General features: G+C 40.0%; 46 protein-coding genes and 2 pseudogenes (1 of these 48 running past the window's edge). 28 read left to right on the top strand and 20 right to left on the bottom strand.

Translation table 11 applies throughout. The features are described 5' to 3' along the window. Window positions 1–75, top strand: the 3' end of a protein-coding gene (gene truC, locus ACOB82_RS15270; RefSeq protein WP_448213845.1) for a tRNA pseudouridine(65) synthase TruC. The gene continues 708 nt to the left of window position 1, outside the view; the window shows 75 of its 783 coding nt (coding positions 709–783); the start codon falls outside the window, past its left edge; the stop codon is at window positions 73–75. A 79-nt stretch (window positions 76–154) separates the two neighbouring features. Here the strand turns inward: truC and ACOB82_RS15265 are convergent, their stop codons facing one another. The 4 genes from ACOB82_RS15265 to map form a co-directional block, all read right to left on the bottom strand. Continuing rightward, complete coding sequence (locus ACOB82_RS15265) at window positions 155–502, bottom strand: hypothetical protein (protein ID WP_448213844.1); 348 nt, start codon at window positions 500–502, stop codon at window positions 155–157. A gap of 259 nt (window positions 503–761) precedes the next feature. Beyond that, window positions 762–1,592: a 2,3,4,5-tetrahydropyridine-2,6-dicarboxylate N-succinyltransferase gene (dapD, locus tag ACOB82_RS15260; protein WP_448213843.1), complete on the bottom strand. Its 831-nt coding sequence runs from the start codon at window positions 1,590–1,592 to the stop codon at window positions 762–764. A 19-nt stretch (window positions 1,593–1,611) separates the two neighbouring features. After that, window positions 1,612–4,239, bottom strand: coding sequence for a [protein-PII] uridylyltransferase (gene glnD, locus ACOB82_RS15255; protein WP_448213842.1), 2,628 nt, complete (start codon window positions 4,237–4,239; stop codon window positions 1,612–1,614). Between the two features lie 75 nt (window positions 4,240–4,314). Next, window positions 4,315–5,103 (bottom strand): type I methionyl aminopeptidase, encoded by a 789-nt coding sequence (map, locus tag ACOB82_RS15250; protein WP_448213841.1) that lies wholly within the window; start codon window positions 5,101–5,103, stop codon window positions 4,315–4,317. A gap of 153 nt (window positions 5,104–5,256) precedes the next feature. Here map and ACOB82_RS15245 point away from each other — a divergent pair, with 153 nt between their 5' ends. Continuing rightward, window positions 5,257–6,306, top strand: coding sequence for a GGDEF domain-containing protein (locus ACOB82_RS15245; protein ID WP_448213840.1), 1,050 nt, complete (start codon window positions 5,257–5,259; stop codon window positions 6,304–6,306). 72 nt (window positions 6,307–6,378) lie between these two features. Here the strand turns inward: ACOB82_RS15245 and ACOB82_RS15240 are convergent, their stop codons facing one another. Then, the gene (locus ACOB82_RS15240; RefSeq protein WP_448213839.1) at window positions 6,379–6,981 is read right to left on the bottom strand and encodes a DsbA family protein; all 603 of its coding nucleotides are present in this window, start codon (window positions 6,979–6,981) and stop codon (window positions 6,379–6,381) included. A 328-nt stretch (window positions 6,982–7,309) separates the two neighbouring features. Between ACOB82_RS15240 and rpsB the strand changes: the two genes are divergently transcribed. The 6 genes from rpsB (at window position 7,310) to ACOB82_RS15210 (ending at window position 12,141) form a co-directional block, all read left to right on the top strand. Then, window positions 7,310–8,038 carry a 30S ribosomal protein S2 gene (gene rpsB, locus ACOB82_RS15235; protein ID WP_448213838.1) on the top strand — a complete coding sequence of 243 codons (729 nt, stop codon included), beginning with the start codon at window positions 7,310–7,312 and terminating at the stop codon, window positions 8,036–8,038. A gap of 93 nt (window positions 8,039–8,131) precedes the next feature. Continuing rightward, complete coding sequence (tsf, locus tag ACOB82_RS15230; RefSeq protein ID WP_448213837.1) at window positions 8,132–8,971, top strand: translation elongation factor Ts; 840 nt, start codon at window positions 8,132–8,134, stop codon at window positions 8,969–8,971. A 384-nt stretch (window positions 8,972–9,355) separates the two neighbouring features. Continuing rightward, a complete protein-coding gene (locus ACOB82_RS15225; protein WP_448213836.1) occupies window positions 9,356–9,916 on the top strand; it encodes an FAD-binding oxidoreductase in 561 nt (186 codons plus the stop codon). A 161-nt stretch (window positions 9,917–10,077) separates the two neighbouring features. Continuing rightward, window positions 10,078–10,701, top strand: coding sequence for an FAD-linked oxidase C-terminal domain-containing protein (locus ACOB82_RS15220; protein WP_448213835.1), 624 nt, complete (start codon window positions 10,078–10,080; stop codon window positions 10,699–10,701). Window positions 10,702–10,958: 257 nt separating this feature from the next. Beyond that, window positions 10,959–11,510, top strand: coding sequence for a hypothetical protein (locus ACOB82_RS15215; RefSeq protein WP_448213834.1), 552 nt, complete (start codon window positions 10,959–10,961; stop codon window positions 11,508–11,510). A 91-nt stretch (window positions 11,511–11,601) separates the two neighbouring features. Then, entirely contained in the window at window positions 11,602–12,141 is a 540-nt protein-coding gene (locus ACOB82_RS15210; protein ID WP_448213833.1) for an isochorismatase family protein, read from the top strand. A 141-nt stretch (window positions 12,142–12,282) separates the two neighbouring features. Here ACOB82_RS15210 and ACOB82_RS15205 read toward each other — a convergent pair whose 3' ends face one another. Beyond that, on the bottom strand, window positions 12,283–13,692 hold the full coding sequence (locus ACOB82_RS15205; protein ID WP_448213832.1) for a serine hydrolase domain-containing protein: 1,410 nt from the start codon (window positions 13,690–13,692) through the stop codon (window positions 12,283–12,285). 272 nt (window positions 13,693–13,964) lie between these two features. Here ACOB82_RS15205 and ACOB82_RS15200 point away from each other — a divergent pair, with 272 nt between their 5' ends. Together ACOB82_RS15200 and ACOB82_RS15195 are read left to right on the top strand one after the other, a co-directional pair. Next, the gene (locus tag ACOB82_RS15200) at window positions 13,965–15,020 is read left to right on the top strand and encodes a peptidase M42 (protein WP_448213831.1); all 1,056 of its coding nucleotides are present in this window, start codon (window positions 13,965–13,967) and stop codon (window positions 15,018–15,020) included. A gap of 291 nt (window positions 15,021–15,311) precedes the next feature. Continuing rightward, window positions 15,312–15,761: a hypothetical protein gene (locus ACOB82_RS15195; RefSeq protein WP_448213830.1), complete on the top strand. Its 450-nt coding sequence runs from the start codon at window positions 15,312–15,314 to the stop codon at window positions 15,759–15,761. A gap of 90 nt (window positions 15,762–15,851) precedes the next feature. Here ACOB82_RS15195 and ACOB82_RS15190 read toward each other — a convergent pair whose 3' ends face one another. Further along, window positions 15,852–16,346: a helix-turn-helix transcriptional regulator gene (locus tag ACOB82_RS15190; RefSeq protein WP_448213829.1), complete on the bottom strand. Its 495-nt coding sequence runs from the start codon at window positions 16,344–16,346 to the stop codon at window positions 15,852–15,854. Between the two features lie 246 nt (window positions 16,347–16,592). Here ACOB82_RS15190 and ACOB82_RS15185 point away from each other — a divergent pair, with 246 nt between their 5' ends. Genes ACOB82_RS15185 through ACOB82_RS15170 form a run of 4 tightly spaced genes read left to right on the top strand, consistent with a single transcriptional unit; the run spans window position 16,593 to window position 21,837 of the window. Further along, on the top strand, window positions 16,593–17,711 hold the full coding sequence (locus ACOB82_RS15185) for a hypothetical protein (protein ID WP_448213828.1): 1,119 nt from the start codon (window positions 16,593–16,595) through the stop codon (window positions 17,709–17,711). Between the two features lies 1 nt (window position 17,712). Continuing rightward, window positions 17,713–20,781, top strand: a complete 3,069-nt coding sequence (locus ACOB82_RS15180) for an efflux RND transporter permease subunit (RefSeq protein ID WP_448213827.1) — start codon at window positions 17,713–17,715, stop codon at window positions 20,779–20,781. After that, the gene (locus ACOB82_RS15175) at window positions 20,774–21,079 is read left to right on the top strand and encodes a DUF3240 family protein (RefSeq protein ID WP_448213826.1); all 306 of its coding nucleotides are present in this window, start codon (window positions 20,774–20,776) and stop codon (window positions 21,077–21,079) included. Before ACOB82_RS15180 ends, ACOB82_RS15175 begins: the two co-directional genes overlap by 8 nt. A 35-nt stretch (window positions 21,080–21,114) precedes the next feature. Then, on the top strand, window positions 21,115–21,837 hold the full coding sequence (locus ACOB82_RS15170) for a cytochrome b/b6 domain-containing protein (protein WP_448213825.1): 723 nt from the start codon (window positions 21,115–21,117) through the stop codon (window positions 21,835–21,837). 127 nt (window positions 21,838–21,964) lie between these two features. Here ACOB82_RS15170 and ACOB82_RS15165 read toward each other — a convergent pair whose 3' ends face one another. Both ACOB82_RS15165 and ACOB82_RS15160 read right to left on the bottom strand, forming a co-directional pair. Continuing rightward, on the bottom strand, window positions 21,965–22,669 hold the full coding sequence (locus ACOB82_RS15165) for a TVP38/TMEM64 family protein (RefSeq protein WP_448213824.1): 705 nt from the start codon (window positions 22,667–22,669) through the stop codon (window positions 21,965–21,967). Next, window positions 22,662–23,387 carry a glycosyltransferase family 2 protein gene (locus tag ACOB82_RS15160; protein WP_448213823.1) on the bottom strand — a complete coding sequence of 242 codons (726 nt, stop codon included), beginning with the start codon at window positions 23,385–23,387 and terminating at the stop codon, window positions 22,662–22,664. Before ACOB82_RS15160 ends, ACOB82_RS15165 begins: the two co-directional genes overlap by 8 nt. A 251-nt stretch (window positions 23,388–23,638) precedes the next feature. Here ACOB82_RS15160 and rsgA point away from each other — a divergent pair, with 251 nt between their 5' ends. Both rsgA and ACOB82_RS15150 read left to right on the top strand, forming a co-directional pair. Then, window positions 23,639–24,703: a ribosome small subunit-dependent GTPase A gene (gene rsgA, locus ACOB82_RS15155; RefSeq protein ID WP_448213822.1), complete on the top strand. Its 1,065-nt coding sequence runs from the start codon at window positions 23,639–23,641 to the stop codon at window positions 24,701–24,703. A gap of 191 nt (window positions 24,704–24,894) precedes the next feature. Beyond that, complete coding sequence (locus ACOB82_RS15150) at window positions 24,895–25,125, top strand: DUF2798 domain-containing protein (protein ID WP_448213821.1); 231 nt, start codon at window positions 24,895–24,897, stop codon at window positions 25,123–25,125. A gap of 2 nt (window positions 25,126–25,127) precedes the next feature. Here ACOB82_RS15150 and ACOB82_RS15145 read toward each other — a convergent pair whose 3' ends face one another. Further along, window positions 25,128–25,412, bottom strand: coding sequence for a hypothetical protein (locus ACOB82_RS15145; protein ID WP_448213820.1), 285 nt, complete (start codon window positions 25,410–25,412; stop codon window positions 25,128–25,130). A 170-nt stretch (window positions 25,413–25,582) separates the two neighbouring features. Between ACOB82_RS15145 and ACOB82_RS15140 the strand changes: the two genes are divergently transcribed. Further along, window positions 25,583–27,256, top strand: coding sequence for an LTA synthase family protein (locus ACOB82_RS15140; protein ID WP_448213819.1), 1,674 nt, complete (start codon window positions 25,583–25,585; stop codon window positions 27,254–27,256). A gap of 33 nt (window positions 27,257–27,289) precedes the next feature. Here the strand turns inward: ACOB82_RS15140 and ACOB82_RS15135 are convergent, their stop codons facing one another. The 6 genes and pseudogenes from ACOB82_RS15135 to katG all read right to left on the bottom strand — a co-directional run bounded on the left by ACOB82_RS15135 (window position 27,290) and on the right by katG (window position 34,787). Continuing rightward, complete coding sequence (locus ACOB82_RS15135; RefSeq protein ID WP_448213818.1) at window positions 27,290–27,718, bottom strand: hypothetical protein; 429 nt, start codon at window positions 27,716–27,718, stop codon at window positions 27,290–27,292. 36 nt (window positions 27,719–27,754) lie between these two features. After that, window positions 27,755–27,919: pseudogene (locus ACOB82_RS15130) on the bottom strand (alpha-amylase family glycosyl hydrolase); the annotation flags it as partial. A gap of 15 nt (window positions 27,920–27,934) precedes the next feature. Then, on the bottom strand, window positions 27,935–29,164 hold the full coding sequence (locus ACOB82_RS15125) for an alpha-amylase family glycosyl hydrolase (RefSeq protein ID WP_448213817.1): 1,230 nt from the start codon (window positions 29,162–29,164) through the stop codon (window positions 27,935–27,937). A gap of 451 nt (window positions 29,165–29,615) precedes the next feature. Beyond that, window positions 29,616–30,179 (bottom strand): alkyl hydroperoxide reductase subunit C, encoded by a 564-nt coding sequence (gene ahpC / locus ACOB82_RS15120; RefSeq protein ID WP_448213816.1) that lies wholly within the window; start codon window positions 30,177–30,179, stop codon window positions 29,616–29,618. A gap of 384 nt (window positions 30,180–30,563) precedes the next feature. Next, window positions 30,564–31,766, bottom strand: coding sequence for an amidohydrolase family protein (locus tag ACOB82_RS15115; RefSeq protein ID WP_448213815.1), 1,203 nt, complete (start codon window positions 31,764–31,766; stop codon window positions 30,564–30,566). 795 nt (window positions 31,767–32,561) lie between these two features. Next, entirely contained in the window at window positions 32,562–34,787 is a 2,226-nt protein-coding gene (katG, locus tag ACOB82_RS15110; protein ID WP_448213814.1) for a catalase/peroxidase HPI, read from the bottom strand. A gap of 281 nt (window positions 34,788–35,068) precedes the next feature. Between katG and ACOB82_RS15105 the strand changes: the two genes are divergently transcribed. Next, on the top strand, window positions 35,069–35,974 hold the full coding sequence (locus ACOB82_RS15105) for a LysR substrate-binding domain-containing protein (RefSeq protein ID WP_448213813.1): 906 nt from the start codon (window positions 35,069–35,071) through the stop codon (window positions 35,972–35,974). Between the two features lie 170 nt (window positions 35,975–36,144). Here the strand turns inward: ACOB82_RS15105 and ACOB82_RS15100 are convergent, their stop codons facing one another. Then, the gene (locus tag ACOB82_RS15100) at window positions 36,145–37,671 is read right to left on the bottom strand and encodes a M20 family peptidase (RefSeq protein ID WP_448213812.1); all 1,527 of its coding nucleotides are present in this window, start codon (window positions 37,669–37,671) and stop codon (window positions 36,145–36,147) included. A 398-nt stretch (window positions 37,672–38,069) separates the two neighbouring features. Here ACOB82_RS15100 and ilvD point away from each other — a divergent pair, with 398 nt between their 5' ends. The 8 genes from ilvD to ACOB82_RS15060 all read left to right on the top strand — a co-directional run bounded on the left by ilvD (window position 38,070) and on the right by ACOB82_RS15060 (window position 53,494). Then, window positions 38,070–39,665 (top strand): dihydroxy-acid dehydratase, encoded by a 1,596-nt coding sequence (ilvD, locus tag ACOB82_RS15095; RefSeq protein WP_448213811.1) that lies wholly within the window; start codon window positions 38,070–38,072, stop codon window positions 39,663–39,665. 37 nt (window positions 39,666–39,702) lie between these two features. Further along, complete coding sequence (locus ACOB82_RS15090; RefSeq protein WP_448213861.1) at window positions 39,703–43,191, top strand: indolepyruvate ferredoxin oxidoreductase family protein; 3,489 nt, start codon at window positions 39,703–39,705, stop codon at window positions 43,189–43,191. Between the two features lie 323 nt (window positions 43,192–43,514). Beyond that, window positions 43,515–44,240 (top strand): Crp/Fnr family transcriptional regulator, encoded by a 726-nt coding sequence (locus ACOB82_RS15085; protein WP_448213810.1) that lies wholly within the window; start codon window positions 43,515–43,517, stop codon window positions 44,238–44,240. Window positions 44,241–44,729: 489 nt separating this feature from the next. Continuing rightward, entirely contained in the window at window positions 44,730–46,085 is a 1,356-nt protein-coding gene (locus tag ACOB82_RS15080; protein ID WP_448213809.1) for a GntP family permease, read from the top strand. Window positions 46,086–46,226: 141 nt separating this feature from the next. Next, the gene (locus ACOB82_RS15075; protein ID WP_448213808.1) at window positions 46,227–48,485 is read left to right on the top strand and encodes a TonB-dependent receptor; all 2,259 of its coding nucleotides are present in this window, start codon (window positions 46,227–46,229) and stop codon (window positions 48,483–48,485) included. 339 nt (window positions 48,486–48,824) lie between these two features. After that, window positions 48,825–50,186, top strand: a complete 1,362-nt coding sequence (locus tag ACOB82_RS15070) for a leucyl aminopeptidase family protein (RefSeq protein ID WP_448213807.1) — start codon at window positions 48,825–48,827, stop codon at window positions 50,184–50,186. 242 nt (window positions 50,187–50,428) lie between these two features. Continuing rightward, window positions 50,429–52,558, top strand: coding sequence for a hypothetical protein (locus tag ACOB82_RS15065; RefSeq protein WP_448213806.1), 2,130 nt, complete (start codon window positions 50,429–50,431; stop codon window positions 52,556–52,558). 108 nt (window positions 52,559–52,666) lie between these two features. Continuing rightward, window positions 52,667–53,494: an SDR family oxidoreductase gene (locus tag ACOB82_RS15060; RefSeq protein ID WP_448213805.1), complete on the top strand. Its 828-nt coding sequence runs from the start codon at window positions 52,667–52,669 to the stop codon at window positions 53,492–53,494. Between the two features lie 60 nt (window positions 53,495–53,554). On the opposite strand, the gene ACOB82_RS15055 is transcribed toward ACOB82_RS15060, so the two are convergent. Next, complete coding sequence (locus ACOB82_RS15055; RefSeq protein ID WP_448213804.1) at window positions 53,555–54,775, bottom strand: serine hydrolase domain-containing protein; 1,221 nt, start codon at window positions 54,773–54,775, stop codon at window positions 53,555–53,557. A 197-nt stretch (window positions 54,776–54,972) separates the two neighbouring features. On the opposite strand from ACOB82_RS15055, the gene ACOB82_RS15050 reads away from it, so the two are divergent. Then, window positions 54,973–55,509: an SRPBCC family protein gene (locus ACOB82_RS15050; RefSeq protein WP_448213803.1), complete on the top strand. Its 537-nt coding sequence runs from the start codon at window positions 54,973–54,975 to the stop codon at window positions 55,507–55,509. Window positions 55,510–55,586: 77 nt separating this feature from the next. Here ACOB82_RS15050 and ACOB82_RS15045 read toward each other — a convergent pair whose 3' ends face one another. Beyond that, the gene (locus ACOB82_RS15045; RefSeq protein ID WP_448213802.1) at window positions 55,587–56,657 is read right to left on the bottom strand and encodes an amidohydrolase family protein; all 1,071 of its coding nucleotides are present in this window, start codon (window positions 56,655–56,657) and stop codon (window positions 55,587–55,589) included. A gap of 309 nt (window positions 56,658–56,966) precedes the next feature. On the opposite strand from ACOB82_RS15045, the gene efpL reads away from it, so the two are divergent. After that, window positions 56,967–57,539 carry an elongation factor P-like protein EfpL gene (efpL, locus tag ACOB82_RS15040; protein WP_448213801.1) on the top strand — a complete coding sequence of 191 codons (573 nt, stop codon included), beginning with the start codon at window positions 56,967–56,969 and terminating at the stop codon, window positions 57,537–57,539. 10 nt (window positions 57,540–57,549) lie between these two features. On the opposite strand, the pseudogene ACOB82_RS15035 reads toward efpL, so the two are convergent. After that, window positions 57,550–57,671, bottom strand: a pseudogene (locus ACOB82_RS15035) (IS1595 family transposase); the annotation flags it as partial.

Raw genomic sequence — 57,671 nt, 5'->3', positions numbered from 1 at the left:
ATCGCGCCATTTGATCAGCAATGGCAGCAGGTGTTTGCAGCCATGAGTTGGCCTATAGCTTCGATTGAGCCGTGAATAGATAACTCATTAGATATCTCAGTAGATCATTAAAAAAGAGCCCAATAGAAAACTCAATTTAACACTCGTATTAGTGCTAATTTGGGCCAGATAAGGTAACAAAGTTTGAGTTGTACGCTTGATACAACACATCTAAATGATGAGGTTGTTGGAAGCTTGAATCAGTATCGCTATTGGCGACGCTATCGCCACCAATTTGTACATAGCTAACTTGAGGTAAATCAAAATAAGCTGCTCGGGTTTGAGCAAATTGAGCCATCATAATTTGATCGGCAGTGGTTGGACGTTTTAACAGGCTGATCAGTAATTCAGTATCATTGGTTAGCGGACGCTTTTCACTAGTATAAGTGTTGTCCGAAGTACTGCTACACGCACTTAAGGTGATAACAAAAATTACTGCTGTGATAGATTTAAATAACGTCATGATTATTGCCTGATTACTGCACTTAACTACTCTTAACTTCTACTAGAGCAAGCGTTGTACCAAAGATTTTTTGACGTTATTTAGAAGCGAAATTTATTTCGCTAAGTGGTTAAAATTTAGATAAATAATTAGGCTAAAAATTTTTACTCACTTGCACTTTTTAAAGAAAAAGCACATAAAAAAACGCTGATTTTTATCACCTAAAATAGGGTGTCAAAAAATCAGCGTTTTATAAATTTTTGCGTATTATCGCTAACGATTATTCGTCAGACACTGAGCGAAGTAGGGCATTGATACCCACTTTGGCACGTGTTTTAGCGTCTACTTTTTTCACGATAATCGCGGCATATAAACTATAAGTGCCACACTTAGATGGCAAGTTACCTGGCACAACTACAGAGCCTGCTGGCACACGACCATAGTGAACTTCACCAGTTTCACGATCAAAAATACGCGTGCTTTGACCGATATAAACGCCCATTGAAATTACCGCACCTTCTTCAACAACAACACCTTCAACAATTTCAGAACGTGCGCCGATAAAGCAGTTATCTTCAATAATGGTAGGGCCAGCTTGTAATGGCTCTAAAACACCACCAATACCAACGCCGCCAGATAGGTGAACGTTTTTACCAATTTGTGCACATGAACCAACGGTTGCCCATGTATCTATCATACAGCCTTCGTCAACATAAGCGCCGATATTAATGTAACTTGGCATAACTACAACGTTTTTACCGACAAAACTACCCGTTCTTACGGTTGCTGGTGGCACCACGCGAACGCCGTCAGCTTCAAACATTTCTTGGCTGTAGTTGCTGTACTTTAATGGAACTTTGTCGAAAAATTTGCTTTCAGCGCCGTCAATAATTTCGTTGTCCCAAATGCGGAAGCTTAATAACACGGCTTTTTTCAGCCACTGGTGAACGACCCATTCACCTGCAACTTTTTCAGCGACACGAGCTGTACCGTTATTTAGGGCAGCAAGGGCGGCAAGCACGGCTTCTTTAACTTCGCTAGAAACCGTTGTTGGGGTGATTGACATTCTGTCTTCGAATGCCTGTTCAATAATACTTTGTAATTGGTTCATAATAATTCCTAATTTCTTGCTACGCGATATCGTCACATAAACGTTCGCTCAGCGACGCTTGTTCTTGCTCGGTTAATGGCAAGCCTTGGGCGTTGCTTATGGTAAATACATCTTCTACGCGCTCACCGAAGGTAGTAATTTTGGCGGTATGAATATTTAACTTCAAGTCTTGGAAAACTTGAGCAAATGTCGCCAAAAGTAGCGGTCTGTCGGTGGCAATAATTTCGATCATCGTGGCATGTTTATCGTCGGTTTCGATAAAGCTGACCTGTGTTTTAATATTAAAGCTTTGTAAGCGTTTCGATACTGGCTGTACTTCAATATTGTCTGACTTGCTCTGGCAAAGTCGTTCGGTCAGGGTTATGCGAATATCTTCCATACGCTCTTGATCAACAATGGGTTTAGAGCGCTGATCTAATACAACAAAGGTGTTAACCGTATAACCTGTTTTACTGGTAATAATTTTAGCATCATGGATCGACAGGCGCTTTTTACCTAAAAACGACACGATATTAGCAAAAACATTCTCTCTTTCTTTAGTAAAGACAAAGACCTCAGTACCACCACGATAAGGTTTCGGACTAATCAGTACCAAAGGTTGGTTGCGATCATGATTAACAATAAATTCAGTATGCCAAGAAATCTGCTCTGGTGAATAGCGCAGGAAGTAATCAGCCTTGTATTCATGCCATAACTCGTCAATAGCACTTTGCTCGACACCTTTTGCTTCGAGTAATTCAAGCGCTTGATCTTGGTTTTCACGAATTTTAGCGCGTAAATCTACTGGTTTTTCAAGACCGCGTCTAAATGCACGTTTAGTGGCATCGTACAACTCTTGCAGTAGGTTAGCTTTCCAGCTGTTCCATAAACTTTCGTTGGTGGCGCGCATATCAGCTACGGTTAAACAGTAAAGGTAATCAAGGTGTGCTTCATCACGAACAATTTCACCAAAGGCTTTGATCACTTCCGGATCGGATATATCTTTACGCTGGGCGGTAACTGACATTAATAAATGATGCTGTACTAGCCAGGCAATCATCCGACCGTCGTGATCGTTGATTTTATGCATTTTGGCAAATTCTAGCGCATCTTCGGCGCCAAGTTCGGCATGATCGCCACCTCGACCTTTGGCTATATCATGGAAAATACCGGCAAAATATAGCACTTCAGGTTTACGAATGCGCTGAACAATTTTACTACACAGCGGAAACTCATGGTTATGCTCAGGCTGGCTAAAACGATAAAGGTTTTTGATCAGGCGATAACTGTGCTCATCAACGGTGTAGGCATGGAATAAGTCAAACTGCATTTGGCCAACAATATTGCGCCATTCTGGTAAGTATGCGCCTAAAATACTGTGGTGATGCATTAATGAAAACGATAAACCAAGCCCGCGAGGGTGTTTAATGATTTCGACAAAAGTTTTACGGTTGGCTTCATAATCATTTAGTCGCGAAACAATACGACGACGTACGTTTCTAAGTAAACGTAGCGTTTCAGAATGTAACCCTTTAATTTCTTCGTGTTGTGCGATAATTAAAAACATTTCCATGATCTTAACTGGTCGCATAAACAGGCGATTATTAGTCACTTTAATTAGGCCGTTTTCAACGTAAAAGTCTTTATTGATTTCAATAACGGTTTTAGGCTGAGCGTCATCTGCTAAGATTTCTTCTTCAAAATGCTGCAATAGCATTTTATTAAGCTCGGCAACGCGGCCAATAATGCGGAAGAACCGCTTCATCATACGTTCAACAGCGGCTTTTCCTGCATCACCAAAGCCCATCATTTTGGCAACATCGGCTTGATAATCGAACAATAAACGGTTTTCACTTCGGCCAGCAACATGGTGTAGGGCAAAACGCATACGCCATAAATAATCCTGGCATTCAACCAGCTCGGTATACTCATTTGCCGTAAGGTATTTATGTTGTACTAACTCTTCTAAAGAGTTAGCCATAAAATGGCGCTTGGCTACCCAAGCAATAGTTTGAATATCACGCAAGCCACCTGGGTTGGCTTTTAAGTTGGGTTCAAGTGTGTATGAAGCACCATGATATTGTTGGTGGCGGTGGTCTTGTTCATCACGTTTAGCGATAAAGAATTTTTGTGACGTCCAGAACACATCTTCTTGTAGCAGCGGTTGCAGCTGGCTAGCTAACAGCGGGTTACCACAAACTAAGCGCATTTCCATCAAATTAGTGGCAATGGTGACATCGTTTACTGCCTGCTTGATACATTCCTGAATGTCTCGAACACTATGGCCAATATCTAATTTTACATCCCAAAGCTGGGTGATAAATGCACCAATTTTTTCTTCTAAGTCTTTTTCAATATGGTTAGTGGTTAATAATAAAATATCGACATCAGAGTGCGGATGCAGCTCACCACGGCCATAGCCACCGACGGCGATTAAACTGAGCTGATATTCATCAAGCTGGTGTTGTACCCAAAGTTTGGTTAATACCAGATCGACAAAGCTAGCACGTGCTTGTACTAGCTTTTCCATATCTTCTTCAATAAAAACAGATACTAACCAAGTGTTGAATGCTTGGCTTAGTGCGCATATATCAGCACTTGAAACCACAGGTGCGCTTACGCATAGTGGATCTTGAAATTGACTTGGAATAAAGGTATTTGTTTGCAATGTTGGTTACTGCGCTATGTAAGTTACTATAAAAGTAAGTTGCTATAAAAATTAATGGCTTAATTAATCGATAAACTAATTGGCCAAATGGCGTGGAATAGTATCATCACTGCGTAGTGTCAGGATTTCACAACCTGTTTTAGTCACTAAAATAGTGTGCTCCCATTGCGCCGATTTTTTACCGTCAACAGTGTAAACTGTCCAGTTATCTTCTTTATCTAAAATCGTGCCTGATTTACCCATATTGATCATAGGCTCTACGGTAAAACACATGCCTTCGACCATCTTGGTATTGTCACTATTTTTGTAGTGAACAATTTGTGGTTCTTCGTGAAATTCTTTACCAATTCCGTGACCACAGTATTCCTTGACTATGCCAAAACGGCCTGACTTTTTAATAAATTTATTAATGGCAGTACCAATTTCACCAAACTTAACACCCGGCTTAATTTTTTTAAGTCCCGTGTAAAGTGCTTCTTGAGTAATACGGCATAAGCGTCTGTCTTCAGCAGAAACATCACCAATTAAAAACATTTTACTGGTGTCACCGTGATAGCCATCTTTGATCACGGTAATATCGATGTTAATAATGTCGCCATCTTTTAATGGTGTGTTATCTGGAATACCGTGACATACAACGTGGTTAACTGAAGTACAAATAGACTTTGGAAAACCGTGGTAGTTTAGCGGTGCTGAAATGGCATTTTGTACTTTTTCGGTATATTCAGCACAAATAGTATTCAGCTCGTCGGTGGTGACTCCAGCTTTAACATGCGGTTCGATCATTTCTAATACGTCTGCAGCTAATTTGCCGGCAATGCGCATTTTTTCAATTTCGTCCTGAGTTTTAATAGGGATCGTCATTGGTTTCTCAATTACTCTTTACAATATGATGATTATTCTACATGTTTTTTGGGATATTCCCAATTGAACAGGAGAGGTTAACTAGCGAAAAAGTTATCTTGTTCCATAATAACTTTATGACTTATAAAATTGAATGAAATTTAGGTTGTAAGTTTGTCTAACAAAATTCTTGATTCAATTGTTGAGATAACCAATCAAAGAGACTCTCACGCTATGGGAGTCAGTGTTCTTGTCACTTTAGCTGAACTATTACCTGAGTGCTCGGCGGTGCTTTATAAAGGTGAACTAAGTTCAAACCAACCATTTTCCGTTGTTAGAACATTAACCGTTCAACGAGCGGCAAACAATGACAAAGAATATATTTGGGACTTACCGCCGCAGGCATCAGATATTCAATATATTTCCCAGCATTATGCCAAATTAACCAAACCTTCTATTTATCAGCTTGCTGACAATCGACATCATATTTTTATTCCTATGATGCAAGATGATAAAGTGTTATATGCTATTGATGTGTCATCTGAGCATGATATCGAACACGCACTAGAGATGATTATTACCGTTGGAAAAGTGTGTGAAAATTTTTATGCGGTGCTGTCAGCCAGTGAACGAGACACATTAACTGGCTTGTTAAATCGCCGTACTTATGAAAGTAAACTAGCGAGTTTATTGACGACACAATATCAAAAACAATTAGCTAATCAAAAGACTGAACAAAGTTCGATAGCCAATATCAGGCAAATAACCAATGAAGCATACACTTGGTTGGCGGTGCTAGATATTGATCATTTTAAGCAAGTAAATGATAACTTTGGTCATATTATTGGTGATGAGGTGTTATTAACTTTGTCGCAGTTATTGGAAAAAGAATTTCGGGCAAATGATTTGTTATTCCGCTTTGGTGGCGAAGAGTTTGTTATTATTTTTGAGCCCATTAGTTTTACTCAGGCTGAGCAAGCATTAGCCAAATTTATGAAAGCAGTAAGACAGTATTCATTTCCTTTGGTTGGCAAATTAACGGTGAGTATTGGTTATGCTCGTATTACTATGTCTGATCATCCCAAAAATATATTAGATAACGCAGATAAAGCGCTTTATTACGCCAAAGAGCATGGGCGAGATTGTGTGTTTAATTACGAGCAATTAGTTGAGCAAGGGAAAATAGATTTGCAGCAGCATGAAGGAGATATTGAGCTGTTCTAGCGGTTAATTGAAAACTCATAGAGCAGCTCATTGGTCTATTATTCTATAGACTACTTATTACTTATATATAGACTATTTAGTTTCTTGTTTTATCGCTTCAACAATCGCTTGTGGCTCAAGCAAATATAAGTTGTGGTTAAGTAATACTAAATCATCATTATGGGCTAATAATAATGCAGGAATAGCATTGGTGCCGATAATATCTTGAATTTCTTCAATATCAGCCATGATAAATTCAGCATCTTTGGTCAGTTTGTCACTGCGTAAACATTTTTGTGGAATCGTCAGCTTGAGTTTTTCTTCAATATTTTCCATGTCAATGGCATCAAGTAACGGGTTACCTTGTTGAAAATGAGCGTCTTGCATAGCAGTTAAAATTGCTAATGACTTTTCTGGGCATTTTGCTTGAGACCAAGCCATAACATTGGCGGCTAGCGTACTATCTTTCGTTTGCTGTAACGTATCTAAATAGTCGTTAGCAAAGGTGACTTTACTCATATCTTTAACCGTGTTCACGGTTTTGCGTGTCACTTTATTGTCACCATCGTAAAGGCCGCTATGTAAAAAGTGAACTTGTACCTGCGGTAATTGTTGATTGATCTCTTTAACTAACTCGGTAGCCGCATAGCTCCATGGGCAGTGAGAATCATATATAAAGTAGATTTGCGTCGACATAAAGCAATGTTCCCTAATAGGCTGTTGATGAAAAAGCCTGTGTTTAATTTGCTGGTTATTTTACCGATTAATCATGGAGAAACCCAGACAAATATCTGGTTATTTATTCCGCTATGTGGTATAAAGTGCGCCGCTAAAACTTGGTGGTGATTTTAATTACCACCAACTAGCGAAAAAACATTAGTCGCGTAATTAAAAAGTTTGATTACGTATTTTATAAATTCACATACATCTTGCGAAGATATACCGGGGTGCTCCAAGCACGAATTGTGCTGCTATGAGTCGCGTATATTGGATGTATGGACGCTTAACCCCAAGAGGAAAAATTATGCCAAACGTTTCTATGCGCGATATGCTTAAAGCGGGTGTTCACTTCGGTCACAAAACTCGTTACTGGAACCCAAAAATGAAGCCATTCATCTTTGGTGCTCGTGATAAAGTTCATATCATCAACTTAGAAAAAACTGTTCCAATGTTCAACGAATCTTTAGCTTTCTTATCTGGCGTTTCTGCTAAGAAAGGTAAAATCTTATTCGTTGGTACAAAGCGTGCTGCTAGCGAAGCAGTTCGTGAAGCTGCGATCAAATGTGATCAATTCTACGTAGACCACCGCTGGTTAGGTGGTATGTTGACTAACTGGAAAACAGTACGTCAATCTATCAAGCGTTTAAAAGATTTAGAAGCTCAAAGCACTGACGGTACATTCGACGCTTTAACTAAAAAAGAAGCGTTAATGCGTACTCGTGAATTAGAAAAGCTTGAGAAAAGCTTAGGTGGTATCAAGAACATGGGTGGTTTACCTGATGCAATCTTTATCATCGATGCTGATCACGAACACATTGCTATTAAAGAAGCTAACAACCTTGGTATTCCAGTAGTAGCTGTAGTTGATACAAACTCAAACCCAGATGGTGTTGATTACATCGTTCCTGGTAACGACGATGCTATTCGTGCGGTAACTTTATACTTAGATTCAGCTGCTAACGCTGTAATCGAAGGCCGTGAGAAAAACATCGCTGTTGCAGCTGAAAAAGACGGTTTCGTTGAAGCTGAATAATAGCTGAAACATACAACCTTTAATCTATCTAAAATGCGAAGGCATACTTCGCATTTTAGTCTTTAAAAAATCTTTTATTTGAGGAATTAACTCATGGCAATTACTGCTGCAATGGTTAAAGAATTACGTGAGCGTACTGGCGCTGGTATGATGGATTGTAAAAAAGCTTTACAAGAAGTTGACGGCGACATGGAGCTTGCGATTGAAAATATGCGTAAGTCTGGCCAAGCAAAAGCTGCTAAAAAAGCAGGTAACATCGCTGCTGAAGGTCAAATCATCATCAAAGATGGCGCTTTAGTTGAAGTTAACTGTCAAACTGACTTCGTTGCTAAAGACGACAACTTCTTAGCATTCGCTAACAAAGTAGCTGACGCAGCTGCTGCTGAAAAACTTTCTATCGAAGACTTACAAGCTAAGTTCGAAGAAGAGCGTGTTGCTTTAGTTGCTAAAATTGGTGAAAACATCAACGTACGTCGTGTAGCTTACGTTGAAGGTGCGCAATTAGCTTCTTACAAGCACGGTGCAAAAATTGGTGTTGTAGTAGCCGGTGAAGGTGATGCTGAAACATTAAAGCACATCGCAATGCACGTTGCTGCTTCTAAGCCAGAATACGTAAATCCTGAAGATGTTCCAGCTGACGTAGTTGAGAAAGAAAAAGCGATCCAAATCGAAATCACGATGAACGAAGGCAAGCCTGCTGAAATCGCTGAGAAAATCGTTACTGGTCGTATGAACAAATTTACTGGTGAAATTTCTTTAACTGGTCAAGCGTTCATCATGGAACCAAAGAGCACAGTTGGTCAAGTGCTTAAAGAAAAAGGTGTTTCAATTTCTACTTTCGTTCGCCTAGAAGTAGGTGAAGGTATCGAGAAGAAAGAAGAAGACTTTGCTGCTGAAGTAGAAGCGCAAATCGCAGCTGCTAAAGGCGCTTAATTTTATTCGTTATAGTTGAGCTTTAAACTGCGTTGCTTTTGTTTTTTCTTTTGTCACATACTTATGTATGCTCCGGCGCAATTAACAAAACAAGCCTTGATTAAACGCCAACTGTTTAACGTAATCCAAGCATTTAAAACCGCTCATTTTTGAGCGGTTTTTTTATATTTGTAAACTTATTTAATCTTTCCCTACCTTCTGTTTAATCGACTATATAAATTCTTTATATTCCTTGTTAACTCTAATGTGGTTCAATTGTTACTTGGGTTGCATCGCCATGTTTAATGATAAATTATGATGATATAAAAATACGTTAGATGTTTACCCAAGCTTTTATAATCCAGCTCAGGAATTACCGCTAGTTGACAAATTTAGGAGTGTTTAATGGATATTCTACAGCGCTTAACAGAGGTTGTTGGTGACAAAGGCATTATTGTTAATCAAGAAGATTTAATGCGCCCTAGTTTTTCACAGGGCAAAGGCCAAAGTTTACCGAAAGCGATTGTTCGACCAGCATCAACTGAGGAGTTGTCTAAGGTGATGTCATGTTGTCATCAACATGAGCAAACGGTAATTCCTTGGGGCGGGCTAACTGGCTTAGTCAATGGTGCTCATGCTACGCTAAACGATATAGCCATCTCGTTAGAGCGCATGAATAAAATAGAATACCTTGATACGCAAGCAGGTACCATGACGGTTCAGGCTGGCGTGCCAATGCAGGTTGCTCAAGAGTATGCAGCGGAACATGAATGGCTATTTGCGCTAGACCTTGGCGCACGTGGTTGGGCAACCATAGGTGGTAATATTGCTACCAATGCTGGCGGCAATAGCGTATTGCGATATGGCATGATGCGTGAGCAAGTATTAGGTTTAGAAGCGGTGTTGGCTGATGGTACCGTTATTTCATCGCTAAATAGCATGCTTAAAAAACAATGCTGGGTATGATCTTAAACAATTGTTTATTGGCTCGGAAGGCACACTTGGTATTGTTACGAAAGCGGTGTTAAGACTGCACACTATGCCAACAAGCAAAAATACCGCATTGGTTGCAACCAATAGCTTTTCGCAAGTGGTTGCTTTACTTAAACATTTACGTAGTGGATTAAATGGGCAGTTATCAGCTTATTGTTGCAGGTTCAGCTAAACATCAGCCAGTGCTTGCCACCGACTATCCGTTTTATGCCTTGGTCGAAGCGACCGGCAATCATAATGAACATGATGCTAAACAATTTGAACAGGCATTAACCACGGCATTGGAAAACGAAATCATTGTTGATGCAGCAATGGCTAATTCAGAAAGCCAATGTGACAGTATGTGGGCGATTCGTGATGATATTGAAACGTTAATTAAAAAATTAAGCCCGCTTATTGCGTTTGATATCAGCTTACCGATTAAGCATATGGAAGCCTACTTGATGGAAGTTGAATCACGACTAAATACAAAATTTCCCTTATCATCGCATGTTATTTTTGGTCATTTAGGGGATAGTAATTTGCATTTGGTGGTGTCGTTAACCGAGCCAAATGAAGCAATAAAGCATCAGGTGCAAACCATTGTTTATGAACAACTACACCCTATCGGCGGTTCAGTGTCGGCAGAGCATGGTATTGGTTTAGACAAACTGCCTTATATTGGTTTTAGTAAATCGCCAGAAGAACTGGCATTGATGAAAGTGTTAAAGCAGGCACTAGATCCAAAAAACCTACTAAATCCAGGGAAAGTGCTTTAGTCACCTTATAATTTGTTTGTTCTAAGTTATTTGTTTCAAGTTATCGGAATTAGCACATTAATTAGCTTCCTGCCATTTTTACTCTTTATCTTAAGAGTGGCCTCTACCATTTTCACTAGAAACTTGTAGAATCTAGCTACTTAGTTTCTAGTGATATCTATTGTTAATTGTCTAGTTATTAGAGCGTGTAGATCTTTACGGTATGATTCTGCTGCATGTTCTAAAGCTTTGGAAGTTTCTAAATTAAAAGGGATTTTATGTTCACCAAGTATATCAAGCCAGTTTTAGTGTTTAATCGTTCACAACATAAAGCGCCAAATTTTCTCTTGGTCTATTGTCTAATTTGGTTGCTATGGCATAGCCAGTTTTTAGTGACACTTATTACCACTAGTGGTGGTATTAGTGCAAAATATTCGGCAGCACTTAATGGCACTGAACACCAATATCTTGTCGTATTTTTCCTTACCTGCGCGTTTTTTATTGCACGTTTAACCTGGCTGTATTTTTCAGATAAAGCGGACAAAATTATTGAACAGGATGAACCGATTGAACAAAAGATCGGTAGCGATCAAATTTTTACTGAAAATAAAGATGTGGTGCGCTTGCTAGATTTATTAGAACAAACCAAAGCAAGTTTGGCTAAGGTTAAAGAAAGCGAAGCCCAAGCAAAACTAGAAAAGAATGAAGCATTGGCACGCGTGCGTTCACTCGAAGCAGAGCTAGAAGAAGTTAGTGCAGATTTGGCGATATTGACCGAAGCTCATCAAGCATTAACGGCCAAGGTTACACAGACAGGGGCGACTGCCTAAATGCGTAAGTCGAGCTTGTAAATACTAGTATGTATGTAGTATTTAACTGATCATTTAATCAACTACAGTACTGGCACATGAGGACTGGCACATGCTAACCATAGACAACACTGGCGTTATTGTGGTTGATATTCAGGGAAAGCTAGCGCGGCTGGTTAATGAAAGTGAAGCGCTTATTGCTAACTGCACCACCTTAATTAAAGGCGCACAAGTACTAGACCTGCCTATCATTGTTGTTGAGCAAAATCCTGAGAAGCTAGGAGCAACGGTTAGTGAACTTGTTTCGTTATTAAAAGCGTCTCAAACCGTCACCAAGTTTACTTTTAATGCCTGTGATGAACGCAAATTTATAGATGCGATAAAAAGCTTTCCACAACAGCATTGGCTAGTATGTGGAATTGAAGCGCATATTTGCCTGTATCAAACCGCTAAAGGCTTAGCAGGGATGGGTCACCATGTTGAAGTGGTTAGTGATTGTATTGCCTCGCGAACTGCTGAAAATAAACAACTAGCCATTAGGCGATTAGCTCAACATGGCATTGAAATTACCAGTGTTGAGATGTGCTTGTATGAGTTAGTAAAAGACTGCCGTCATCCAGCATTTAAACAAATACTATCGCTGGTACGATAAGCAGTCTTTTACTCAGTCCTTTTATTCAGTCATTGGCTATCACTCTCACTGTCGCCAGCGCCGCCAAACTTCCTTGTTCGCAAATTGTCTTGAATTAGTCTTGATATTAAATTGTCTTGTTATTAGAGCACTCAATCGCCACTATTTATTGGCTAATGCCATAAGAACATCGCGGGTAAAGTCATGTTCGCTAAAACCTTTTACGCCCGCTAAGTCGTAACCGCGACGAACAATGATTAATTGCTTACTTGGGATAATAACCAAGTATTGCCCACGATTACCGCGCGCGGCAATGGTATCGTTAGGTAGCTCAGGAAAACGTTCATTGTAAAGCCACCACTGGGCACCATAGCCTGGCGAGCGAAGTGGCGGCTGTGCCGGTGCTGGTGTGCTAATGTAAGTTAACCAATTTTCCGGCAGTATTTGTTCGCCATGCCAACGACCATTGTTTAAGTGTAATAAGCCAAGGCGTGCTAAATCACGTGAGGTCGTCCACACTTGCGACGATAAAATAAAGTCACTTTGCCAGTCAGTTTCCAAAAACGTGTGCTGCATGCCGATTTTATCTAACAGCTGGGTATACGGAAATTTCAGGTAATCGCTTTCATTACTAAAGGTTTCACGTAAGGTGCGCAGTGCCAACATGGTATCATTATTGGCGTATTTCCAACGGCTACCAGGTGTCACTTCCAATGCGGTTTGTGTTGCAGTATCAGAAACCAGCCCACCGCCCATATACACGCGATCAGTGCGATTTCCTGCAACATTACTATCAAGGCCTGAGGCCATATGTAGTAGGTTTTCAAGGGTGATTTTTCCACGAGGATCTAATGGATGAGACCAATTTTCAAGGCCTGCAGCTTGGGTCGGTACTAATCGTTTTTGCTGCACGGCAACACCAATAATACTGGCACCAATACTTTTAGCGACTGACCAAGTGCGTTGCGCGGTTTCTGGTGTAAAGCCTTGCTTATAATGCTCGGCAATTATGGCATCAGGTGTTGCTATTAATATCGCTGAAGTTCTAGAGCCCTCACCATAATGTCGGGTAAACGCTTGAGCAATTACACTGTCCAGTTCTTTGTTTCCAGTACTTTGGTTAATGCCGTTGAGTCTTTGCCAAGGAGCGCCGTTATCGGTTTTATCTACAGTTAATGCTTTAGTCTGTTTGGCAAATGGCGATAATACTAATTGAGCTTGCTCAACTGTTGCGCCTACTGGCAAATCGACGCAACCAAGGCGAGGACGCCAAACTGAAATACGTTGGCGCTCACCATTATCGTAACTGACCACCACACGTTTATGGGTGCGATCAATATCGGCGGGCAATGCTGCGACTTTGTCGGCGATTACTGAATAAATACCTGTTAGTTCATCTTCTTTAATTTGTGCCAGTGTTTTTTTACCGTTAAATGTGGCACTGCAAGTGAAGTTAGCGACATAACCAGCAGCATAGGCATTAGTAGTGGTTTCTGTTTCTTGGGCATGAATGGAGGTTGCACTCGTTGTGATTGCGCCAAATAACAGGGTCAGGAACATTGTTTTTTTCATTATAACTCCGACTAGTATTAATTCTCTTTAGCATACCCAAATCAATTATTTAGTACCATTCACTGAACTTGGCGAACCTTCGTTTTATCGCTTTTTTCATCACGCTATTTGTTTTGTTATAACACTTGTTAAGCAGAATAAAATTTTAATGAATATTACTTGGCATTTCGCCCGATGTAGCTTAATTTTAGCGAACTATTCTTTATCGTTAACTATTGGTCACCATTGGCTTATTTCTTTAGGCATCAAGTGACGCAGGCTTGGACTTTATCATGCTAAACCAAGATTTTATTGATCTGTTAAAAACCCTCATTCGCCAACCTAGTGTTGTTGGCGCAGAGCATTCATTTTTTAGGGTGTTGCAACGTGAATTGGAAGAGCGGGGCGCCAATGTTACTTGGTACGAAGGCTTATTAGTCGCGCAAGGTGCTAAACCGTTTAGTGCGATGTTTTCAGCGCATATTGATCGCCATGGCCTTATTTGCACAGGCCCTAATGAATTTCAATATGCCGCGTTTATTTCGGCTAATCGCACCGATTTGCTCAATAACTCGGTTTCAGAAGAGTTGATGACCAAAATTACTGAACGTTTTCAGGCAGAACCTGTATTTGCTTATGAACCTTGGTCAGGTGCTTATCGCGGTAGTGGCACTATCAAAAATACTTATATTTGTGAAAATCGAAATAACTTAATATTTGAGCTGAATGGCTTAGAAAGTGTGGTGGCTGGTACTCCCGTCGCTTTTAAAGACAAGTTAAAAATAGCCGATGGCCGATTATACGGACAATTAGATAATGTCTTGTCGGCTGCAGTATTAGTGCATTTATTTAGCTTAGGTTTTGAAGGCACGGCATTTTTTACTGCCCAAGAAGAGGCCGGCAAAAGCTGGCGTTATCTGTTGGAATGGTTTCGCCGATTTGGCGGCTCAACTAATCGATTATTTGTGGTTGATACCAGCCCATTTCCTGATGTTAAAACGGCCAGTAAACAGCAATTAGTATTGCGCACCCGTGATGCAAACGCGGCGTTTAATCGTGAAACCACGCGATTAGTAGAAGATATTTGCCGCCAACAAAATATCAGTTATTTATATAAAGATAAGTACATGGATGAAGTAAACCAACAACTGGAAAGTCAGGGGGAATCGCCTAGGTCGATTGGTAGTACTGAATTAGGCCGCATTATCGCGAGTTCAAATGGCTTGGTGGACGGAACCACTATTCAGGTACCCACCACCGGTTATCACACCATGGAAGAGTGTGCGTCAAAGCAATCGGTAGCGGCATTTATTCAATTGCTAAATGTGCTTGCCACATCAGAAGTGTAAATTGCGTACTGGCTAATAATTGAATAAATGGCGTGTAAGCAGCAATGTAATTGCACACATTACTATTTAACAAAACTCAATAAAAATAGTTAACAACAAGCCGACCATCCAATTTAGTGCTGCTTGCAGCCGCTGTCGGCTTGGTTCATGCTATTTTCCACCTGTTTTTACTTACATAAATTGACGCATAAACTAGAAAACGCGATTTATATTCATTCTCAACTATACTTAACCAGCTTGGTTAGACGTAACACCAAAGCGAATTTAATCTAATGTACAGGAGTACAGAAAATGAAGAATGGGATAGTAGCATTTTTATGCTTGTTATTGAGTTATTCAGTAGTAGCTAAAGAACGTCTAGAAGTATATGAAGATTACGATATCGGTAAAGATATAATCGCCATGACCACAGTCAAAGTGGATCCTAATATGGAAGATGTCTATTTAGCCGGTTTAAGCCAAAGTTGGGTACAAGCTGTAAAAATACAAAAAGAGCTTGGTTATATTAAAGATTGGAAAATTTACGGCAGTGAATTACCCGTCAGTGGTGAGTTTAATATGGTGTTAATGGTGATGTTCGATAATGCCTCTGATCTTGAACCCAACAAGAAAAAGTACGCTAATTTTATGAAAAAATGGGGTGAAGAAAATCAGAAAAAATCGAATCAAATTTCGGCAAAATACCCAGAAGTTAGAACGTTAACCGGCGAATATCGATTACGTGAAATTATTATGAAATAAGCACAGAGAGTAAACATGATAAAGGGGCAATTAGCCCCTTTTTTTGATTCAATTGGTTTGGTTAAACTATTACCTTGTAATTGTGGCGAGTTACGGCGTTAAAAAATCTTCTAAGAACCACGCAGAAAATTCATGGCGGCCTTCAATATTGGCTTTTTCATAGATTTTAGAGGCTTGCTGACGAACGGTTTTTTCTTTGGTATCTCGAACTCCGGCAATTTCTCTAAAACTTAGGCCTTTAAGCATTAAAATGGCAATTTCTTGCTCGCTTTGGGTTAAGCTCCAGTCGTTAAATTGCTGATAAATTAATTCACTGTATTTTGCTCGAACATTCTTCATTTCTTCAGAGATGTTTTGCAATTTGTCATCAGACTTGACGAGCTCTTTTTTAAGGTGGTTAATATCTTTAGTACGGCGGTTAATTTCGGTAACTAAAAAGATCACGCCAATTGCAGAAGCAAGTACGATAATGCCTTCCTCAATAATGTGCCACAGTGGCACGCCTAACGAAATATCGGTAAGCACGTCAAAAAAGTTAAGCACCATGATAATGCCAAGTAATACCGCGATAAATTTATCTTTCATAATCAATTCAATTGGTTAGGTTGTGGTATGGGACATATGTCCTATACGCTAACAGCACTTGCCCGATGTCAGAATTTCAATAGTTTATAAGAATAGCCACTACTTCTAAATGGATATCGACATTGATTTAACAATTACTTAACCATTACTCAGCTTTTACTTAGTTATTGCTTAGCAATTACACATCCAATGTCTCGATTTATACGCTTTTTTATTAGGTTTTTTTATTACGGTTTTAGGTGGCTTATGTACAAACGTTTTTCTTTTGTTAATCCTGTTTTATTTTGCAGTTTACTGATGACAGCAATGTCGGCGGTAAATGCACAGTCGTCGAACGAATTAGATATTGCCCGCTTGGGTAATTTTGCTGTGTCCTTTAGCGAACTGTCGCCGGTTAATGAACTAAAAGGTGCGGCGGTAATGGCTGAGGTGGTAACCAAACCTAATGCGCCATATAAAGTGATGATCCCGCTAGATATTCAGCAAGTACAATTTGCGGTTTATAACGGTCAATATGTTAATCAAGGTGATGTTATTGGTACTATTGACGGTTTTGATACTCATCACTTTATTGATGAATTAGCAGCTGCTAAAACCTTGTATTTGAAAAATAACCAGCATTTAGAGCAAACCCAACGCTATGCCGATGAACAAACAATTAAAAGCGCACAATGGTTGGAAACGCACAAAAATTATTTGGATGCTAAATTAAAGTACGAACATTTTTCTCACTTAGAAAGCCAAATTAGTATTGACCAAAATGAAGTGGTCACACTTATCAGCCCAAAATCAGGCATTGTTCAATTAAATGCAGCTGATGACACTAGTGTTTATCAAGTAATACCTACTGAAAGTTTTTATCTCAAAGCGTATTTACCCAGCCAAGAAGTTAATCGTTTAATTGGTTTTGACAGTGAGCAGCTTCAATGTCAATTTACAATTGATAGTGTTGAGCTGGTAGTAAGCAATTATCAGCAGGCGGTTTGGTTGAAACCTAGCAAAGACTGTCGTTTGCTATTGGGACAACAAATGGTTTTAGCGCCGAGTTATCGTATCGCAAATAGCCGTACCCCAATAAACCAAAGCCAAAATAATCTCAACCCAAATAACCACACCCAAAATAATCACACCCAAAGTAATCACACGCAAAGTTATCAAGTGAGCCAGTCAGCAGTTTTTGAACTGGATGATCAAGAGCATGTTGCGGTTAAACAAGGCGATAAATTGAAAGTTGTCGCGATCAATATTGTTGGAAAACAAGGGGGCTCATATTTAGTGCAATCGGCTGAACTTAGTGCACAAGATCAAGTATTAAGCTCATCGGTAAGCATAGCGCAAGGCATGTTTATAGGCTTAGGAGAGTAACATGCTTGAGGTATTAATACGTTTTTCGCTCATTCAGCGAGTATTTATCAGCATTATGGCACTACTACTTATTGCGGTAGGCGCAAATGCTTGGTTGAAATTGCCAATCGATGCTTTCCCTGATATCTCACCGACACAAGTTAAAATTGTGCTAAAAGCGCCGGGTATGACGACCTCTGAAATTGAAAGTCAGGTGACCCGAATAATTGAAACTGAGCTACTTGGTATTCCTAATCAAGCAACACTGCGCTCAACCACTAAGTATGCCATTACCGTTATTACCTTAGACTTTAACCAAGGCACTGATATTTATTGGGCGCGACAACAAGTTAATGAGCGGCTAATGAATGTCTGGTCGTCATTACCGGTACATATTACTGGTGGCATTGCGCCAATGAGTACGCCGCTTAGTGAAATGTTTATGTTTACCATCAATAACCCCAGTTTAAGTCTACAGCAAAAACGAGAGTTACTTGATTGGCAAATTCGTCCTGCGTTAAGAACCGTTGCTGGTGTTGCTGATGTAAATAGTTTGGGCGGTTTTGTAAAAACCTATGAAATCACCCCGAATGTGCTAAAAATGCAGCAGCTTGCAATTGGTATTGACGATATTGAAGCGGCGATTATTGCTAATAACCTTAATGGCGGAATTGGCCGAATTAATAAGGGCAATGACAATATTGTTGTTCGTACTCAAGGTAAGTTTGAGCAAATGAGTGACTTGGCTAACTTAGTTATACGGGCAAATGAACAGTCGATTATTCGACTTCAAGATGTTGCCAATATTGGGCAAGGTCACTTAAGCCGTTATGGCGCGGTGACGCACAACGGCAGTGAAGCCGTGCAAGGTTTAGTGGTGGCGTTGAAAAACAGTAATACCGCCGAAGTTGTGGCCGCAGTTAAAGTGAAACTCGCAGAAATTCAGCATGCGTTGCCAGCAGGCACAGAAGTGAATGTGTTTTATGATCGGGCAAACTTAATTAACACCGCGATAAATACCATTACCGAGGCTCTGGTTCAGGCGGTAATTTTAGTTATTGTGCTACTGGCGATATTTCTTGGCAATATTCGCGCTGCGTTAGTGGTGTCGGTATCTTTACCGCTGGCAGCGCTCTCCAGTTTTATTCTGATGCAGTATTTTGGTATTTCTGCCAATTTGATGAGCTTAGGCGGTTTGGTCATTGCCATCGGTATGCTAGTGGACTCGTCGGTAGTGGTGGTTGAAAATGCGATTAATCGATTATCCGACAATCAACACTTACCTAAGCTGCATGTGATTTATCGTGCCTGCAAGGAAGTCGCAGTGCCGACGGTTTCTGGCACCTTAATTGTGGTGATAGTCTTTTCACCACTGTTAACTTTAAGCGGATTAGAAGGAAAGTTATTTACCCCTGTCGCGCTGACGATTGTGTTTGCCATGATGTCGGCTTTGGTGTTGTCATTAACGGTTATTCCGGTTTTGGCTTCCTTGCTGCTTAAACAAGAGCGTGCAACAGAACCCGCGATTGTTCGGTTTTTGCAACGTATTTATCACGCGTCATTAGTTAAAGCGATGACCAAGCCGGCATTATTGTCAACGGCGGCATTACTTTTGTTAGTTAGCAGTGGAGTGCTTTTTACTCAGCTTGGTAAAAGCTTTCTGCCAACACTGGATGAGGGCGATATTATTGTCCAGTTAGAAAAATCGCCAACCATCACCTTAGCAGCATCTGTTGCTATTGATCAGCAAGTGGTGCAAGCGATTTTAGCGCAAGTGCCTGAAGTGGTGCAGATTGTGGCACGTACTGGCGCTGATGAGCTTGGATTAGATCCTATGGGGCTAAATGAAACTGATGTCTTTATGGAGCTAAAACCAGCAGAACAATGGCGATTTAATACTAAGCAAGAAATTATTGGCGCTATTCGTCAGGTATTAAGTGGTTATCCAGGCATGAACATCAACTTTACTCAGCCGATTCAAATGCGCATTTCAGAAATGCTTACTGGTAGCACCGGCGATGTTTCAATTAAGGTGTTTGGTGATGATGTTGGTCAATTAGCAAAGCTCGCTGAGCAGGTTTCAGCCGTTGTTAGCAACACTCAAGGCAGTAGCGATGTACAAATGGCGCTAATTGAAGGCGGGAAATTTCTACGTTTAGCGTTAAAGCCAGAAATCGCCAGTAGTTACCAAATGACGGTGCAACGCTTAACTGACTATTTAAAGCCGCAGCTAGAAGGGCGAGCGATATCAGAAATTATTGAAGTGAATCAATTTACGCCAATTATGTTGGCGAGTTCATCAGCTAGCAACAGTCAGCGCATTCAATCACTGGCAGAATTATCTGCACATCAAATTTTAATGCCGGATAATACCTTGTTACCACTCGAGGTGATTGCTGATATTTCAATGCAACAAGAACCGCTATTGATTGAACGAGAAAGTGGCAAGCGCTTTGTCGCGATTAGTAGTAATGTTGAAGGGCGAGATGTGGTTGGCTTTGTTGATGAGCTTAAAGCAAAAGTTGCGAGTGAACTGCAATTACCGAGTGGTTACTTTTTAAGTTATGGCGGAGAATTTGAAAATCAGCAACGGGCAATGAACAATTTAATGGTGGTTGTGCCGGTAGCCTTGTTATTGATTTTCATCATTTTATTTACCACATTTCGCTCATTGCCATTATCAGCCTTGATTTTAGCCAATATTCCATTTGCCCTGATGGGAGGGATTTTTGCACTGTATATTTCACAGCAGTATTTATCTATTCCGGCATCTGTGGGCTTTATCGCGCTGCTTGGTGTTGCCGTACTCAATGGCGTGGTGATGGTCAGTTATTTTGAGCAAAATAAATTGCAAACCAGTCAATTAAATGAACGTGTGATTACTGGCTCGATCAGGCGATTAAGACCGGTACTGATGACAGCAACCACGGCCATGTTTGGCTTAATTCCATTAACTTTTGCCACTGGCTCCGGCGCTGAAATTCAAAAGCCGCTTGCTATTGTTGTGATTGGTGGTTTAGTCACTTCAACTATTACCACTTTGTATTTATTACCTATTTTCTATCAGTTGTTGGAGAAAAGACATGCCTGAATCCATGGTTTTATTTACCTTAATCTCGCCAACACCATTAAAAGATGAGCTAACCGATCATTTATTGAGTTATCCTGATATTTCAGGGTTTAATTTGAAGCCGATCTGCGGCTATAGTAAAGAGCACAGTGCCTTTAACATTGAAGAGCAGGTGCGTGGCTACCAAGATATGGTGCAATTTGAGGTGTTAATTGCTCAAGACAAACTTGATGCATTAAAAACGAGTTTGGCGGTTGTTTGTCAGTCGCTGCATCTTAAGTATTGGTGCACGCCAGTTATTGCAACTGGCCATTTATAGCAAAGATTTAGCATAAATTTATTGAAGGATTAAGTATGAGTGATTCTCGAAACGCGGTAAAAGTGTGGAGCCGGAAAATTAGATTATTTCATTGGCTAAATGTAACGGCTATAACCTTACTTATTGTTATCGGTGTAGTGATTTTAAATGCTAGTTCTTTTGGCGTTAGCACCGAAGGCAAAATCTTATTGAAAACTCTTCATGTGTTAGTGGGTTATATTTTTGCCGCTAATTTAGTGTTTAGATTAATACTGGCATTTGTTGGCAAAGGTTATGAACGTTGGCGGGAAATGTTGCCATTTACTCGCGGCTATACTCAGCAATTGTCAGCGTTTAAACGCCATGAAACTTCGGCTTACAAAGGCCATAACCCTGCCGGTAAATTAATGGTCGCTGCGTTATTATTGTTAATGACGGTGCAAATGGTTTCTGGTTTAGTGTTAGCCGGTACTGATATTTACTATCCGCCGTTAGGCAATTATTTTGCTGAGCGGGTCGCGATAGACAAATCAAAACTAGCTGATATTAAACCTTATTCAAAAAGTAATATTGACCAAGAGGCTTACAAAGAAGTTAGGGCAATGCGAGCGCCGTTTATGAGCGCTCATATATTTAGCTTTTATGGTTTATTGCTGTTAATTCCATTGCATATTATTGGCGTTATTGTCGCAGAGCGCCGCGAAAAAAGTGCGCTGGTTTCGTCGATGATTAATGGCTATAAATACTTGCCAGATGATAAAAGCCCAAATCAAGAATAAGAGCAAGTACTGGCAAAGGCGATTAAATACATAAAGCGCATTTTGTTCGTTGGCAAAAAGTTTACCGAGTAGCGTTGGCTGATGTAACTGTGTGGTTGTCATAACATCTATTTCTCAAGCTTACTTGTTAGCGAGTGGGTTCTATGGCCGAAGGGTGTTCGGCCACATGTTGAACCTTAAGTTTTTTGTATAAATAAATACCGATAAAACTGGAGATAGCCAGCAGCACGGTACTTAAGATTATTTTCCACATCGACTGCACCACAACACCTTTACCCATTAAGGCAAAGATTGCCATTTGTGGTAAATAGCCGATAAATGAGCCGGCCAAAAAGGCGATAAAGTTAACGGAGGTTACACCTGATATCAGGTTAGTGATCAAGTTATTGCCAAACGGCATTAGCCGGATCATGATCGTCATTGCAAAAGGTTGTACTGATAAAAAGTGGTTAACTCGGTTAATTTGTCGAGGAAATAGTCGGCTAACTATGGGTCTTGCGTAAAATCGGGATAATAAAAAGGTCAGTGCGCAACTGGCTGTCGCGGCAAGCGTTGAATAAATCAAACCTTCAGTAAAACCAAAAGCATAGCCAGCTAAAAACGCGACAAACTGTCTTGGCACACCAATAGATAGCAATATGGTGGCAACGGCAAAAAACTGAATTACACCCTGCAGGCCATTATTGCGGGTGTGGCCATCAATCCATTTTTCATTAAAGGCATCGATTGCTGGAATTTGGTTGGTTAATTTAATTATCACCAAACACAATATTAGCAAAACCAGTAGCCGGCTAAATACTCTGACCACAGGTTTTTGCCACAGCTTATTCATGTTCAATGATCACATCAGTGATTTTGCTGCGCCGTTGCAGCCACATCACCCCAAATAAATCGACAACACCGACGCGTAGTCGCCCAAGCATATTGTAATTAGACGTGCCAAACTGGCGATCGCGATGATTAACTTCTACCACTTTGATTGTGCCGCCTTGGCGTTTGATCAGTGCCGGTAAAAATCGATGCATATGATCAAAGTACGGCAATTGTAAAAAGGTCTGTCTTGGAAATATTTTTAAACCACAGCCAGTATCGGGGGTGTCATCGCCTAACATTTTGCTTCTAATGTTATTGGCAAAGCGTGATTGAAATCGCACCCAAGCGGTATCTTTACGTTTTTTTCGATAACCGGCGATACAGAAATGTTGGCCATCGCTGAATTTTTCAGCCTCTAACAGCATATTCGGAATATCAGCAGGATCGTTTTGACCATCGGCATCTAACGTAATGATTAAGCGGCCATTAGCGTGGCGAATGCCAGTATGAATTGCAGTGCTTTGACCAACCGAATTTTTATGTTTTATCACTCGTAATTGTGGGTAGTCGCTGGCGGCATATTGCTTGAGGTTAGCGTAAGTGTTATCGGTGCTGCCATCATCAACATAGATGATTTCAAATGAAGGGGTTGGGCCTAGTGCCGCAAAAATTTCCTGAACTAAAGGTAGAATATTGTCTTGTTCGTTTTTAGCGGGGATGACCACTGAAATATCCAAATTTCTATCTCCCTGTTTATTTATTTTTATTTTGTATATTTACTGCTCAACAACTAGGTTTGAACGGCAGTAAACAAAATTACTGGTCTAAAATCATTCAGTTATTTGATAATAATTGGTCAATTTATATCTGTCTATAGTTTTAAAAGAAGTTACAAAAATTTTCGTAATAATAAAACTTAGTTATGTATTATGACTTTTGTTTATTATCAAATTGTGAAGCTAGGCAATGTTTTTAATGGATAAATTAAATGACTGAAACCTTATTTAAATTGGGCTTAGTACCATATTTTACTCAACAACTTGCTGAACTAGGCGGTGAATTAACTCAGCTTGGCCGAGTGTCTGCGGTTCAGCGCACCAAAACCACCGTGCTGTGTGAAACTGGCGAGTTGGTGGTTGAATTGGCGCCAAGCGTAAGGGACGGCGATGCTATAGAACGCCCAACGGTTGGTGACTGGGTGTTACTCGATCCAACTATGTCGCGCATAGTACAAGTGCTAGCGCGTAAAACCTTGTTTAAGCGTTTAGCCGCTGGCGAAAACAGCGATATTCAACCCATTGCCGCCAATATTGATATTTTGTTTATCGTTAGTTCATGTAATGAAGAATTTAAACTTTCACGTTTAGAGCGTTATTTGGCGCTGTGCGCCGAAGCAGGCGCAATGCCTGTTATTGTGTTAACTAAGGCAGATTTAGTTGACGATCCAAGTGAATATGTTGCACTGGCTCGCCAAGCACAAGCTGGTGTTGCCGTAGAGTTAATCAACGGTTTAGATGCTGACACCTTAAGTGGTGTGCGGGCATGGATTGGTAAAACCGATACTATCGCCTTGGTTGGCTCGTCGGGCGTAGGAAAGTCAACCTTGCTTAATACCTTAGCAGGCACTGAATTAGCGGCAACTAGCGGTATACGAGAGCAAGATAGAAAAGGACGACACACCACAACTTTTAGGGAGTTGCATCCATTAGCTAGTGGCGGCAATGTTATTGATGTGCCCGGTATGCGCGAATTAAAAGTAGCTGATGTTGAGCATTCGCTAACGACGGTATTTGATGATATTGAACAGCTTGCTAAACACTGTCGGTTTGCCGACTGTCACCATCAAAATGAGCCCGGTTGTGCGGTATTAAAGGAAGTGGCTGACGGTAATTTAGCGCAGCGACGCTTAGATAATTATCATAAATTACTGCGAGAAAATGCTCACGCCACCGCAACTTTGGCAGAAAAACGGGCGCAAGGGCGCGACTTTGCCAAAATGGTGAAAACGGTAAAGCGGGTTAAACAAAACAAACATCGTGGTGATGATTATTAATCGGCGAGAGATCATGCAAGTGAACCGCGCAGGAACTAACGTATTGTTTGCTAAATCTAACTTCCACCTTGTACCATGCCGTAGCCTAAGTATCCGTAATTTTTTGTTCTTTAAAAGTCAGCACGATAAAACGATAGAATGAAAGTACGAAAGAACAATAGAATCAAAGAAAGTTAGAACGAGTAAAAAATATGATTTCGGCGAAACATCATCGCATTGTCTTTGCCTTTTTTATGGCGCTATTAATGTCGTGCATCATGTCATTTGTTATTAGCGTATTTAATATTGGTTTAGTCGCCAATATCGTGACAATTTGGTTAAAAGCATGGAGCTTTGCTTTTGCGGTGGCGTTTCCAACCGTGCTATTTGTCGCGCCAGTTGTTAATAAATTAGTGTCGATAGTGCTAAGAGAAGAAGGTTAGCGCTAAATTAAGCAAAAAGTCTCCATTGCCGCTTTTTGCTTGTCAATAAGCCTAGTATCTTGCATTTCCAGTGCTTGGTCATATTGCAGTTTAGCTTCCATACATCGCTCATTGAACAGTAGTTTTTCTTGAGTCGTTCTTTTTTGCGGCGACTTAGTTAATGCTGCGGCAATGGCCAATTGCGTAAGTTCAGCTTTTTCGCCTAGCCGACTGGCAGAATAAGGATTTAAGCCAACACAGCCGGTGCAAATTATGATTAAAGCGATAAGTGCGGTAAATTTTTTCATCATCATTATTAAAACGAAAATTCTAACCCTACTTTTGTCCAAGAATAATTATCTAACTCATTTTAACCGATTTTAACCTTCCAAGTTTGGTTGCTTTAAATGTTGGCGGCTCTAAAAATAACTCCAACTTGTGCCATCATCTGTTAATTTTGCTAATGTTTGCTGGCCTATTGTTTTTTGAATTAGCGACACCGGCATTTATTCATGAATATGGGCTTAGACCTAATCGGCTGTTTATCGAGTATTTGGCTTATCCTGCTGAAGTGAGTCAAATGCTCATTAATGGTCACAGTGTCGCGTTAATCAGTGTGATGCTAGCGCTGGTTGCCTTAATTTATTTTTATCTTAAAGTGATCAATCAGCGAATTTTTTCGAGTCAAAAAGCTCAAAAACATTCTTTTTCTGTAGCTTTAAGTACTTCGTTGCTGGCCACTACTGTGTGTTTACTCTGTGCGCGTGGCACCTTAGGTCATCGGCCAATAAACCCTGCATTTGTTTATTTTTCAACAGATCCACTGATTAATTCGTTAACATTAAATTCTGCTTATAGCGTTGCACATGCGATAAAAGAACTGGGGAATGAAAAAAGCGCCACTAAACTTTACGGCAAAATGCCTGTAGAACAAGTGATTAAACTGGTGCGTCAGGAAAGTGGTTTGGCAGAAAGTAGATTTTCCGCGTCAGATGCGCCTTCACTTAGTATTCGCCAGCCAAGTTACCAAGGCAAACCTAAAAATCTGGTTATTATTTTAGAGGAAAGTTTAGGGGCACAATTTGTGTCTTCGTTAGGTGGCCTGCCATTAACGCCAGCCCTTGACAAGTTAGCAAGCGAAGGTTGGGCATTTGAACACCTTTACGCTACTGGTACACGATCTGTGCGTGGAATAGAAGCGGTGATCACAGGTTTTACCCCAACACCAGCAAGAGCGGTGGTAAAGCTGGATAAATCGCAAAGTGGCTTTTTCACCTTAGCGCAATTGCTAAAGAATAATAATTATACGACTCAGTTCATTTATGGCGGCGAAAGTCATTTCGATAACATGAAAAGCTTTTTCTTGGGTAATGGCTTTAGTGAAATTGTTGATTTTGACGATATTGAACAACCGAAATTTGTTGGCTCGTGGGGCGCTAGCGATGAAGACTTATTTGCGCAAGCAAATCGTGAGCTCAACAAATTGCATCAGCAAAACCAACCATATTTCAGCTTTATATTTACCTCAAGCAACCACGATCCGTTTGAGATCCCATCAGGGGCCATTACACCAATGACCTACAGCAAACAGCAATTGGCCAGCTTTAGTGAGCAAGATCTAGCGCGACACCAAGCAATTCAATATGCTGATTATGCGCTAGGGAAATTTATCGTACAGGCTAAACAGCAAGCCTATTGGCAAGATACGGTATTTTTGATTGTAGCTGATCACGACGCTCGGGTAAGCGGAAGTGATTTGGTGCCAATTAACAATTTTCACATTCCGGGGATAATATTAAATGCAGGGCGAGAAAATATTGTCGATAGGCGCGTGGTGAGTCAAATTGATTTAGCGCCAACCTTGTTATCACTTATTGGTATTGTTAATCAGTCGCCGATGTTAGGTCAGGACTTAACCAATCCAGACGCCGCAGGTCGCGCAATGATGCAATATGCTGACAATTTTGCTTATTTAAAAGGGCAGCAAGTCACGATATTGCAGCCGCAAAAGCCTGCACTTAACTTTAGCTATCAATTTGATTTACAAAAATTAGTACCAAATAAAGGTGATGTTAAATTGGAAAAAATTGCACTGGCTCATGCTTTGTGGGGCAGTTTGGCGTATGAAAACCAATGGTATCGTGGTAATTAGTTAACCTCAGGCCCAGCTATGAGCTAAGCATAATTACAAGCACAGTGATAAGGCGCGATTAATTTCTGTTTGATATTGCTGTTTATCAAACACTAAGGTTGGAAAGTCTATGTAACACCAATATAAGTTTTCTGCTTGTTTGGATTTATCGTTGCGATACGGGTTTGACCATTGATGCCAATAAACTAGATTATCGATAAAGCCGACCTCATTAACGAAAAACCAGCATTCCCAATTACCGCAATTACAAGCTAAGGTCATTACTCGGTGAGCTTCACCGTCAAGAGAAGCGGTTAAATCGTCTTTATTTAGCGCCGGAATATAGCTACCATTAATTGACGTACTGTATTGACGCTCAAAATCAGCAACTAGCGCTAGCAATGGCTTGCCATCAATAATGACTTCAAAAGTTTCGCCTAATCCAGCATATTCGCCTTGTGGATTTAATTGAAAGTGGTTCATTTACTCGCGTTTATTGATTTAGGCTTATTTGTAATGTTATTTAACATACACCTTATATTGCCAGGGCGCTAAAGTAATTTGCGTCGCTTGAGTAATTGTGTGTTGAGTATTAGCAAAGTAATCGGTGTAGTCGCCATTTTGCAAGTCATCAGTAAAAGAAAGCGTTTTGGTTTCATCGCTAAAGTTAATTAAAACCAAGACTTTATCTTGTTCATTTTATCGTACAAAACTTAAAACGCTATCTGGCTCACTTTGCCAGACCCGCTCCATGGTAGCGCCGTAATTTGCATGCCACAGCGCAGTATTAGATTTTTGTAGTGCTAATAGTTGGGTGATCAGTTGATTAAATGGATGTGGCTGCCAAGTAATAGGATCTTTCTCAAAAAATGCCAAACGACGATCATTACCCGCTTCTAAGCCATTGTAAATTAATGGCATACCTTCACCCAAAACAGATAATACAATGGCAGTGGCAACTTTTTCTTCACTGCCATAACGCTCAAATACTGTGCCTTCCCAAGCGTTTGCATCATGGTTAGTGACATAGGTCATGCGATAGATATTTTTAGGGTAGGCGCTTTCATTCCACGAGTAGTAAACAAATAGTGGTGATAGATCTTTGCTGTGACCCGATAAAATGTTGTGAACCGTTTGCTGCCACGACCAAGCATAAGTTGCGTCAAATGCATTAGCGTGCAAGTCGCGCATTTCCCATTCAGCAAGCATAAATACCGGTTTGATTTGCTCTAATGCTGCGCGAGTATTTTCCCAAAAATCAATAGGTACAAAGCCGGCTACATCGCAACGAAAACCATCGATATTGGCCTCTTTTACCCAGTAAGCCATGGCTTGCGTCATATATTGTCTGACTTCAGGCTTGCTGTAATCTAAATCAATTATATCTGACCAGTCCCACCAAGGTGTTGGGCGAAAATTGCCATGACGATCTTTTTCATACCAATCAGGGTGATCAAAGCGCAGGTTATTGTCCCACGCGGTGTGATTAGCAACCCAGTCAAGTATGACGTACATACCTTGTTCGTGAGCGGCATTTACGAAGTTTTTAAGATCGTCTAGTGTGCCAAATTCAGCGTTCACACCGTAATAATCTTTCACTGAATAAGGGCTGCCCAAGCTGCCTTTACGGTTTTCTTCGCCAATGGGATGAATTGGCATTAGCCATAAAATATCAACGCCAAGTGCTTTTAATCTTGGTAATTGCTGTTGGGCGGCGGCAAGAGTGCCTTGTTCGGTAAATTGACGAAGATTTATTTGGTAGAGGCTGGCGTTTTTGGCCCAATCAGGGTGGGTTAACTTAACATAAGTTTGCGGCTCAGGCTGCTGCGCACTTACTTGGTCGGTCGCTAAGACTGAATGCTGACAGGCGCTTAGCAAAGGTAAGCTAGCCGCAAGTGTGATGACTTTAAACCAATTAACCAACTTCATGGTGTTCTCCAAAACCTGACGATATAAATAGTGCTAATTATTTTTCCGAAATTCGGCAGCAACCGAGTTATTTTGAACATAATTTATACAGCCTGCCAAGCAAAGTTTTAATGCATACGATTGCATTCGTAGCTTTTGTTAGTCTAGCTAATGTTATGAATATGTTAACTAATTTATCTCTTATATTGCTGGTACGTTGGTTAAGGCTTTAAAGTTCAATTGCATGAATTAGCGAAAATAACTCAGGCAGGAGTGGGAGGGAGAAAGAAAGCAATAACTAGTGAAGCATACGATAGATAAAAACGATAGATAAAAAAAGCGCTGACCATGTCAGCGCTAACTACGTATGCTTAGTACAATTTATGTTAAATAAACAATGAGTCGCTAGTTTTTAAACATAAAATTTTTAAGCATTAACCATAAACCAAGGGAAAGGTTTAACTTGATTTAATTAGATTTTACCTACTAAATCTAAGCTAGGCGTTAATGTCGCTTCACCTTGCTCCCATGCCGCCGGACACACTTCACCGTCGTGCTCACGAACATATTGTGCTGCTTTCACGTTACGCACCATGTCTTTAGCGCTACGACCAATACCACCAGCGTGAATTTGAGCCACTTGAATGATGCCATCAGGGTCAGCTAAGAAAGTACCACGGTGTGCCATGTGGTCTTCTTCAATCATTACGTCGAAACCGCGGGTAATGTTACCTGTTTGGTCACCAATCATCGGGAATTTGATTTTACCAATCGCATCTGAAGAATCGTGCCATGCTTTGTGAGAGAAGTGCGTATCAGTAGATACTGCATAAACTTCAACACCTAAACCTTGTAACTCTTCGTATTGGTTAGCCATATCTTCTAATTCAGTAGGACATACGAAGGTGAAGTCAGCTGGGTAGAATAAGAAAATAGACCACTTACCTTTAACGCTGTCAGAGCTTACCTCAACGAACTCACCGTTGTGGAATGCTTGTGCTTTAAATTCTGGAATTAATTTGCCGATTTGAGCCATGATGATTTCCTTTAATTTTGTAATGAATAAATAGTTAGTTGTTTAACAAAAAGCGTGTTTGCCTTCGATGGGGAAATAATACGAGGTGTGGAAAATTAAATAAAATTGAATAAATTGATTTTCATGTTCGTAAAAATTGAACAATAACAACTGAGCGCGAATTGATGGGATATAGGCGAGCCAAACTTGGCTTATATCTGACATGAATAGTTTTTTCTTTAAGTGTGAAAAAGCCGCCATGTGAAAATGACGGCTTAAAATATGACGTACTTATTTCTTATAAAGTGTTTTTAAATACTTTACCGTCTTTCATGATAACTGCGAAGTTTTTATCAGGATCCGCTACTAAATCTAAATTCTCTAATGGGTTACCATTAACAACAATCAAGTCAGCATATGCCCCTCCTTTAGCACACCAATCGGACCTTCTTGGTAAGGGCTACGAGGGCCTGACAATGCAAGTAATCTAGCATTTTCAGATGTTGCCATTTTAAGCGCTTCATAGCCCGTAAACCAGTTGCCAAGCTTGGCAAGGAATTTCCCTTGTTTGGCAGCTAAGTTTCTATCCATTAACAAATCTGTACCAAATGCCATATTTACACCGATTTTCTTAGCAAGAGGGTAAATGGTATTAGTTGCATTGGTGATTTGAATCCATTTCTTCTGAGCAACTGGGTTAGTTGAAAAATCAAACGCATCTTCATCGTTAAGCAGTGGCTGAATATTTAACCATGCGCCTTTTTTCTTCATTTTCTTCAATACTCGTTCACTTAGTAAAAAGCCATGATCCATTGACATAACACCAGCCTCTAGTGCCATTTCTACCGCTTCATCGTTAAATACATGTACTGCGGCATAGCTGTTGTAACTTTTAGCGACATCAACAATTGCCTTCATTTCTTCGAGTGAATATTGTCTTACATCAACAGGATCAAAAATTGAAGCAACACCACCACCAGCAGCAAATTTAATTTGATACGCGCCCATACGGAAAATTTCACGCGCTCTTCGTTGAACTTCCGGTACACCGTCGGCAACTATCATAAAGCCAGTGCGTCCCCAATAATTCATTGGATTTTCAGCTGGCACTTCATAAGGTAAACGATAGTCGTAGTGCCCGCCTGTTTGGCTCATAACTGGACCTGAAGGAAAGATACGAGGCCCGTTCAACGTTCCTTCGTCGATCAATTTTTTAATTGAAAATGTATTACCACCGAGGTTTCTAACCGTGGTAAAACCGCGCATCAGCGTTGGTTCTGATGCTAGCCCCCCACGAATAGCTACTTCATATATGTCACCAAAAAATATAGCAGTTTGTGGAATTTCAGCCATTGTCATGTGCCAGTGTGTATCAATTAGGCCAGGAATAATGGTTTTCCCCGCAGCATCAATAACTTTGGCATTTTTAGGCGCTTCAATATCAACAGCAATTTTTTTAATTAAATTGTTTTGAATAAGAATATCTGCACCTTTTTTAAGTTTCTCATTAACACCATCAAATACGTTGGCATTTGTAATTAACGTATATGAGTCGGTTGTTTCACTTTGAGCGTTAAAACTAAATGTACAGAGTATAGTTGTGGTCAATATCAGACTACTTAATAGCTTCCTTTTTAGATCCTTTTGGCTGCTTTCAAGCTTGTTGTTAATGGTTAATTTTTTAGGGAGCTAAGTAAGACATCGAGCAACGTATTAGTACCTAAAACTCTTTAATCTACTTCTGTTTATAGTTCAAAAAATCGAATTTTACTAAACTAACACAGTTGTTAATTAAATGTTAGGCTCGTTGTGTTTATGTGATAATAATGTGACTTTTTTTGTATTGGATCAATTGAATAAGGTGAAATTATTGCTGAAAGGTAAAATAATGTGTGGCATGTAAGACTGATGTTTGTTTTTTGTATCTGCAAACAAAGGAGAACTTGTTTACTCTTTGAGGTCAATCTCAGGAGGGGTGGCGTTATTAGTAAATAACCTCAGCTTCACATAAGCAATGCGTTTCTAGCCATTATTTGTACTAATTTCTTCGTTATATTGCAGTGAAATAACTCGCTATTCCTACCGCAATATGCCTTGAATTTAGCCCAAAATACTTGGCTAGAAATTAAAAGTTACATAACTTTTTGAATTTATTGCTATAGCACTATTTCTTATGCAAACCTGAGGTTAAATAAAAAAGGCTCGTTACGTTATTAAAACGTATTGACCTTCATGGTATAAAATGTCGTTCAAATTTAATGGCTTTTAATTTAGGTACACCAATTTAAGTTTGGCTATTCCAAATTAAATGCGGTGTTACAACGAGTAAAAGCCATTAAAAGGGATCGAGAGACAGCGTCAATTACGTCTGTCTACATCGTTTTCACTTACTTAACCTCAGCGTTATTTAATGTCAAAGCGATCTAATTGCATCACTTTCACCCAAGCGTTAACGAAGTCGTTAACAAACTTGTCTTTCGCATCATCTGATGCATAAACTTCAGTGATTGCTCTTAGCTCTGAGTTTGAACCGAAAATTAAATCAACAGGCGTTGCTTTCCATTTTAAGTCGCCTGATGCACGGTCATACCCTAAGTAAATACCATCATTTGCTTGATCTTTTGACCACTTAGTAGACATATCAAGTAGGTTAACGAAGAAGTCATTGCTTAATGCACCTGGCTTGTCAGTAAATACCCCGTAAGATGAACCGTCGTAGTTCGCACCTAAAGCGCGTAAACCACCAACAAGTACGGTCATCTCTGGTACGTTTAAGCCAAGTAAATTAGCTTTGTCTACTAACATTTCTGTTGGCGACATATAGCTGCCTTCAGCATAGTAGTTACGGAAACCGTCAGCCATTGGCTCTAAATAGCTAAATGATTGAACATCAGTTTGTGCTTGTGTGGCATCAACACGGCCTGGCGCAAAAGGAACAGATACTTTATGACCCGCTTCTTTAGCTGCTTGTTCAATTGCAGCTGCTCCACCTAAAACGATGACATCAGCTAACGATACTTTAGTTTTACCTGATTTTTTGTTGAATGCCGTTTGTACCGCTTCAAGCTTATCAATCGCTTTGCTTAACTCAGCAGGGTTGTTTACCGCCCAACCATTTTGTGGCTCTAAACGAATGCGCGCACCGTTTGCACCACCACGCATATCAGTTACACGGTGACTTGCTGCAGCAGCCCAAGCAGTTCTTACTAATTCAGAAGTAGTTAAACCTGATGATAAAATTTGCTTTTTAAGCTTAGCAATGTCTTTATTACCAATAGTTTTGTAATCAGCTTTTGGTAATGGGTCTTGCCATAATAACACTTCACTTGGCACTTCTGAGCCGACATAACGAGCACGAGGGCCCATGTCACGGTGAGTTAACTTAAACCAAGCTTTTGCAAAGGCTTTATCAAATTCACTTGGGTCGGCTCTAAAGCGCTCAACCACTTTACGGAACTCTGGATCTTCTTTTAACGCGATATCAGTCGTGAACATAATCGGCGCGTTACGCTTACCTTTGATGTGGGCATCTGGTACTAAGTTTTTCGCCGCTTCATTATCAGGTGTCCATTGTTTGGAACCTGCTGGGCTCTTAGTTAATACCCAGTTAAAGCCCATTAGGTTATCTAAATAGTTTGATGACCATTGGGTTGGAGTGACTGTCCAAGCACCTTCTAAACCACTGGTAATAGTGTCGGCACCAACGCCTGAACCACATTTGTTTTTCCAGCCAAGACCTTGGTCTTCAATAGCAGCAGCTGCCGGCTCTTTACCTACGCATTTGTCTGGACGCTTAGCACCGTGTGCTTTACCTAAAGTGTGACCACCAGCAATTAACGCAACAATTTCTTCGTCATTCATTGCCATGCGACCGAACGACATACGAATATCTTTGGCTGCTAATAATGGATCAGGGTTACCGTGTGGACCTTCTGGGTTCACATAAATTAAGCCCATTTCAACTGCCGCTAAAGGACCTTTCAATTTACCTTTGTTGTCGCGACGCTCGTCTTTAAGCATATTGGTTTCAGGGCCCCAGTAAACTAAATCTGGTTCCCAATCATCGCTACGGCCACCGGCAAAACCAAAGGTTTTAAAGCCCATTGACTCAAGTGCAACGTTACCGGCTAATACCATTAAGTCAGCCCAAGAAAGTGAATGGCCGTATTTTTGTTTCACTGGCCATAATAAGCGACGTGCTTTATCTAAATTGGCATTATCTGGCCAGCTGTTTAATGGATCAAAACGTTGTTGACCACCAGCAGCACCGCCACGGCCATCGTTAACACGGTAAACACCAGCACTGTGCCACGCCATACGGATCATTAATGGACCATAGTGCCCCCAGTCTGCTGGCCACCATGTTTTAGAGTCTTTCAATGTTGCTTCAATATCTTTTTTAAGTGCTTTGATATCGATAGTGGCGAATGCTTTTGCATAGTCAAATGATTCACCATAAGGGTTTGATTCAGCGCCGTGCTGACGTAGTGGACTTAAGTTGAGTTGCTCAGGCCACCAGAATTGATTGGTTTTAGCTTGTGTCACTGCATTTGATAATGGTGAGAATGCCATTGTCGAAAGCGCAAGTGATACCGCCGCCGCAACAGGAAGTGATTTTTTAAATAACATTGTCATTTTTTCCTTGTAATTAGACGTGCTTACTTAATTTGCTTTATAAGCTTAGTTACGGCTTGGTATATTGGATAATTGAATGTATTGAAGATAATGTTCAATATTTTTAATGACAAAGGGTGAAGGTGAATTTTACTTCAATAACAATATGTTATGTTTATTTCCTCAACCATTGTTATAGTGTTGTTAACGTAAGAGCACTAGGCTTGTCTAATTAAAGTGATTAAAATAAGATTAATGTTCATAAAAATCTATCGTAAATCGGTAGGGGTCATTAAATGATTTCATTAAAACAATTAAATTACGCGTTAGCTGTTGAAAAAACGCTACATTTTAAAAAAGCAGCCGAAGCGTGTAATGTCTCTCAGTCGGCGTTAAGCACCGCAATTAATGAATTAGAAAAACAATTGGGCGTCGCGATTTTTGAGCGCAATAATAAGCAAGTGTTAGTCACCAATGACGGTCAGTTAATCTTAAATAAAGCGAAAAAAGTGAAGCTCGAACTTGATGAGTTAATGCAAGTTTCACAAACTAATAAACAGCCGTTTGCTAGTCCAATGACCTTAGGGGTTATTCCAACTATTGGCCCATATTTACTGCCGAAAGTATTGCCAGCGCTTCGCAAGCAGTATCCTGACTTTAAGTTAAAAATTGTGGAAGAGCAGTCGCATGTCTTAGTGGATATGGTGCGAAATGGCGATATTGATGCAGCGGTCTTGGCATTGCCATTTGCAATTGAAGGCTTAATGCGTTTTGATTTTTGGCAGGAAGATTTTTATTGGGTTAGTCATAAAGATGAATGTCCAAGCCAAATGAAAGAAATTACCAGCGAAGAGCTAAATATTGAAAAATTAATGCTATTAAAAGATGGGCATTGTTTAAAAGATCATGCGCTAGCGGCTTGCAGTTTTCAAAATAAAAAACAAGAAGCCGACTTTGATTCAGCGAGTTTGCATACCTTAATTCAAATGGTTGCAGGAAAGCTTGGTACGACATTAGTGCCACAAATGGCGTTGGATCAGCTGATTTATAATGAGTCAGAATTACGTGCCGTACATTTAAATGAGCCGGGCCCGCACCGAACTATTTCATTAATTATTCGTCCGAACTATGTACGCACTAATGAAATTACCTTGCTAAAAGACATCTTTCACCAAGAGCTGTCAGCAAAGTGTGTTGAATAATAATGCTGACAATCAAGGTAAAGTCAATTTTGACCAGTAAATTTGATAGGTATGCTTGATAAGTAAGCTAGGAAAAGGTCAACCGAATGTTGACCTTTTTTGATGCAGTTAGCTGTTTACGCTAAAGTGCTAAACAGCTGAAGCACTTAATAGCTAAACTGTACAGTTGATTACATTGATTGGACATTGCTCATCAACTGGTTAAAGAACGAGATTGAACCCGCCAATTCCTTAACTAAAATACGTTCGTTAATACCGTGGAATCTGGCAATGTCTTTGCCTGACTCTAACTGCAATGCGGTAAAACGGTAGACATTTGGTGCGAACGGGCGTGAAGAGAAATGTTTGGCATCAGTACCACCAACCGCTAAAAATGGTGAAACAATTAAATCGTTACCCCAAGTTTGGCGAATGGTTTTTTCAATCAGGTTATATTCTTTGGTCGCTACTGGCGATATTGCCGAAGGATCCGTTGATTGTGACACTACGCTAACATCAATACGCTCATCATTAATCACAGATTTTACCGTTTCTATAACAGAATCTACGGTATCACCATGAAGAATACGGAAGTTGACTACGGCTCTTGCTGAAGTTGGTAACACGTTGTCTTTAACACCTCCGTTAATCATAGTAACGGCCGTTGTTGTGCGCATCATGGCACGGGTTAGTGGTAGCTTTGACATTTGCTCGATAAATGTTTGCTCTAATGGCGTCACTTGCTGTTCATTACCAAACGCAACAGCACTGAATATTGGTTGTTGTGAAGTTGGCAATTCAGGCCCTAGGTAACGATATTGGCTACGCAAAGCTGGGGTAATTCGGTATGGGAATTGATTATTTTCAAGCTTAGTAACAGCTTCAGCCAAAATTCCAATGTTTGAGTGATCAGGTGGCATTGATGAATGACCACCACTGCCGTTGATCGTTAAGGCTAAGCTAGTAAAGCCTTTTTCTGCGATAGAAATTAATGCGGTATTTTTACTTATACCCGGAAATAAGCCCGGAGCAATAGGTGCAGCTTCATCTAATACCATGGCAATGTGCTTAATACCGCGTTTTTCTAATAAGCCAGCTAAATGACCAATACCGTCGCTACCACCAACTTCTTCATCGTGACCAAAGGCAAAGATCAGTGTGCGCTTTGGTTGAAAGCCTGCTTTAATTTTCATTTCAGCAGCTTCTAAAATTGCGTGTACCATGACTTTGTCGTCAATGGCGCCACGTCCCCAAATATAACCATCTTTAATAACCCCGCCGAATGGATCGTGAGTCCATTGGTCGCGAGTTTCAGGAACAATAGGAACGACGTCTTGGTGAGCCATCAATACGACAGGTGCGAGCGAAGGATCGCTGCCTTGCCATGTATAAAGCAGGCTAAATTGACGCTGCTCACCGACCACTTCCTTTGTTAATGTCCGATGAACGTTTGGGTAGGCACTTGCCAAATACTGGTGATAACCGCCAAACGCGGCTTCATCAAAGTCATTTCGGTCTTGATTAGAAATGGTTTTAAAGGTTAAGCCTTTGGCTAAGCGCTTAGCCGCTTCATCGGCGTTCACAGCTACTCTTGCTGGCGCAACATCAGTCATTTGCATTGATGTTAATTCGGTAGCATGAATTGCACTTGTTGTAAGTAGCGTTGATGTAAGTAGCGTAGAAGTAATTAGCGCTAATGGTGATTTTAGTAATCTCACTAGGAATTGTCCTCATCTATTTTTATTTTAATTAATTTCTTATTTTTAATGGTCTTAGCTATACCGCAGAGCTGAATTTTTTTGAGAATTGCTTGTTAACTGCTTGTATAAATTAAAAATTATCATGCAATTAACTAAAAAATTGTTAGTTAGGTGACATTTGTCATGGCTTTATTCATTAATTTGTAAATAAAGTGGTTTTTTATAAAGTTTATATAAAACAAATTGTTAGCGTTATTTTTGTTGTTTAAACTTGAGGTTTTTGAGGTAAATGTTAGGTAGGTGACGTTTTTTCACTTATGGGCGATTTAGTATGACGGTCATAAATAAGATTGGAGTCAGTGTCGATGAACAAAAAGAGAAATAGCGAAGTTATTTACAACAGTTCAAGTAACCTTATGAATCAATTTCGAAAAGGGTTATTGCAAGGAGCTGGTGTCGATACTGAAAAAATTAAAAAACGTCCGTTAATTGCAATTGCCAATTCTCATAGTGAGTTGACTACTGGCCATGCTCATTTGGCAGAGCTAGGTAATCGAGTTAAACAAGGTATTTTAACCGCGGGTGGCGAATACGCTGAATTTAACGTACCAGCACCTTGTGATGGTGTAGCCATGGCGCACGATGGTATGCGTTATGTGTTAGCGCAACGTGATTTAATTGCCGATATTGTTGAAACACATGTTCGTTCACAAGCATTTGATGCGGTAGTGTTTATTGCTGGTTGTGACAAAATTAACCCTGGTATGATGATGGCAATGGGTCGTTTAGATCTGCCGTCAATTTATCTTGCTGGTGGCCCTGGTCAGTTTAATGTCCGCAACGCACCGAAATTTCAAGGTTCAATTGATCATGGCGATTACTTTAAAGAGCCAGAAATGCTGCAAGAGTCAGTTACCTGTGCTAGCTGTGGTGCTTGTGAAATTATGGGTACTGCGAATACCTTCCAATGTTTAGCCGAAGTATTAGGTATTTGTTTGCCGGGTAGCTCAAATATTCCAGCATGGCATTCTGATAAGTTATTAGCTGCACGCGCTACTGGTGAGCAAATTGTTCACTTAGTGGAAAAAGGCATTACTGCTCGTCAAATTATGACCAAAGAAGCCTTTGAAAATGCAGTGAAAATGAACATGGTTATTGGTGGCTCAACCAATGCAACCTTACATTTGCCTGCTATTGCTCATGCTGCTGGCGTGGATATGGATGTAACGGCATTTGAGCAAGTTGATCATATTCCAACGTTATTATCAATCAGCCCTAATGGTCCATATGGCGTTCAAGATTTATGGGCAGCAGGCGGTATGCCAGCGGTAATGAAAGTAATGCAAGAAGACTTATATACTGATGGCATTACGGTAACTGGTCAGCCACTGATTGATACCATTAACCATGCGCAAGTACGTAATAGCCGCGTGATCCCAAATAAAGAAAATGCTCATCGCCAAATGCCCGGTATTGCCGTGCTTCGTGGTAATTTAGCGCCAGATGGTTGTGTCATTAAACAAGCTGGTGTTAAGCCGGAACTAATGAAAACATCTGGTCCTGCTATTTGTTTTGATAGCGAAGATGACGCAATTAATATGCTACAAGACGGTAAATTTCCTGAAGGTCGAATTATCGTTTTACGCTACATGGGGCCCAAAGGGGCGCCAGGTATGCCGGAAATGTTAGGTGCAACCTTAGCACTTAAAGCCGCTGGCTTAGGGGCGTCAGCATTAGTGACCGATGGTCGCTTCTCTGGTGCAACCTCAGGCCCTTGTTTGGGTCATGTTTCACCTGAAGCTTCAGACGGCGGTATGATCGCGTTTATTGAAGATGGTGACATTATTACCATTGATATTGAAGGTCGCTCAATTCATGTTGAAATCTCTGATGAAGAATTAGCCAAACGTAAAGCAAACTGGCAACCTCTGGTCAAAGAGGTAGGTTTTGGCTTTATGCAGCGCTATCGCAAACATATATCGAGTGCCTCTAAAGGCGCGATCTTAGACTAACCTATTAGGTGAGTCTTAAAAGAAATTTAAGCAAAGGATAAAAATGAACGACGTTAAGTTAACTGACAAATATACGATCAATAAAGGTCGTATATTAATTTCAGGTACGCAAGCGCTAGCTAAACTACCAACATTACAAAAGCAGTTGGATGAAAAAGCCGAGCTTAATACTGCAGGTTTTATTTCTGGTTATCGAGGCTCTCCATTGGGGGGCTTTGATGCGTTATTGTACCAAAGTAAAGAATTACTCGATCATTACAACATTGTATTCCAACCAGGTGTTAACGAAGACCTAGCCGCTACCGCGATATGGGGTACTCAACAACTAGACAATGTTGCAGACGAAGCCACGGTTGAAGGTGTTTTCTCTATTTGGTACGGCAAAGGTCCAGGAACCGATCGCAGTGCTGATGTATTAAAGCACGCAAACTTCTCTGGTACTAACAAAAATGGTGGTGTGTTAGTTATTGCCGGGGATGATCACCCGGGTAAATCATCAACCGTACCAAACCAGTCTGAATTGGTGTTAATGGCCTGTTCAATTCCCGTATTGTACCCATCAAATGTTGAAGAGTTTTTTGAATTTGGTTTAGCTGGCTGGGCAATGTCTCGATTCTCAGGGCTTTGGGTTGGCTTTAAAACCGTTAACGAAACAGTTGAGCAAACATCAACGCTTAATATCGATGTTGATAGCTTTAGTTATAACTTGCCGACAGATGTACCAGAAGCAACGCGTAGTATTCATTTTAAACCACGCAACTATACGCCAATGCAAGATGAAGTTGACGTTACGCGCGTGAAGTTGCCAATGGCACAAAAATTTGCTCGAGCAAACCATATTGATAAAACACCAGTATTAGCCGCGACTAAAAAGCTAGGTATAGTAACTTCAGGTAAATCTTATATGGACGTACTACGTTCATTGGAATTACTTGGCATTTCGTTGCCGCAAGCTGAAGCGCTAGGACTAAGTGTTTATAAAGTGGGGATGATTTATCCACTTGAGCCAGAAGGTTTAACGGAGTTTGCTAAGGATCATCAGCAGCTTTTCTTTGTTGAAGAGAAAAAAGCGGTAATGGAAGGCCAAGCCGCTCAAATCTTGTTTAATATGGCAGATCGTCCAAGTCTTGTTGGTAAAGAAGACTTAAACGGCAATACATTATTGCCAAGTGATGTTCAACTAGAGCCGTTATCGTTAGCACTATCGATTGTTGATCGTTTAGATGAATTAGGCATGTTAACGCCTGAAATTGAAGAGCGCAGTAAAGCATTACAGCTGCAACTGGGCCATAAACCTAGTATTAATATGGCAACGGCTCGTTCACCATATTTCTGTTCAGGTTGTCCTCATAACCGCTCAACTAAATTGCCAGCAGGCTCTAAAGCTATGTCAGGTATTGGTTGTCACGCCATGGCGTTAATTACCAATCCAAACACATTATCATCTACCCACATGGGCGGTGAAGGCGCGAACTGGTACGGTTTATCACACTTTACTAAAACCAAGCATATGTTCCAAAACTTAGGTGATGGCACATATTATCATTCTGGTTATTTAGCGATTCGTGGAGCAGTGACTACAGGCGTTAATATTACCTATAAAATTCTATTTAATGACGCAGTAGCGATGACCGGTGGCCAGCCACACGATGGCCCAATGTCGGTGGGTAATATTGCGCGCCAAGTGCTTGCTGAAGGTGCAAAAAAGGTTGTGCTAGTTTCAGATAAACCAGAATTGCATAAATCCAGTGGTGATATCCCAGTTAATGTTGAGATTAAACACCGCACAGAGTTAGAGCAAGTACAAATAGCGTTCCGTGAAATTCCAGGCACAACGGTAATTATTTACGAGCAAACTTGTGCTACTGAAAAACGTCGTCGCCGTAAGCGCGGTTTAATGGAAGACCCGAAAAAACGTACGTTTATCAATGATGCGGTTTGTGAAGGTTGTGGTGATTGTTCTGTTCAATCTACGTGTGTCAGTATTACACCAAAAGAAACCGAACTCGGTCGTAAACGTGCGATTGATCAAAATAGCTGTAATAAAGACTTTACGTGTCAGGAAGGCTTCTGCCCGTCGTTTGTTACGGTTTATGGTGGTGATGTTGCTAAAGGCAGTGCCGCAACAATTGATCAAAGCTTGTTTGCCAACTTACCAACGCCAGAATTAAAGCCGTTATCACAAGCCTATAGCGTGATGGTTACTGGTATTGGTGGTACAGGGGTTATTACCATTGGCGCTATTTTGTCAATGGCTGCTCATATGGAAGGCCGTGCGGCATCAGTTTACGACATGACCGGTTTAGCGCAAAAAGGTGGTGGAGTTTATAGCCATCTTAAAATTGCGGAAAAAGACAGTGATATCAACGCTCAACGTATTGGTTTAGGTGAAGCTGACTTACTCATTGGTTGTGACTTATTAGCGACAACAGGCCCTGATGCTATTATGAGTATCGGCAAAGATAAAACGAAAGTTATTGCCAATAGTAATGTTCAAACACCGGTTCAATTCCAATTTGCCCCAGATGTACCGGCTAATAATAAATTAGCTGAACAAAGCATTATCAGTATTTGTGGTGAAGCGCAATATCACGCCATTGCGGGTACTCAGTTGGCGCAAGGCTTATTAGCTAACACTATTGCAACTAATATGATGATGGTGGGTTATGCTTATCAACAAGGGTTAATTCCTGTATCGGCTGCTGCCATTGAAAAAGCCATTGAATTAAATGGTGTTGCTGTATCATTTAATAAAACCGCTTTCGCTTTAGGTCGCTTAATTGCCCATGACAATGATAAGGTAATTGACATATTAGAAGCTTCTGGCGCGCTAATTAAACCATTTACCCCGCTTGATACGGTTGAAGAAATTAAAGCACATCGTGTACAGCTATTAACTGACTATCAAGATGCTGATTACGCTAAACGTTACGTTGCGTTAATTGATCAAGTTGATAGTGCTGATAAAGCGGCAGACAAAGCATTCACTAAAGCGGTAGCTCGTGTTTTCTCTCGTTTAATGGCTTATAAAGATGAATACGAAGTTGCCCGTCTTTATACTGACGGCGAATTTGCTAAGAAACTTAAAGCGCAGTTTGATGGTGATATTACCGTTAAATTTAACTTAGCACCGCCATTATTTAGCAAACGTGATCCAGTGACTGGCCACTTAATGAAAAAAGAGTATGGCAGTTGGATGATGAAAGCTTTTGGTATTTTAGCTAAGTTTAAAGGCTTACGAGGTAGTGCATTAGATATCTTTGGTTATACCGAAGAGCGTAAAATGGAGCGTAAGTTGATTGATGAGTACGAGCAATTAATTTTAGCGTTATTGCCTAAATTATCTGCTGGCGAGTTAAATGAAATTCAATACCAAACAGCGGTTGAACTTGCGACGACTGCTCAAAAATTACGTGGCTATGGTCATGTTAAAGAAAACAATGTCGCACAAGTGAAACAAGCTTGGGTGAAATTGCAATCGCAAATCGAGCACCCTGAAGAAGTGATTTATAAACAGGTAGTGTAATAGCTACTGCAAGCAATCACTTATTACAAAATAAAAAGCAAACGAACTTAAATTTAAGTCGTTTGCTTTTTTTTATATCTAGTCATTAGTAGCTAGTAATTAGTAATGCGCTAGTCATGTGTCAAAATCAGCAAAATTTTTTTCATTTAACCTTATAAAAACGATTTTTTGTAATACCCTTTCAAAACATAATGGTTTATTTTTTTGCAAAATATAGGTAGTCTCCCCCACAATTAAATTTTTATCGATATTTATATGCTTGTGTTTGGCAATATAATTATTGTCAAAATATCGCAATAGCTAATATCACCGAGTATCTGTCTATGTTAGTCGTTCCAAATCTACATAATTGGCGAAAAGACCTGAGCGAAGAGGCACTTAGTGAGCTGAAAAAAATGGTTCAGTTAAAAAAATACGCCAAAGATCAATTTATCTATGTGTCTCGAGAAGAGTCACATTCTGGTTTCCAAATTGTATCTGGGCGTGTTGATATTTGTACCTATTCGGAAGATGGCGATCAATTAATTTTGTCGACACTCAATCCCGGTGATTGCTTTGGTGATTTAAGCTTGTTGACTAAAGAGCGCCGAGTTAACAGCGCCGTTGCCAGTGAAGATACATTATTAAATGTCTTAACTAATGAGCAACTTGAAAGCCTTATTCAGAGCTTCCCTGAAATATTATTGGCCATGAATACCATGCTTTGTAACCGTTTTCGTATGGTTTCAGAAATGCTGGAAGATGCTTACTTATTGCCGCTTTATAAACGCTTGGCAAAAGTATTGGTTAGATTAGTGTTTAGTCAAGGAATTAAAGAAAAAAATGGCGATATGACGGTGTGTAATGTTTCCCAAGAAACCTTAGGGTTAATGGTGGGCGCCACCAGACAAAGTGTCGCTCGCGAGCTGAAAAAAATGGAAAATGATGGCATGTTAAGTGTCAAATATAACAAACTAACCATTCCTGATTTAAACAAAATGATTGAGCAATTCGATTTAATTATTCCTAAAGATTCACTGGTCGCTTCTTACCCTAAAGAACAAAAATAACCGCCTATTTATTGGCCGATTTAAGTTCAGACTGTCTAGCATCAATAAACTATACCAATAATGGTGGCGAAAATATCACCATCTTTTATTGTTTTTTCATTATTTTCTTTTGTATTTCATTATAGTTACAAAAAATATTAGACATTACCAATATGGATTTTCTGTAAAATCAATGTGTAACTTGTTGATTACTAATTACTTTATTGCTTAACAGTATGGTAACAAAAAAAAACAATTATTCCCCTTTGGTAGAATGTTAAGTTTCTAACAATTAAAAGTATATCGCTATGATAGATTTGCTCAACTAGTTAAACCTTGAACTTGTCAACCAGTTATAAGCGGTAGTGCTGACAACAAAATTAATAAGCACATCGCAGATATAGCAATAATAAAAAGGACAATCTCGCCGTTTAATTGCATCACAATTTGAAAACTAGCTATTTATTACCTAGTTATTTACATCACTATACATGCTAATGGGGGAATTAAATGTATATCGGGATCGTGCTGGCTGTTGCGCTATTTATTTTCTTTGCTATGCGTGGCGTTAGCATCTTTTTAGCTTGTCTTATTTGTACTATGTTGGTGGTAGTCACCAATGGTCTGGCTATAGATAAATCAATTTTCGAATACTTCGCGTTTGGCCCATTAGGGGCGTTTTCTTTTGCTGGTAAATTCTTTGTACTGTTCCTGATGGGAGCAATGTTTGGTCGAGTCACTGGCGATAGTGGTGCGGCGTCAAGTATTGCTATGGCCTTAGTAAACAAGCTAGGTGAAAAGAGGGTCCTTTGGATCACCGTTTTAGCTAGTACCATTTTTACCTACGGTGGTGTCGTGGTCTTTGTGGTGATTTTTGCCATGTACCCATTGGGCATCAAAATGTTGCAACAATCGAATATTCCTAAACGCTTATTTGTTGCCGCTATTGGTTTAGGTGGCGCAACCTATACCTTATCAGCGTTACCGGGTACGCCATCCATTCAAAATGTTATTTCCTCTGTATCGCTTAAAACTGACCTGTTTGCAGCAGGTGGCTACGGTATATTTGGCTCATTATTAATGTTTGGCCTAGGTATGATGTACTTAGAATATGAACGTAAAAAAGCTGCTTTAAATAATGAGGGATTTGTTCCAAGCGAACGTGATTTAGCGGTATTAGCAAGTGACAACGAACAAGAATTACCGCATTGGGGTAAAGCTATTATTCCAATTTTAATTGTTATTGGCACCATTATTGTGCCTCGATTATTTACCGTACTAGGTTTTGACGTGGCAGATAACGCTATTATTAGTTTTGCCATGAGCCAACCAATTTTATGGCCAAGTCTGGCGCTACTTATCGGTATTATTGCAACTATTATATTGTTCCCATGCATGCGTAAAGACACCCTAGTTAAAATTGGACGAGGTGCCGATGATGCAATTATGCCATTAATGGCAACGGCGGTAGTGATTGGTTTTGGTGCGGTAGTAACTAAAACAGCAGGCTTTCAAGAAGTGGCAGCTTGGCTAACCTCATTAGATATTAATCCACTATTATCAATTTTCGTCTCTGTTAGTTTAATGTCGGCAATTGTTGGCTCAGCTACAGGTGGCTTACAAATATTCTTAACCACTATGTCACAACCATATCTAGATAAAGGTGTTGATCCAGAGATTCTACATAGAGTTGCAACAATGGCTAGTGGTGGCTTTGATAGCTTGCCGCATTGTGGTGCTGTAGTAGCAGTACTTGCCATTACTGGCTTAAATCATAAACAAGGCTATAAAGATTTAGGGGTTATTACTTTAGTGGTTCCGGTAATAGCAACCTTAACGACTATTGGCTTAATTTCTATCGCTTAGCGGCGGTAGAAATTAAGCGATAGCAATTAAGCAGTGGAACAAATACATAATATTTATAACAACATAAGCTTTGCTTTAATAAAGCTTAACTTTACACAAGTACTATTAAGACAAAAAAAATGAACTCACGGGGAAGATAGGATGAATAAAAAAATTAAATATTCATTGGTGACATCAGCAGTAATGCTTGCGCTGCAAGGTCAAGGTTTTGCTGAAGAAGCAGAAACAATCGCCAAAAAAGAAAAAGAAGTTGAGGTAATTGTTGTTACCTCACAAAAACGTTTGCAACGCTTAATAGATGTACCAATTTCGGTAACCAGCGTTGGTTCAAAAGAGTTAGAGCAACGCGGTATAAAGCAGCTGCAAGATATTAGTGAAACTGCACCTAACTTAAACATGAGTGAATCAATTGATTTTCGCTCAAAAGTAACTATTCGTGGTGTTGGTGCTAACAGCCGTAACATTGGTTTTGATAGCCGCGTAGGTATTTATATTGACGGTGTTTACTTAGGTCAATCACCAGCGCTAAACCAAGGTTTAGTTGATTTAGAGCGTGTTGAGGTACTTCGTGGCCCACAAGGTACGTTATTTGGTAAAAACACTATTGCTGGTGCAATTAACTTAATTTCACAAAAACCAATTGATGAATTTGAAGGTTCAGTTACTGCTAATATTGGTAACTTTGATGTTCGTGATTATCATGTAAAATTAAATTTACCATTAGGTGATAGCACTGCGGCTAAGGTGTTTTTAAACCGCTCAGAAGGTGGCTCTTATGTTAAAAATACTATGACAGGTCGTGATGTTGGTGATAAAGACGCTATGGCTGGCCGTATTAATTTAGTGTCTGAGCTTTCTAGTGCCTTAGAATTTACTTGGAGTGCTGACTACGCGAACAGTGACAACTATATCCTTAATGGCTCGCCGTTAACTGATCCATTTGGTTATGATCCAGCTGCTGGCCCATTCACAACGTTGTTACCACAAGAGTTTATTGACTCGGTTGATAAAAAATTTGAAATTTATCAACCTAGAGATGCCAAAGAAGATAAAACTGTTTGGGGTACATCTGCCATTTTTGACTACACAATGGCTAATAACTTTGCGTTAAAATCAATTACCGCATATCGTGATACTGAAATGCGCGTAAGATTACCAACGGATCTTTCACCGTTGGATATTTTGCATGTCGACTATACGGATGCGTATAAGCAAACTACTCAAGAGTTTCAATTAATTTCCCCTGATCAAGGCGACTTTAAATATATTTTAGGTGCTTATTATTTCAGTCAAGACAGCTCAACAGTCCGTGATGCAATTGCCGCGGCTGGTGGTGCAATTTTGGGCCTTAGCCCCGGTGTTGCTGTGGCTGTTGATGGTGACGTAGAAACCACCAGTTATGCACTTTTTGCTAATGGTACATATGATCTTAATGCAGATTGGCAATTAGGTTTTGGTCTGCGATATTCATCAGAGAAGAAAGAAGTTGATTGGGATATTGATGGTTCTCGTTCCGGTATCTTTAGAATGGCAACGGCAAATGTTACCGATGATCGTACCGACAACTATGTATCACCAGCAATTAATATCAGCTACGCAGTTAGCCCTGACGCGCAATTATATGCTCGTTATTCAACAGGCTTCAAAAGTGGTGGTTATAATTTAGACTTCGTGACTGATGATGTATTAGAAGCGGGTATTGAGTTTGATAAAGAAACGGTTGATAGCTATGAAATTGGTTATAAAACTCAGCTAATTGATTATGGCCTAAACTTTAACTCGTCAATTTTCTATTCAGAATATGAAGATTACCAAGTTAACCAATATGTTGATTTAGGTGGCGGGCGTACAGCAATTAGTATTACTAACGCGGCTGCGGTAATTACTCAAGGTGTCGAACTTGAATTTGATTACCAAATGACTGATGATTTCGCAATTACAGGTTCATTAGGTTATTTAGATGCAACCTTTGACAGCTTCCCAGGTGGTGGTACTGGTGGTAGCGATGCCTCAGGTAATTACTTACCAAATGCGCCAGAGTGGACAGCGTCATTAAGCTTGGAATACTTCCAAGAAATTTCTTCGCTTGATGCAACAATGCAATACCGCCTCGACTATAACTATACAGACGAACAGTACTATTTAGTTAACAATGATGAAAACTACGTAGTGCCAATTACTGGTAAAGTGGTTGATTTTGATAAAGCTGATTCATACAGCTCAGTAAATGCCCGTATCACATTAATGTCTAACGAAGATACATGGCAAGTGGCGCTTTGGGGCCGTAACTTAAATGACAGCGATCATATGATTGAAAGTTACCGTGAATTCTTCGGTGGCATCAATGCAATTTATGCTCGCCCAAGATCTTACGGTGTAGAAGTTAAATATAACTTCTAATTGTTAAGCTCTAATGAGAGTTAAATAACTTAAAAGGCTTTTCTCCCTAAGCCTTTTAAAATGGCCTTTTTAAAAACGAACCTTTCGAGGTTCGTTTTTTTTATCAAAAAAATTATACAAAAATACACGGATATAAAACACATAAACTAACTGATAAATTAACTAATTTGGTTTAACATTTAGCTATTAACATCTAAGCATGAAATAAGTGTTGGTTTTGCTAGCAATGTAATGCCACGTAAGCGATAGCAATGTAATGCCATGCAAGCGATAGCATAGAAAGTTCAACACCAATACGACAACGTAAGAAAATAAAAACAAAGGCAAAATCAAATAATTATGGTTAATTCTATTAATGCAGAAAATCAAGGTACACCGTTATTTGTTATCAATCATGATGACTATGCAAACTGGCTAGCTCAGCAACCCGCTGAAGTGAAAAACTGGTTACAAACCACGGGCTATTTAGGGAAAGGCTTAAGCTTAGTACCAAGTGCTGATGGCAGTATCGCTTTTGTAATAATGTCAGTTGAAGATGCCAGTAATTATTTTGCCTGTGGAGATTTAATTCATCAGTTACCTAAAGGTCAATATGCGTTAAATGCCGATGCTAGTTATCACTTCGCTATTGCTTTTGGCTGGACAGTCGGTAGTTATCGTTTTGAGCGTTATAAAACATCTGAAAAACAATTGCCGATACTTTCAATTGCCGATCAAACCATTGTTGATGATGCGATAAAGTTTGCGCAAGCTACCGCACTAGTACGTGATTTAGTTAACACACCAGCTGCTGATATGATGCCGGAAGATTTAGCGCTTTGTGCGCAAACGCTTGCCGATGAATTTGATGGTAGCTTTAGTGAAGTAGTTGGCGATCATTTACTTGATGAAAATTACCCGACCATTCATGCTGTCGGTCGCGCTAGCTGTCATGCCCCGAGATTATTAGATTTACATTGGGGCAAAGCAGATGCGCCAAAAGTCACGTTAGTTGGTAAAGGCGTGTGTTTTGACAGCGGTGGCTTAGATATTAAACCGGCTGCTGGTATGCGTTATATGAAAAAGGACATGGGCGGTGCCGCTCATGTACTAGGTTTAGCGCGCTTGATTATGTCATTTAATTTACCGATAAATTTACGGGTGCTAATTCCTGCAGTTGAAAATGCCGTTTCTAGCAATTCATTTCGTCCAGGCGATGTGATTAAAACCCGCAAAGGTTTAACCGTTGAAATTGATAATACCGATGCAGAAGGGCGTTTAGTGTTATGTGACGCTTTGGATGAAGCAGCGAATGATAAACCTGATTTAATCATTGATTTTGCTACCTTAACCGGAGCCATGCGCGTTGCGTTAGGTACTGAACTACCAGGCTTTTTTGCCACTAACGATTCCACTGCTCAAGGCATTACCAATGCAGGTCTTGGCAATGATGATCCTGTATGGCGGATGCCACTACATCAGCCTTATAAAGATATGCTTAAAAGCGATATCGCTGATTTAGTCAATTGTCCAACAGGGCCATTTGGCGGTGCAATTACTGCCGCATTATATTTGCAGGAATTTCTACCTAAAGATATCGACTGGTGTCACTTTGATATTATGGCGTTTAATACTCGTGCATTGTCAGGCAGGCCTAAAGGAGGTGAAGCCTTTGGTATTCGCGCAGTATTTGAGTATTTAAAACAGCGCTATAATGCTTAACATCTGATGACTAATTAATCATTAGTTCTATTTCACTTAAAGGCTAACCGTTTTAGGTTGGCCTTTTTTACATGAGTTAGCTCGTTTTTTTAAACTCATTACGATGTTATATCACTTACGGGATTGGTAATTAGTGATTAAATTTGAATCAATCGCGGGATTAACTTAAGCTCAAGGAACTAAAACAGTAATCTTGTTGCGCAGGGACCATGACTTTCTTTCGAGAGCTTAAACGCAGGAACGTGTTTAAAGTAGCAAGCGTCTACTTAATCACTACGTGGCTGATTCTACAAATTGTTGCAGTGGTCTCTCCCGCGCTGCATTTGCCGACATTATTTAGCACCATAGTGACCTTGGTGTTAGCCATGGGCTTTCCCGTTGCTTGTATTTTTGCGTGGGCATTTGAACTAACGCCTGAAGGTATTAAGCGCTCTTATCAGGTGGATCGCGATGAGTCTATTGCCTCTGAAACTGGGCAAAAAATTAATTACTTGTTGGCGTTTTCTCTAGCACTGGCTTTAAGTTTTATCGCCTATCAGCAGTGGGCTGTGGTAGAAGCCGATGACAGCTTAGAGCGCTCAATTGCCGTGTTACCGTTTGAAGATATGAGCCCTGATAAATCACAAGGCTATTTTGGTGATGGTATCGCCGAAGAAATTTTAAATTCACTGGCGCGGTTAAATCAATTAGTGGTGATTGCTCGCACGTCTTCTTTTAACTTTAAGCGGTCAAATGCTGACATTAAAGAAATCGGAGAAAAGCTGCAGGTTAATTACATTTTAGAGGGCAGTGTCCGCAAAGATAACGACATGGTGCGTATCACCGCCCAATTAATTGAAGTGGCGAGTGGCGCCCATATTTGGTCGCAAACCTATGATCGTGAACTGATCAATATTTTTTCATTACAAGACGAGCTTACCTTTGCCATAACCCAAGCATTAAAACTGAATTTATTACCTGAGCAAGTGGCACTTGAAGCGGGGATGACAACCGAGCCTCAAGCCTATGATCTTTTTATTAAGGCAAGAGCATTGCAGTACCAACGTAGCGCTGAAACCATTAAACAAGCTGTTGAGTTGTTAGAGCAAGCGCTTGCCATTGATCCAAACTTTCATCTAGCTCGCGCGCAGCTTTATATGTCGTATAGCTTTGCCAATGATTATGGCGGCTTTACTTTTGAACAACAGAAACAAGCGAAAAAATCGCTGTTTTATCAATTATTAACCGCACCTGATTTCCCACTAAAACATTTAGCATTTGCCGATTATCTTAGTGATAAAGGTGAATTTAAGGTTGCTCAAGCGCTTTATACGAAAGCTTATGAATTAGCACCTAATGACCCATTAATACAAAATATTTATTTATTGCAAATTAACGATATAGAAAAAATTATTGCTGAGCGTAACAAAATAATCAGAACAAACCCTGACAGCATTATAAATTATCATAATTTAAATACGTTATATGTTGCTAAAGGGGATCTTGAACAAGCGTATCGGGTACTCAAATTACTGGAAGATAAAGCGCCTGAAGACGCTATCGCTAATTATTCAATGATGTACTATTCAATCGAGCATCAACCACAAAAAACTATAGACTATTTAGCACAATATCAAGGTAAGCCAGTTGAGTATCATTCTCTAATATTAGCGGTATTATTTTTATTGCTCGGTGACATTGATGCTGGCATTAATGCGTTAGCGCAAGAGTTTAAGCATTTTCCAGAATCGAAAAAGTGGTGTAATGAAGTCTTTATACTCATGAGTGAATATAAACAACAAGGGCTATTAACTGATGAGCAAATAACACAATTTAACCAATTGGGTTTTACTGAAACGCAAAAGCAACATGCATTAGCCTTACAGGGACTATTACAGGGCGATGAACAAATATTTGCTAAACAATTTAATATAGAAAATAACACCCCAGCAGAGTTTCTCGATAAAACTAAAGATATACCATACGAATACGAGGCATTGCTTTATGCTGCCATAAAAAAACAGCAAGGAGATAACCGTTTCGCTGAAGCATTACTGCCTGCAATTCGTATTAATTTATTAAAATGTGAGGCAGTTGCTTATGGTGGTGGTAATCGGGAGATTTGTTTACTTTATATGTATTTAGCCGGCAATTATTCACCGCAACAGTTTTTAAATACCTTTAAACGCTCGTTAACTCGGTTAAATTTTAGTGTAATAGGCATAGAAAGGTTTATTTTTAGCTCACCCATTTATTACGGGGTAAAGCAACACCCTGAATTTAAAGCATTGGCCAATGATATGCTGGACAATACCTTTCGTAAATGGAACCCTAAATTGATAGATCACGCGCTGAATAATGAGCATGCCTTATCGCAGGTAGCAGTTAAATAAGCGACCTTGTTTAAACTAGATAAACTGGTTGCATATATCGTTAACTTTCATCATTCAAATAGCTCAAACAAGTCAAACAAGTCAAACAAGGCAAACAAAATAAATTTTATGACTCAAAAATCCATTCTTATTACTGGTTGTTCATCAGGTATTGGTTTACATGCAGCGCTAACACTAGATGCCAGAGGCTATCAAGTGTTTGCCACCGCTAGAAACAATGCTGATGTTGAGCAACTTAAAGCAAAAGGGCTAAATGCCCACCAATTAGATTTAACTGTTCAAGACTCGATAGAAAAAGCTGTTGCTTGGTTGCTGGCCGAAACGGGCGGCACACTCGATTATTTATTTAATAATGGTGCCTATGGTCAACCGGGGGCTTTGGAAGACTTATCGGTTGAAGCACTGCGAGCGCAATTTGAAACCAATGTCTTTGGTTGGCACCAATTAACAAAGTTGGTTATTCCTGTCATGCGTGCGCAAGGTCATGGCCGCATTATTCAATGTAGCTCTGTGCTTGGCTTTGTTTCAATGGCGTATCGAGGTGCTTACAATGCGTCAAAATATGCCATTGAAGGATTAACAGACACGCTGCGCCTAGAGCTGGCTGATGCTAATATTAAAGTGGTGCTAATTGAGCCAGGGCCGATTGAAACACAGTTTCGTGCTAATGCCTTAAAAGCATTTGAACAATATATTGATAGCGAAAACAGTGTTCATAAAGAAAATTACCAAGTGCAAAAGAATCGGCTGTCGGTTGAACAGTCTAATGCTAAATTTTGCCTGCAACCGATTGATGTCACCCATGCGTTGATTAACGCACTTGAAAGCAAGCGCCCAAAGATTCGTTATCGTGTCACCACGCCGACTAAGGTTTTTGCTTTACTCAAAAGGCTATTACCGGCACGTTGGTTAGATGCCATTCTTGTTAAGGGTTAAGGGTTAAGGACTAAGAGTTAGGTATTAAGAGCTTAGGGTTAGTTTTATATATGTGAAGGGCTAACTCTTATCTGGTGCTTGTGACAGCTGATAAGTGTTCGCCCAAAACTGGCTTGAAAGCTTATTAACCACATTTGACTCGGCATTAATCAGTAAAGCAAAACCAACCCCTAATTCAGGTGCATAGCCAATATCAGCGCGGTAACCTTCAACCCAACCTGAATGATAAACTATTGGCATATCGTCAAATTGGTAGATGCGCCAGCCATAGCCGTAATGAGCATCGGTAAGGTATTTACGCCAGTGCTTCCTACGTAGATCTTTTTGGGTTTTAACTCTTGGTGTCGTGAGCTCTGCTAGTAACGCAGGCGATAATACTTCCGGCGCGTAACCTAAATTAGCCATTAACCATTTGGCTAAATCAGTAATGCTGGCATTAACCCCAGCAGCCGCAGGCACTTTGTAAAAATCAGGCTCAACATCCACCGTTCGCCAAACATAACGTTTGATTGCTTTACCCGCGCTGTCGCGTTTACCCGTGTTAACGCGTTTAATTAAAACATGGGGTTTAGCAGTGTTACTGTGCTCAATAAATGCTTGATAGCCGACAGAAGCGTTTTTCATTGCTAACGGGGCAAATATTTTCGATGTAAGTAGTTGTCCATAGCTTAGCGGTTGGCTCGCTTCAATCGCATTTTGCAGTAAACCATAAGTGATATTTTGATAGCCATAGCAACTTTCTGGCTGACAAATTGGCGTAACGCGATTAAAGCGACCAATAATTTTGCCCATGTCCCAGTTTTCATGTAATAAGTTATCGTAGGCATTGGGCATTAAGCCGCTAGTATGACTAAGGATATGTTTTAGTAAAATTTTATCTGCGGCGCCATTGGGTTTTAAGGCAAAGTTTGGCACATAGCGCGTTATCGGATCGGTTAATGTTAATCGCTGTTCATGGGCCAGCATAACTGCAGCAGTAGCAGCAAAAGGTTTGGAAACCGATGCTAATCTAAACACGGTTTGCGGGTTTACCGCTTGTTTATTGGCATTATCTAAATAGCCAAAAGTTTCAATAGCGACTATTTGGTTGTCTTTAATAATGGCATAGGCGCCACCTGGAATACCATATTGTGTTAACTGGCGGTTAACTAGTTGACGATAATCTTGATTAAGATCGGTCAACGCTTTAAAAGAAACTGCTGATGCAGTTGAACAGGCGACAAATAACAAAAAGGTAATTATAAGTTTTTGAATAATTAAATGAAAATGGTTTGGTAACATGAAAAACTAAAACAAATACTTGGGGTGAAACTAAAATTCGGGCGCTATTGTAACTCGTTACCTAATAAAGAGATAGGCAAGCCTTGTAACCAGATTTTTGCAAACTGTCAGCTAATTAGCCACACTAATAACAAGTCTTATACTAAATCTTAAAACATACATCTCAATAATAAGAATTGAAAAAAGGTGCTCAGCGTATGCTAAAGAAATTTTCGATAGCGGTATTAGTGATTATTTTGTTGCCGTTTATAGTCGCGGCATTTATTAAAAATAGTTATCAAGTTGAACGGTCGGTGGTTATTAATCAGCCCAGTACAGTGGTTTTTAACTTTGTAAAGTACTTAAAAAATCAGGATCTTTATAGCAAGTGGGCGAAAATAGATCCTGACATGAAGAAAAGTTTTCGTGGCACCGATGGCGAGGTTGGTTTTGTCTCAGCTTGGCAATCAGATAATGATGAAGTTGGCGTTGGCGAGCAGGAGATTATTGCCATTAAAGATGGCGAGCGCATTGATTATGAATTGCGGTTTATTAAGCCGTTTGCGGCAACGTCGCCGTCGTATATGACTATTGAACCGGTTACTCAACAACAAACAAAGGTTAGTTGGGGCTTTGAAGGTTATTTAGCTTACCCGATGAATTTAATGTTTTTGTTTATGGATTTTGAACAAATCATTGGTGATGACTTACAGCTGGGTCTTAATAATTTAAAAGAAATTCAAGAGCAGCATTAACTGTAGTGTTAACATCAGCATTAAACTCTGCATTAACCGCTGCTGTTGTTTCTTGTTAAAACACGTTTTTAAACCCATTAATCAGCAAAAGGTTTATAACCTAGCCAGTGAATGATATTGCTATTCATTATTTGTTGTTGCTGGCTTTGGTTAATAACGCCAGCTTGCAGGGCGTTATCTAATAAAATACCGGGGTAACAGTTATCAACTGTGCTCATTTCGCCAAGCGGGTAAGGATCATCGACCCCCCAAATTAGCTGTTCACTGCCGTTGCGTTTAATCATCAACTCAAGGGTATCAACATCATGCACTAAGGTGTCAAAAAATACATTCGGTTGTTTTAAGGTTTCGCTGGGGTGATGCGCGTTAGGGAATAAATCGGGACGTCCGTCAATACCTTGCATGGTACGACCATAATTAGCTTGGCTAAGCATATTACCATGGGCAAAACAGGTTCTAACTTTAGGGTATTTCTTTGCAAAACCGTTGAAACTGAACATTAGGTGGGTATCGGCAGTTTGCGCCATCATCCACACTAAATGATAACGCCAATAGTGATCGGTTAAATTCACCATTTTTCCGGCATCATAAGGGTGAATTTCAAGTGCGAGTCCAAGCTCATTAGCCAGTTGCCAAATGGGCGCCACACTGTCATCACATACCGATAACCATTCGCCATTTTTTGCTTGATAATGGGTGCTTAAACACAATAGTTTCATGCCCATACCAACGCAGCGTTCAATTTCGCTAAGCGCTTGGTCGATATGTGCTGGTTGCACGACAAAGCCAGTGGTAAATAGTGATGGCTGTTGGTGTTGCACTTCGGCATTAAAGTCATTTTGAAAGCGTAAAATATCTGCGGTGTCTTGCTCGTTTATGCCATTGCAATAAAGCTGAGACAAGCTAAGTACTACTTCATGATCAATATTATTTTGCGCCATCCACTCAATTTTTTCGGTTAAAAAGAAACTTGGATCGGTAATAGGGCGTCGCCAATTGCCTTGGCACATAAACTTTTTATCATCATCAACCCAGAAAAACTTTTTGTCTTTCATAAACGCAGGAATTTGTTGGGGCGAAGGTAATAGATGACCGTGACCATTGATGCGCTTATATGAACGCTTGGCAGAAGGAGATTGCTCAGGCACTGTGTTTTACACTCGTTTTTATTATTGAGCTTTTATTATAAGTAGCTGAATCGATCTGGCAATCACTAATATTCTTGATGTCGCCGTTTAGTTTTATTTGAGTTTAGTGAAATTTATACGCTAGTTTTGTGGGCTTATTTGTAGGTTAAAGCTTATGTTTAAGAAATGGCAAGACCGGTTGCTAGCGTTATTGTTAGGGGGCTGAATTAATCGCTCAGTAAAAGTTGAGCAAGTTTAGGCATAGCGCATATCGAATTATCGCTAATTTTATGGTAATTTCTCGCCAGCTTTTATTTGAGGAAATAGATTATGCCAAAGGCAAGTGAAATTAAGAAAAATGCCGCTGTTGAATATAACGGTGGGGTTTATATTGTTAAAGATATTGAGCGCTCTGTACCGCAAGGTCGTGCAGGTGGCAGCTTATATCGCATGCGTATGTACAATGTGGTAACAGGCCAAAAAGTTGATGAAACGTTCAAAGATGTCGATATGTTAAATATGGCTGATTTAATTCGTCGTCCAGCAATGTTCTCTTACCTAGATGGCGAAGAATATGTGTTTATGGATAATGAAGATTACACGCCGTATAACATTAATAAAGAAAACATTGCTGATGAAGTGTTATTTATTGATGAAAACACTCAAGGCCTGCAAATTATTGTGGTTGACGGTATGCCAGTTGGCATCGATTTACCGTCTAGCGTTGAATTAACAATTGTTGAAACTGACCCGTCAATTAAAGGCGCTTCAGCCACTTCTCGTACTAAGCCTGCAACCTTATCAACCGGGTTGATTGTACAAGTACCTGAGCACATTTCTAACGGCGATCGCATTAAAGTGAATACCGAAGAGAAACGCTTTATGAGCCGTGCAGATAAATAATTAGATTTGGCTATGTTCCCATTAACTGTTGTTGAATGCGAAATAGCTTGTTTTCATTAAGGTTTCCTGGAGCATCCATATACCTGAACCAACCAAGGTAATGATCAAGGTACTTTGTGGCGACTCCATGAA

The organism is Colwellia sp. MEBiC06753 (assembly GCF_053470325.1).
This window is presented reverse-complemented; position numbering and strand designations above follow the sequence as displayed.

Coding starts and splice junctions, on each gene's coding strand:
- ACOB82_RS15085 (WP_448213810.1), top strand. CDS start 43,515: ATGTTAGTCGTTCCAAATCTACATAATTGGCGAAAAGACCTGAGCGAA.
- ACOB82_RS15195 (WP_448213830.1), top strand. CDS start 15,312: ATGAAGAATGGGATAGTAGCATTTTTATGCTTGTTATTGAGTTATTCA.
- ACOB82_RS15150 (WP_448213821.1), top strand. CDS start 24,895: ATGATTTCGGCGAAACATCATCGCATTGTCTTTGCCTTTTTTATGGCG.
- ACOB82_RS15075 (WP_448213808.1), top strand. CDS start 46,227: ATGAATAAAAAAATTAAATATTCATTGGTGACATCAGCAGTAATGCTT.
- ACOB82_RS15220 (WP_448213835.1), top strand. CDS start 10,078: ATGGGCAGTTATCAGCTTATTGTTGCAGGTTCAGCTAAACATCAGCCA.
- ACOB82_RS15175 (WP_448213826.1), top strand. CDS start 20,774: ATGCCTGAATCCATGGTTTTATTTACCTTAATCTCGCCAACACCATTA.
- ACOB82_RS15170 (WP_448213825.1), top strand. CDS start 21,115: ATGAGTGATTCTCGAAACGCGGTAAAAGTGTGGAGCCGGAAAATTAGA.
- ACOB82_RS15180 (WP_448213827.1), top strand. CDS start 17,713: ATGCTTGAGGTATTAATACGTTTTTCGCTCATTCAGCGAGTATTTATC.
- ACOB82_RS15240 (WP_448213839.1), bottom strand. CDS start 6,981: ATGTCGACGCAAATCTACTTTATATATGATTCTCACTGCCCATGGAGC.
- ACOB82_RS15125 (WP_448213817.1), bottom strand. CDS start 29,164: ATGAAGTTGGTTAATTGGTTTAAAGTCATCACACTTGCGGCTAGCTTA.
- ilvD (WP_448213811.1), top strand. CDS start 38,070: ATGAATCAATTTCGAAAAGGGTTATTGCAAGGAGCTGGTGTCGATACT.
- ACOB82_RS15200 (WP_448213831.1), top strand. CDS start 13,965: ATGCTAAACCAAGATTTTATTGATCTGTTAAAAACCCTCATTCGCCAA.
- ACOB82_RS15185 (WP_448213828.1), top strand. CDS start 16,593: ATGTACAAACGTTTTTCTTTTGTTAATCCTGTTTTATTTTGCAGTTTA.
- ACOB82_RS15070 (WP_448213807.1), top strand. CDS start 48,825: ATGGTTAATTCTATTAATGCAGAAAATCAAGGTACACCGTTATTTGTT.
- dapD (WP_448213843.1), bottom strand. CDS start 1,592: ATGAACCAATTACAAAGTATTATTGAACAGGCATTCGAAGACAGAATG.
- rpsB (WP_448213838.1), top strand. CDS start 7,310: ATGCCAAACGTTTCTATGCGCGATATGCTTAAAGCGGGTGTTCACTTC.
- ACOB82_RS15050 (WP_448213803.1), top strand. CDS start 54,973: ATGCTAAAGAAATTTTCGATAGCGGTATTAGTGATTATTTTGTTGCCG.
- katG (WP_448213814.1), bottom strand. CDS start 34,787: ATGTTATTTAAAAAATCACTTCCTGTTGCGGCGGCGGTATCACTTGCG.
- ACOB82_RS15145 (WP_448213820.1), bottom strand. CDS start 25,412: ATGAAAAAATTTACCGCACTTATCGCTTTAATCATAATTTGCACCGGC.
- ACOB82_RS15135 (WP_448213818.1), bottom strand. CDS start 27,718: ATGAACCACTTTCAATTAAATCCACAAGGCGAATATGCTGGATTAGGC.
- ACOB82_RS15225 (WP_448213836.1), top strand. CDS start 9,356: ATGGATATTCTACAGCGCTTAACAGAGGTTGTTGGTGACAAAGGCATT.
- ACOB82_RS15165 (WP_448213824.1), bottom strand. CDS start 22,669: ATGAATAAGCTGTGGCAAAAACCTGTGGTCAGAGTATTTAGCCGGCTA.
- ahpC (WP_448213816.1), bottom strand. CDS start 30,179: ATGGCTCAAATCGGCAAATTAATTCCAGAATTTAAAGCACAAGCATTC.
- map (WP_448213841.1), bottom strand. CDS start 5,103: ATGACGATCCCTATTAAAACTCAGGACGAAATTGAAAAAATGCGCATT.
- ACOB82_RS15105 (WP_448213813.1), top strand. CDS start 35,069: ATGATTTCATTAAAACAATTAAATTACGCGTTAGCTGTTGAAAAAACG.
- ACOB82_RS15265 (WP_448213844.1), bottom strand. CDS start 502: ATGACGTTATTTAAATCTATCACAGCAGTAATTTTTGTTATCACCTTA.
- ACOB82_RS15055 (WP_448213804.1), bottom strand. CDS start 54,775: ATGTTACCAAACCATTTTCATTTAATTATTCAAAAACTTATAATTACC.
- rsgA (WP_448213822.1), top strand. CDS start 23,639: ATGACTGAAACCTTATTTAAATTGGGCTTAGTACCATATTTTACTCAA.
- ACOB82_RS15080 (WP_448213809.1), top strand. CDS start 44,730: ATGTATATCGGGATCGTGCTGGCTGTTGCGCTATTTATTTTCTTTGCT.
- ACOB82_RS15060 (WP_448213805.1), top strand. CDS start 52,667: ATGACTCAAAAATCCATTCTTATTACTGGTTGTTCATCAGGTATTGGT.
- tsf (WP_448213837.1), top strand. CDS start 8,132: ATGGCAATTACTGCTGCAATGGTTAAAGAATTACGTGAGCGTACTGGC.
- efpL (WP_448213801.1), top strand. CDS start 56,967: ATGCCAAAGGCAAGTGAAATTAAGAAAAATGCCGCTGTTGAATATAAC.
- ACOB82_RS15215 (WP_448213834.1), top strand. CDS start 10,959: ATGTTCACCAAGTATATCAAGCCAGTTTTAGTGTTTAATCGTTCACAA.
- ACOB82_RS15190 (WP_448213829.1), bottom strand. CDS start 16,346: ATGAAAGATAAATTTATCGCGGTATTACTTGGCATTATCATGGTGCTT.
- ACOB82_RS15210 (WP_448213833.1), top strand. CDS start 11,602: ATGCTAACCATAGACAACACTGGCGTTATTGTGGTTGATATTCAGGGA.
- ACOB82_RS15205 (WP_448213832.1), bottom strand. CDS start 13,692: ATGAAAAAAACAATGTTCCTGACCCTGTTATTTGGCGCAATCACAACG.